The sequence below is a fragment of the Pseudobacter sp. genome, assembly GCF_051955275.1.
GTDB lineage: Bacteria > Bacteroidota > Bacteroidia > Chitinophagales > Chitinophagaceae > Pseudobacter.
Genome location: NZ_JBQCGW010000160.1, coordinates 1 through 43771 on the forward strand (window position 1 = coordinate 1; position 43771 = coordinate 43771).

Consider the following 43771-nt stretch of genomic DNA (forward strand, 5'->3'; position numbering starts at 1 on the left):
GGGTATAATTCAATTGCAGCTCAACATCATCTCCTATTTTCTTATTTAAGAACACACTTGGAAAAAGAGCATTGAACAGGTTACCGAAATCTTTCGGATACTCGTAACCGAATTTGAAAGCACTGTCAACCAGGTTGCCATCAAACTTCGAATATTCAGCGCGCAGACCAAGCTGGTAGCCGATACTGCCGATCTTATCGGTATACGTAATATAGGCCGCATTGATCATTTCGCGGTACCTGTAATTATTGCTGAGTGGCAGTTTGATGGAATTACCGTTATTCAGTGAAAGGGCATCGAAGATGCTGCTGTAATTATTGATGAAACTGCGGACACCGGTTTCCAGTTTTGCATGTTCCCCTCTCGGATCTACATAATCCACCTGGATGGTGACCTGGTCATTCTTACTGTTACCGATATTATGTACCAGGTTATCCGGTGCAAACAGGCTGCCATCGGGGTACTGATAAGTATTGAGGATCTTAGTGAAATCATCGTTCTTACTCCAGGCATAGTTCACATCTGCGTTGATCTCCTTACCCTGCTTCGCGAATTTATGCTTGAAGAGCATTTGCGTATTGTTCCGCTGGAATCCTGAACGGCTGTCCGATGTACGATAACCATAATGATCCGCCACCTTTGCGGCTGTGAGATATTCCTGGTCCTGCTTCTCGTAAGTAGTGAATTTACCGTCAGTGAAATTATGAGAAAATGTAAGTGTATTCCGGTTGTCCATAAAATAATCCACGCCGAAACGGACGGATTTGAATTCACGGATCCGGTCTCCTTTTGAGAACTGGTTGAAATAATTGCTCACCTCGCCATTCTGTTTGTTGGTGCGGAAGGTTTCTCCTTTGGCCACACCACCATTCTTGTTATAGTTACCGCTTGCGAAGAAGTTGAATTTATTCTGACGCAGATTAAGACTGAGTGATCCGTTGAGGATATCCGGAGTACCTGCTCCAAGGGAAGCCAGTCCGTTCAATCCGAGTTTACGGTTCTTCTTTAAAATGATATTGATCACTCCACCGGTACTGCTGGCATCGAACTGTGCAGAGGGGTTGGTGATCAGTTCCACTCTTTCAATATTATCTGCGGGGATCTGTTCCAGAGAAAGTATGGTAGGACGGCCATCCACAAAGATCTGTGGCGCACGGTTGCGCAACGCTACATTTCCATCTACGTCCACACTCACCGATGGAATATTCTTCATTACATCGATGGCGGTTCCGCCGGTGGCAGTAAGGCTCTTCTCCACATCAAACAGTTTGCGGTCCACTCCCATCTGCAACGCAGGTTTTGAACCAACCACAGTAACTGTTCCCAATATCTGTGACTCAGCCTCTGCTTTGATATTTCCAAGGTCCATCTCAACGGGACCTTCACCTTTCTTCTCCTGTTTGGGGAAAGCAACAGTTTTGAGGATCTCTTTGTAACCAATAGCCGTGATCTGCAAGCGGAAAGAATCACGCACGGGCAGTTGCTCGATGCTGAAATCCCCGTTCTGGCGGGAAAGCATGCCACCTGCAAGACTATCACCTGCGCCGGATGCAAAGTAGAGGCGGATACTGGCCGCATCGATTCCCTTTCCTGTTTTGATATCTACTACCTTTCCATAAAGGCGGCCTCTGCTTTTTTCGTTATGTGTAACCTCCTGAGTAAAAGCCTGCCAGGCAAAAAATAGAAACGGAATGAGTAATAGTATCTTTTTCATCGTGCTTTTGACGTCGATGTGTCACAAAAAATGCGCTATTTCAAAATATTAGGTTGGAATTAACGGGCTTAACTGTTGACGATTTTGTTACGGAACCATGTCTGCATCACAAGAATGGCTTCGCTGAGGAAGAGGTCTTTCCTGAGACTGTTGAGCCAGGCTTTGTTGCTGTCTGTACGGAACTGCTCTTTGCCCTTGAGGTCTTCCTGTGCATAGGCAGTGTTCACAACGGTCATGCTGTCTGATGTCACCATCTGTTTGCGGATAGTGGCAATGGTCTGCTGCAGTTGTTTTTTCTCTGCGCGGTATTTTTCCAGTTTCAGCGAATGCATGCTGCTCCGGTTGTCGAGCCAGTGAATATTCTTACGAAGCGAGAGCAGCAAAGAATCCTTTTCAATCCGGTCACCTGCAGCGGCAATGGTTCTGCTTACTTCTTCGCTATGCATGGATACGGTGAAGGGAGCAGGTTTGATAGTATCCCATTTGAGTGCTGTAGGATTGTCTTTCTCCTGCATTTTGTAGGGTTCATAAATGCCAGGCAGCAGAATATCAGGAGCAACACCTTTCAGCTGTGTTGCAGCGCCGGTGATGCGATAGTATTTCTGTAAAGTGATATGAATGGTACCGAGGTCCATGGTTTCGGGTGAATACGCGTTCTTTGTTTCGCCAACTCCAAATCCACGTTGCACGGATCCTTTTCCATATGTGGATGCTGCACCGATCACTATACCACGATGATAATCCTGGATGGCGGCTGCAAAGATCTCGGCAGCGGATGCGCTCATTTCATTCACCAGTACTACCAGCGGACCATCATATACTACATTGTTGTTTTTAACGGTACTCACGTAAGGTGCCCCCACAGCGCTTTTCACCTGCACTACCGGACCTTCCTTGATGAAGAGCCCTACCATATTTATAACTTCGCCGAGGCTGCCGCCGGTATTGTCGCGGATATCGATCACAATACCGTCTACATTTTCTGCTTTGAGCTTTTCCAGCTCCAGCGCCATGTCGGCCGCGCAGCTTCTGCCATTGGCATCGCCGAAATTGGTGTAGAATTTAGGGAAGGAAATATAACCGATCTTCGTGGAGTCGTTGATAATTGCCGACTTCACGAAAGTATCTTCCATCTGTAATGCTTCGCGCTGAATGGTAACATCTTTGAGTGAGCCATCATTCTTGCGGAAGGTGATGGTAACGGTAGTGCCTTTCTGACCTCGTGTGAGCTTGATCACATCGCTCATGGCCATACCTGCGAGGTCTGTCTTTTCACTGGAACCTCCTTGCTGTACTTTCACCAGCACGTCGCCTTTTTCCACCTGTCCTGATTTCCAGGCTGGTCCTCCGATCATCAACTCTGCGATGCTCACTTTTCCACCCTGGTCCTGCAGCAAGGCACCGATACCATAATAGATACCGCTCATGCCTTCCTGGAACTCCCGGCGGTCTACCGGCAGGAAGTAGCTGGAATGCGGGTCATACAGGTTGATGATGCTGTTGAGATAGAGGTTGAATGCTTCTTCGTCAACAGTGAGCTTGAGAATATTTTCGATATTTCTCTTTTCGATGCGCTGCACGGTTTCACGGGCCTTAGCCTCGAGCTGTGCATCGGTAAGATGATTGCTGGTATCTTTTTTCTTTTGTTCCACCAGGTCATCATAATAGGTCAGTACCTGGTATTTGAGATAATTCTTCCAACGCGATTTCAGATCATCCGCACTTTTGCTGTATAGAATATTCTTTGGAGAATCGTTGTAGTATTCATCCGTATTGAAATGGAAAGGCTGGGCCAGCAGTTCGGTGACAATGCCCTCCGCTTCTTTCACCCGCTGCTTGAAAGTAGTGTTCACCACTTTGTAGAACTGCACCATTTTACCCCGCATCTCATCATCCAGCTGCCATTCAAATTCCTTGAAGCGGGTGATATCGCTTTTGAGAAAGAAGCGTTTGCCACCATCCAGTTGCTGGAGGTATTCATTGAACACCTGACCGGAGAAATGATCGTTCAGCGGTTGCGGCGCATAGTGGATCTGCTGCAACATGCCGGTAGTATTGTGGAAAACGAGATCGATATTGTCCACCACTTTGCTCTTCTGCGCAAATGCGGAAGAAGACAGCAGGCTGATGGTGGCGGCTGTAAGAAATGTACGGTTAAAAATGATGCTCTTCATGCTCTACCCTCTTTAGGCGGTTATAGATGATCGTTAGTTATGCAACAACCTGTCCGTAAGCACCGAACCAAGCGGCGCCCAGGAGGCCTGTCTGTTCATTATTGATGATCCGGACAGGAACTGTCTGCAAGAGATGTTGCATACGGTCGCTATCCATATAATGATTGAAAAAATTCTCTCGTACCAGCAGTTTGCTGATCTTGGGCGGAACGCCACCTCCCAGGAAAAGGCCGCCTGTTGCTTTCATTTTCAGCACCAGGTTGGCGGCTTCATGGGCCAGGTAACGTACATAATGCTGCATGGTCTGAACGCAGATGGCCGCGCCGTTTTCGGCAGCGGTATTGCTGATCCTTGCAGACGGATGTGTTTCACTCTCCCAGATTTGGGTCAGCCATTTTGGTTCTTCCACTTTTTTTACATCGCGGAGGAACTTGTAAATATCATAGATGGCCGGGCCTGCCACTACTTTCTCCCAGCTTACAACGCCATATTGCGCGCTAAGGTATTGGGAGAGTTCAAAATCAAAGTGGGTCCTGGGCGAAAAATCGCAATGCCCTCCTTCCGTAGGGAATGGAAAACAGGATTTACCGTTCCAGAAAAGCCCTGCTTCGCCCAGGCCGGTACCAGGTGCAATGATGGCCATATTGCCACGGGCAGGTGTATGTCCTTCATGCAAGGTGGTGAAATCATCCGGGTGGAGGGCTGCCAGGCCATAGGCGGTGGCTTCCAGATCATTGATGAGTCGAACGTCCTTTACACCGGTGGTATCCACCAGGTCTTCCACACTGAGCGTCCAGTTGAGATTGGTGAGCTCCACTATTCCATCCAGTACAGGTCCTGCCACCCCTAAACAGATCCTGTCCGGTATAAGATCCGGCTGGTCTTTCAGGAATTCGGTAATGATCTCCTGCAGTGAGGTATAGGCTGGTGATCTGAACTTTTTATCGTGGATATGCTGAACATCATCCGCTGTTGCGCGATAGAGAGCGAGATGAGTTTTAGTGCCTCCGATATCTCCTGCAAGCACGGTGATACCCGATGCAGGGATATTGTCTTTAGCCGGTAAGAATAACGGGATAGTGGATCCCTTACTGGTTACATTCATCGTCTTAAAGATACAGGATTATTTTGTGGAGATTACACAATATACGTGAATGGTTTTTCACTCAGAGTGCCGTCGCTCGCGTGCCCGCGAGTGACCGGGCACTGCGAAATATGCCAGTTCATCACTCAGGTTGAGCCAGGGATATTGTGATTGCAATTCCGCTGCCTTAGCCGCCTGTGAAGCCAGGAATTTCTGATGTGCTTCCGTTTCAGGATGAAAGGCTTTATGCCGGCGTGCAATGGAGATTTTCTTCAGTTCACTGGCCAGTTGCTGGCTCGGTTCGTCCACAAAATGGGACATAAATTTCTCAAGCACAAATTGTGTGGCCGGGTAATTGGGATGCGCCATATCCACATCATAGAAGCGGTAATCGCGGAGCACATCTATCACCAGTTCATATGCCGGGAAATAGTAAAGGTTATCGAACTTGTTCACCAGATGGTGCACCACTTCCAGCAGCCGGGCCTTGCTGCGGTTGTTATCGATCACCCCGTCACGGAGATGACGAACGGGAGAAATAGTGTAAATGATCTTTATGTTTTTATTGAAGTACCGCACCTGGTGCAGGGCATTGTCAAGCACCGATTTGGTTTCTTCAATGGTCATCATATGTTTTCTGAACCACTGCGAAGGTGCCCGGTGGCAGTTGGCCACAGATTGCTCCGGTGCCATATTGCCGCGTTGCTGTTCAGGAGCTATGTCTGTAAGCCGGTAGCTGAAAGAGCTGCCCAGTGTGATCACCAGCCATTCCGCTTTTTTGAGGAACTCATGAGCGGCCTGTTGTGAAGCATTGATCATATTCAGCACTTCGGATTTGTCTATGCCCGAGAAACGGCTATGATGCTGCCAGCTCTGCCATACTTCGTTCAACAGGAACAGGTCCTTTTCCGTGTATTGCCTGTTCTGGATCCAGGAAACAAGGCTGGCGGCCACACTCTGCGGATCGAAGAGAATCCCATTGGGGTTCTGCATCACTTCAAACTTCATTTCCTGCAGGCTGTTACCGATATGTTCAGTAAAGCAGGAGCCCACCAGCATGAGCGGTTGCCGGTAACCTATCAGTTGGGCCGGTGCAGGAATATTTATATCTACCATGAAGTTCATAACGGTATCATATATGCGCACTGGTGAAGATATCGTCTGCCAGGCGCAGGCTGGTCTCCAGTGCTTTTTTATCTAGAGCCGGCAAAATGCCGAGTGATTCAAAATGAGCGATCATCAGTTCGGTGTTCATATTTCCCACCAGGTCATCATTGGCCATGGGGCAACCGCCGATGCCTTTGAGGGCGCCGTCGAAGCGGAGGCATCCTGCCTGCAAAGCTGCATCCACCTTGGGTTGCCAGTTAAAGGCGGTGGAATGAAGATGAACGCCGATCTCTGTATCCGGAAGGGCTTTGATGAGGTATTCAGTAATCGTTCCTACCTGGTCGGGGGAAGCCAGTCCCACGGTATCTGCCAGTGAAATAATGGTAATTCCCATTTCCACCAGTTGTTCCGCCCACTGGAAAACGATCTGTTCGGACCAGGGATCTCCGTAAGGATTGCCGAAGCCCATGGACAGGTACACCACCAGTTTCTTTCTCTTGCGCAGGCAAAGCTGCTGAATGGCTGCTACTGTTTGCAGTGACTCACTGATGGAACTATTGGTATTGCGCTGCTGGAAAGTTTCCGAAACGGAAAAAGGGAAACCGAGATATTTTATCTGATCGTATTCAACAGCATCCTGTGCGCCACGGAGATTGGCTACGATGGCGAGGAGCCTGGTATTGGTATCCTGCCAGTCGAGTTGAGGCAGCACATATTTTGTGTCTGCCATTTGCGGGATAGCTTTCGGGCTTACAAAGCTGCCGAAATCGAGCGTCTGAAAACCTACCCGCAGCAGGCTGTTCAGGTATTCGATCTTTTTTTCAACCGGTATGATCACGGGCCAGCCCTGCATGGCGTCCCGGGGGCATTCTACGAGGTGCACTGTTGACATGGATGCAAATGATTTGTAGTGAAGAACTATTTGTTCAGCATACGTTGCTTCATGGCTTCGTACAGGATCATCCCTGTGGCTACGGACACGTTGAGTGATTCAAAGTTCCCGGCCATAGGGATCTTGAAGATGCTGTCGCTGATCTTCAGCAGACCGGAGAAAACGCCTTTGTCTTCACTCCCTGCTATTATACAACAAGGATCACGGTATTCCAGTTCAAAAACAGTTTCATTGGCTGTCATTTCAGACGCGTACACTTTTATTCCGTTGAGGTGCATGGTATCTACGGCCTTCATGAGGCTGTTAACCCGGCAAACCTGTATTTTTTCAAGCGCGCCTGCAGAGGATTTGATGGCTTCCTCGTTGAGAGCCCCTACTCCTTTGTCCGGAATGATGAGGGCCTGTGCGCCGCAGCAGACGGCCGTTCTGGCGATAGCGCCGATATTCCGGACATCGGTCACGCCATCGAGCATCACAAAAAGCGGCGTTTCGCCGGCTCCTACCACATGGTCTATCACCTGCTGGAGGTCCAGGTACTGCACCAGGGCTGCAATGGCAATCACACCCTGGTGATTGGCTTTGGTGAATGAGTCCAGTTTTTCAGGTGGCACCTGCTGGATGGGAATATTATTATCGCGGCTCAGCTGCCTGATCTTTCCGATGGCGTCGCCGGTAACGCTGCGCTGGAAAAATATCTTATCGATGGCCCTTCCGGATTCGATGGCTTCGATCACTGGCTGGCGGCCGATGATCAGCTGTGATTTTTTGATGCCGGGCCCCTGTCTTCTATGAAATCCTTCCATCTGCGATCATGAGTTTTATTTTGAGGATGGCTGCCACAGACATGGCGTCTGTGATCTGGCCTTCTTCCACCATTTTGTATACGAGTTCGAAAGGTAATTTTTTGACCTGTAACTGTTCAGTTTCTTCGGGGCAAGCGGTGTGCTGGGTGAGGTTCCTGGCCAGGTAAGTTACTGCATATTCATCGGTCACGGAATTGGACAGGTGCATTTCCAGGATCTTTTCCATGGAGCCTGCCACCAGGCCTGTTTCTTCCAGCAATTCCCTGTGCGCAGAATCCATGGGATCCGTGCCTTCGGGCGAGCCGCCCTCGGGGATCTCCCAGCTGTACTGGCTGAGGGTGAAGCGGTACTGACCAACCAGGTAGGTATTGAAGTCTTCATCCAGGGGAACCACGCCTACTGCCAGGTTCCGGAAACCCACTTTTCCATAAATGCCGTTTCCACCGGAGGGGTTGATCACTTTGTATTCCGTGACGCGGATCCAGGGGTTGAGGTATTTCTCTTCCGAGGAAAGGACCTTCCAGGGATTGATGGTTTCGTTCATGGCGCAAAAATAGTGAAGATTCCGAGTATACTAACTATTCGTATTTATCGTTATTTCAATACTTTAGACCGTTTTATAACTATGTACTGCTTACAAACCCTGCGATTTCTGTCCCTTATCCTTATCTTCTTTTGCCATTCAGTAAGAGGTCAGGGCCAAATCATGTACAACCACAATCAACTTTCAGCCACGCATTATAAAAAGCAGAAAGATTCCATTCAGAGCGCCTGGAAATGCCCCACTATTTTCAAGCAGAAAGAATGGAGAGCACAGGAAAAGTACAAAGAGATATGGGACGGCCGTACCAAATCATTCACCAAATCATTTGAAACAAACGATTACCTGTATGATGAGCCCATTTTCTCATATGTGAACGGGATCCTGAATGAACTGCATACAGCCAATATCTCCTATTTCAAAGCAGCGCCCTTCATGCTGATCGACAGAAGTGCGTCTGTGAACGCATATGCCATCGGTAAGAATGTATTTGTGCTGAACCTGGGGCTGATCAATTTTTGTGAGACCCGCGAAGAACTGGCCCTGGCTATGGCCCATGAGCTTTCCCATAACATACTTTCCCACGCTGATAATTCAATAAAAAGTCAGGCAGAAATGCTGACATCAGATGAGTACAAAGATTCATTGAATGCCATTCTCAAATCCAAATATGAGCGCTTCTCGAAATTGAAAAAGATAATGCAGACCTACTCCTTCGACAGGCGTAAGCACCAGCGTTATCATGAAGAGGATGCAGATTCACTGGCTATCGTCCTTCTGAAAAATGCCAATCTGGCCTTCGATGCGCGTTTTTTTCAACGGCTCGACAGTTCAGATACCGAATATCATCAACCATTGAAACAGGAGATCAGCCAGTACTTTGCAAAGTATGAGTTAAACATCGAGGATAGCTGGACCCAAAAGCGATCCAGAGGACTTTCCACCCGCAATTACAATTTTAAGGATTCCTCAGTTAACCGGGACTCTTTAAAAACACACCCTGACTGTGAGCAAAGATACCTGGCCAACCGTTCCAAAAGCGACCTGGGCAGGAAACTGACTCCCATCCCGGCTTCCATCAAACAAAGGACAAACAAGTTCCTGATCTGGTACCTGTTCAATAATGAAGCATTGACAGCATGTATCTATCGCATTTTCCAGGAAAAAGATAAGGGCAACACGGATGTGTGGCTCGACTTCATGTTGTACAATGCCATGAGCAGTCTCAATCTTGCTGACCGCGACATGCGCAGGTTTGCCGCCATTGGTATAGTTCAGAAAGAATATGTGTCCACTCATTATTTTGCTCTGCAGACCATGATGGAGCAGGTCCCCAGGCAAAATCTGGAAATAATCTGCCGTAAACTGGGGGCTGCTTCCTTCTGGAACCAGGTACAACCCGATGAGAAAGCCTTCAGGCGTTTTATGGCAGCCATTGCCATCGATCCGGAATCAGAAGATAAGAAGAAGCAAAGAGCTGCAGCAGCGGATGAGTTTGTTACCGGATTTCCCAACAGCGCTTATAAAGAATTTGCCAGCCCGTTCGAGAAATAATAAAAATCGTTTATTCCCTAATCAAAATTTCATGAAAAAAATTGTACTAAGCCTGATGGCTGTATTAGGCATTAGCAGTGCGTTGTTCTCTCAATCCAAAGTATTCAAGGAAGTCAGTGGCGAAATCTCTACCCAGGTATCCGCTATCAGGCAGGATGATGTGGTGATCGGGTATATTGCTTTTACGAGACTTGAAAAAGTATCGGATGAATTGTATAATTACAAGATCACCATCATGGATGAGAACCTGAATGATATCGGCACTGTAAATTTCAAAGATGAAAAATTATATCTGCAGGGAACAGCTTTTGAGCAGGACGTATTGTGCATCGCTTACTTCAAAACGGATATCCTGGATAAAAAATTCGGATCGTCGAAACAGTTTATTGCAGCCAGGGACCGCTCCAAAAATGCGATAAAAATGCATTTCCTCGGATTGGATGGCAGGATCATCGATACCGTGAACACTCCTGTAGAAATTGATACGAAGTTCATCCAGAGCAGTGGTTATTTCTATCCCAAAGGAGAGCTGAAACATAACCTGAACCTGATCAATATCCCCAACCATGGTTTTGCCACCATCTACGGCGACTCAAAGAAAAATGTACTGACAGTGTATGAGCCTACCGGAAAGAGAAGCTGGCAAAGAGTGATCAAGGAAGATCCTGTCAACCATCTGGAACTGCTGGCTTCGGGCTCCGAACTGTACCTGATGACAGAAGGTAGTGCCAATAAAGAAATCAAAAAACATTACGAAGCCAATTCATATGAATTGCTCAGCTTTAATATCAAAGACAGTTCTGCCAATCCCAAGATCACTATTAAAGACAAGAAAAGCCATCAGTTGAATATATTCACGTTCGAGAATGATCCGGGTACGGGTAAACCTTATATCAGCGGTTACCTGAAGAGCACAAAGAAAAGAGCACATGCCAAATCTGTAAATGGTGTTGCCAGGGGACATTATGCCGGTATTTTCTCGTATAATATCATGAGCCCGCAGAAGAAAGACCTGAAGGAAATTTACACTTACTGGGATGACGCTTCTAACTCACAGGTTTCATCCAATGGTTACCTGGAAGAGCAGAAATCCTATGCAAAATTTCATACTTCATTCAGGGACTTTGAAGGCAATACCTATTTCACTGCAGACGGTATAAAAAGAAAGGTAAGTGCCATGAGAACTGCAGCCAATCTGCTCTGGATCCCTACTATTCCGCTAAGCCCGATGAGTGTGCTGACAGTAGGAACAAGGAAAGGGAGACTGGGAAGCCCATTACTGCTTAAACAGGACAAAAATGGCAAGATCAGTTGTGCTACTTTGTTTGAGGGTGAAAAATACAAAAGCTGGTATTCCAATATCACCCTCTCAGAATTAGGCAGCAGAAAATATTATACAGCTACCAATCATGATCAGAAGCAACAATTCCTGGTAGTTACTGAAGACAAAACAACTACTGTATACAATATCAACAGTCATAAACAGGTGCGGACAGTTCCGCTTAAAGACAAGAAGATCAGCAGACGTGTTATTCCTGCCAAGGAAGGCCATATCCTAATCAGTGAATACAACAGCAAAGATAATTCCACTACGGTTTCCATCGAAGCACTGTAAAATATCCATAAAAATGAAAGAGGGCTTTCCGTTTACCGGGAAGCCCTCTTTCTATAATCAGCCGACAAAAAACTATTTGATGGCGAATGCTTTCTTCACTTTGCTTACATAATCCAGTTTCTCCCATGTGAAGAGTTCCACTTTCTTCTTGATGGTTTTACCATCAGGAGTTTTGAAGGTCTTCTCCACGATCTCAGGCTTGCGGCCCATATGACCATAAGCGGCAGTTTCGCTGTAGATCGGGTTGCGGAGCTTCAGGCGCTGCTCAATGAAGTAAGGGCGCATATCGAAGATCTCGGAAACGAGCTTCGCGATCTGGCCGTCAGTCTTCTTCACTTTGGCAGTACCATAAGTGTTCACATAGATACCCATCGGTTGTGCTACACCGATAGCGTAAGACACCTGTACCAGCACTTCGTCGCAAACACCGGCAGCAACCAGGTTCTTGGCGATGTGACGGGTTGCGTAGGCAGCTGAACGGTCAACCTTGGAAGGATCTTTTCCGCTGAATGCGCCACCACCGTGTGCACCTTTACCACCATAGGTATCAACGATGATCTTACGGCCGGTGAGACCGGTATCTCCGTGTGGACCGCCGATAACGAACTTACCGGTTGGATTGATATGGTACTTGATCTTGTTATTGAAGAGATGTGCGAATTTCTTGTATTTTTCTTTTACGCGTGGGATCAGGATATTGATCATATCCTTCTTGATCTTCTCAGCCATCTTTGCTTCAGTATCGAAGTCGTCATGCTGGGTAGAGATCACAATCGCGTCGATACGAACAGGTTTGTTGTTATCGTCGTATTCGAGAGTCACCTGGCTCTTTGCATCGGGGCGCAGGTATTTGATAGCTTTTCCTTCGCGGCGGAGTACTGCCAGTTCAAGGAGGAGTTTATGCGCCAGGTCAAGTGCCAAGGGCATATAATCATCCGTTTCATTGGTAGCATATCCGAACATCATGCCCTGGTCGCCAGCGCCCTGTTCTTCTTTCTTCTTTCTGTCAACACCCTGATTGATGTCTGCAGACTGCTCATGGATTGCAGAGAGAACACCGCAGGAATGCGCTTCGAACATATATTCGCTCTTGGTATAACCGATCTTGCGGATCACACCTCTTGCAATTTCCTGTACGTCCAGGTAAGCAGAAGATTTCACTTCGCCCGCCAGTACTACCTGCCCTGTTGTAACCAGGGTTTCGCAGGCAACTTTAGACTGAGGGTCAAAAGCAAGGAAGTTATCGATCAACGCATCGGAAATCTGGTCGGCTACTTTATCTGGATGGCCTTCAGAAACACTTTCGGAAGTAAATAAATAAGGCATGATGAGTTAATTTGTTAGTAAGGCGCAAATATAAGCGACGGACTTAAATTTTAGAATAAATAATGCGAACCTTCATTTTCTGGGTAGCATTGCTTCCGCCTCCCAGCACCACCCGGCCAAAGGCGATCGGTGTGTTTACAGACAGGGTTGGCAGTGCAATGGCAGAACCGTCTGCAGCCTCAAAGTATGGTTTGGTCCTGTATGGAGCATACACCCTGAGGGTTTTATACAGCCTGTGGCCTTTTGACACGGCGCTTTGGAAATAGCGCGAAAGGTTGAATATGTACTTGTTATTTACATAGCTGCCCCCCAGGTTGGCTACATCGTAGTAGTTAGGGGCGCTTCCGGTATACACAAAATCATTACGGATGGTAAAGGTAGAATCGCCTGCATCATTGATGGCATCGATGAACATCAGGGGTACTGCCGCATAAGTATCGTCAGACGGGTTCTGTACCCTTTCCATGATCAGTTCTGCGCGATGGATCACGCGGTTCACCGTTTTGAATGTATCCAGCCCCTTGATCTTTACAGTAGCGTAAGAACCGGGAGCACTCTGGATAAACACTTTATCATCATCAGGATTTCCATTATTCAGGTAATTCTGGAAATTGTTACCTGGTGTTCTCTTAACGAGATTGGCCGTTTGAAGGCGGTATGGAGTGAAGTAAGGTGAAATGGTATCCACTTTCCCGTTCACTGTCACCCGGCAATAAACCGTCAGCCTGCTGTTGGCACCCATCAGGTTGAAATAAGCCAGTCCGTTCTTTGTGGGAGAAGCTGCGCTGCTTTTGATAGCCAGGCCCCTGAAAGAATTATGGAAAAGGCTGTCGTTCTTATACTGTGCAGAAGTATCGTAGTCTACGAATTTCCTGGCAAAAGCCGTATCCAGCCTGATGCGCAACTGGTTGTTCGACCTGATGGAATCGACTCCGTTATCAACATAAAAAGTGGAATCGTTCAGGTCTTTGATGGCATATTGCTTGCTGCCACGTACGCTGCCCATTTCCAGGAAGGGTGCGCGGTTGATCTTATAATAAAGCGTATCGTTGAAATTGCTGAGTACTGAATTATCCAGTTCAACCACATCTACCACCTGAATGGAATTGGTATCTCCGTAAGCACCGGTATAAGTAAGTGAAAGCACTACCGAATCGATCTTTACCGAATCCTTGTTGAGGAATGGATGTGTACCGAAGGCGGCGGGGATGAAACCGGAATAGATATCAGCGGTGGTAGCGCCAAATTCAGGATCATTGCTGATCTGACCGAGGGCTGCCAGGTCATCTGCTGTGGAAAAGGTACTGTCGGGATACAGGAAGTTATCTGTAGTCACATCCAGCACGGTTTCAAATGTATGCACATTATCTACCTGTGGGATAAGATCATTGCCCAGGTCAGTAGAATCAACTTTTGTACAGGAACTATAAAGGAACAAGCCGGTAAGAACCGTAACAACTGAGGCAAATATTTTCCTATTCACGCAGAGATGGTTATTTAAAAGTAAGGTTAGAATTAAACGCTTATTTAGCAAGGTCGGAATACAATTGTAAATAGTCTGTTAAATCGGACTCAGCATTATACGTCAACACTTTCTTACCCTTCACTTTACCGAATTCTTCCACCAGTTTCTTGTCTACTTTATCGGCGCCGAATGTGATGGCATCCGCATAGGTAGCGCCTCCTCTCATCATTCCGAGTTCACCTCCGTCCTTGTAAGGCTCCAGGTCTTTCTCTTTGATGTTGGGGCTGATATTGGCGATCTTGAGGAAATCCGCACCGAGCTTTTCCTTGAAAGTGGAATTGCCGATGGTGTAGATCATTTTACTGTGCGCGAATACGGGCTCTTTCTTGTAAGCTGTTTTCTGGAACAGCGGAATGAGGCCGGTCATCCAGCCACTGCAATGAATGATGTCTGGCGGCCAACCGAATTTTTTTACGGTTTCGAGTGCGCCTTTACAGAAGAAAACAGCCCTCAGACCATTGTCATCGAACCATTTTTCCTGCTCATCATGAAATATCTGTTTGCGTTTGAAGAGGTCTTCGTTGTCGAGGAAATAAACCTGTAAGCGGGCATTGGGGAGAGAAGCAACCTTGATCTGCAGCGGATAATCATCGTTATCAACACTCACATTGATCCCTGAAAGACGCACCACTTCATGTAAACGGTGCCGGCGCTCATTGATCACTCCGAACCGGGGCATAATGCAACGTACTTCATAACCATTCTCATTTGCTTTTATCGCCAAACGATTGACTGTTTCGGAGAAATCAGTCATTTCCATGTAAGGAGACATTTCGTTGGCAATAAATAAAATTCTTTTCTTTGTCAGCATTATGATATTAATTGTTTAAGCCACCCTTGAAAAACAGGGTGCAAAGTTAAGGATTTTAAATTAAACAAGGGTCCACAGCCGGATCCTGGCCCATAACACAAGAACGAATGATCATTATCAAGCAAGCTGCCCGGTTACAGGAGTACCTTCAGCAACAAGCCGCCCGGGGCATAATTTCCGGTTTTGTACCTACCATGGGAGCCCTCCACCAGGGGCATTTAAGCCTCATATCGGAAAGCCGCAAACACGCTGGCATCACGGTTTGCAGCATTTTCGTAAATCCCACACAGTTCAACGATCCGAAAGATTTTGAAAAATATCCCAAGACCCTGGAGCAGGACATTCTTTTGCTGGAAAACGCGGGCACGGATATACTTTTTTTACCATCCGTTGACGAAGTCTATTTCGGCGGTTTAACAAATCTTGAACATTATGACCTCGGATATTTAGAATCCATTCTCGAGGGAAAATTTCGGCCCGGGCATTTTCAGGGGGTCTGCCAGGTGATGTACCGGCTCCTGAAACTGGTACAGCCTGATCTCCTCTTCATGGGGCAAAAAGACTATCAGCAATGTATGGTAGTGAAACGGTTATTGCAGATCATGGAGTCAAAAACTGTACTGATCCCCGCTCCTACGGTCAGGGAAAGCAGCGGACTGGCCATGAGCAGCCGGAATATGCGGCTGAGCACAGATCAGCGCGGCACGGCGGTGGATATTTCCAGGACTTTACAATATATAAAGGAAAATATAGCGGCAAAGTCCATCCCGGAACTGAAATCGGCCGGCGCGGAAATGCTCGAAAAAGCCGGTTTTAAACTGGATTATGTGGAGATCGCCAATGCAGAAACCCTGGAGCCGGTGGCGGAATGGGATGGGAAAACGCCACTGGTTGCGCTGGTAGCGGCCTTCCTGGGAGAAATTCGCTTAATAGATAATATGGTGTTGACGGAAATTCAGGGTTAATTGAATGTTCGTTAGTTTATATTCAACAAACTTTTTTAGCTTGCGGCCGTTTTATTATTGGCGGTTTTCGAAAAATGCCGTCAACACCTAACATCAAACAGATCGATCATGGATATCGAAGTGCTCAAATCAAAGGTACACAGGGCAGTTATTACTGAAGCGAACCTCAATTACGTGGGCAGCCTTACATTGGATGAGAACCTGATGGAAGCCGCCAATATGATTGAACATGAAAAAATACAGGTGGTGAACGTGAACAACGGTTCCCGCATCGAAACATATCTCATCAAAGGCAAAAGAGGCTCAGGCGTTTGCTGCCTCAACGGCCCCGCTGCACGCCAGGGAGCCGAAGGCGATATCGTTATTATCATTTCTTATGCGAGAATGGATTTTGAGAAGGCAAAAACTTTCAAACCCTGGATCGTATTTCCGAAGGAAGGTAATATCTTGTAAAAAAAACAGCAGGGCCTGAACCGTATGAACAAGAAGACGAAGAGCGCGATACAATATGTGGTCGTTCTGGCCCTGGTTATTTTCCTGGTGTGGTGGTCACTGGCAAGCATCAAGCCCGAGCAGTGGCCCATGATCAAACACTCCCTTCTCACCGCCAATTACTGGTTGCTGGTTCCCGTTGTGCTGGCACTGCTGGCCAGCCATCTCAGCCGCGCTATCCGCTGGAAGATCCTGATGGAGCCGATGGGTTACCATCCGCGTATCTCCAATACTTTCATGGCCGTGCTCATCGGGTATATGGCCAACCTGGCTGTACCCAGACTGGGCGAAGTGCTCAAATGCACGGTGCTGGCCAAATACGAGAAGGTGCCGGCAGACAAACTGGTGGGCACCATCGTGGCAGAACGCGCATTCGACCTGGTCTGCCTGCTCATTGTGATGGCCGTTACCATTCTCACGCAAACAGGTCTGATCGGAGAATATCTTTACAACGAAATGTCCACCACCTTCGGTTCCAAAGCCGGAGGGATCACTACAACCAAACTCATCATCCTTGCAGCAATACTGATCTTCCTGCTGGTTGCGGTCATTTTCGTTTTCAGAAAATTCAGTCATCTTTCCATTATTCAGAAGATCCGTACCATCGCCTCCGGTATCTGGCAGGGACTTACCAGTGTCCGGCTGATCAAAAAGAAAGGATGGTTCTTTTTCCATAGCATTTTTATCTGGGCCATGTACCTGGCCAGTGTACAGATAGGCATGTATGCCCTGAACGAAACTGCTGGATTTGGCATCAAACCCAGTATGGCTGTACTTTTCAGCGGAAGCATCGCCATGATCATTGCTCCCAGCGGCATCGGTGCCTACCCTATCCTGGTATCCAAGACCATGAGTTTATATGGACTGGATATTGCCTATGGAAAAGCATTCGGCTGGCTGCTCTGGACCGTGCAGTTCTTCCAGCAACTGGTCTGCGGCGGCATAGCACTGGTACTTCTTCCCTTGCTGAACAAACAAAAAAAATCGAATGAAATCACCTCAGGTAATAGACACCAGGATACTCAGCCTGGAAGCGGCAAAAAGACAGGTAGCACAATGGAGGCTCCTTAGCAAGACCATCTCCTTCACCAATGGCTGCTTTGATATTCTGCACAGGGGGCATATCTTTTCCCTCTCACAAGCTGCTATGGAAGCGGATTTCCTCATTGTAGGCCTCAATTCAGATGCGAGCTGCAAACGCCTCAAAGGACCCACAAGGCCCGTGAACGATGAGCATTCACGCGCACTGGTACTGGCATCTCTCTTAATGGTAGACGCCGTGGTGATCTTTGAAGAAGATACGCCGCTGGAGCTCATCAAAACGCTGATGCCGGATGTGCTGGTGAAAGGCGGAGATTATACGGTAGAACAGATCGCAGGATCGAAAGAAGTGATTGCGAATGGCGGACGTGTAGTGATCAATCCGATTGTGGAAGGCTTCTCCACTACAGGTACCATCGAGAAATTGCGGGCAGGTAAGTAATCAGAATTATAACCGGTACATTCTTTCCACTTCCAGCACAATACTTTCTATCTCACGGTCATCACCAGTGGCATTGTAAGGCTGTTTGAGGTTACTGTTGAAGAAGAAGGCCACAGTCTGATACACGCGGGCAGTGAGGCCGCCCTTGTATTCTTTGATGATCTCATAGCAATTATTACCGGTCTGGCGGTTGATAAGCTTCATCAGCACCTTGCCCTGGTACACGGAGAGATCAGATAATGGTTTGGTGAATTCTTTCTTGAGCTCGGCTTCGCGGCTTTTGATATATTTCTTTCTCAGCTCCTGGTCGGTAATACCGGCCAGTTTGGAATTGATATCATTCATGATAATACCCGCCCTTCTTGCATACGGATAGGTAACATATACGGCATTGCGCAGGCGTGTCCACTCCTTGCGTTTCTTCAGCAGTTCCTTCGGATAGGGTGCCTGTACCCAACACCACTGCATGTACGAAGAGGGCACCAGCTCGTCGCCCTTGATGGTGGCATGCACCACGATAGTATCATTGGGCCCCAGTTCGGGCACTTTAACATGCGGGGGAACAACAGCAGTGTCCGGCGTTTGCGCCGCAACGGTAGTAGTTGCAAACACTGACAGAGCAAAAAAAGCCAGTTTATGTAATAATATGTATCGCACAGGGTTCATCGCCGGTTACTAAAGTAAGACAATTCCCTCTATGCACATAGCTGCATGGCCTCCAAATGAAAGCTGAGACTTATAAAGAATTGTGAAAATTCTATTTCAGCTTGCGGGCACGCCAGATCAGGCTCATTACAAACCCTATAACCATGATCACGGTTCCGATCCAAACCAGATTGATAAAAGGAAATTGTAATACTTTAAGACCAATGAATGGCACCATTCTGGAGCTTTCCTTCACCCCCACATTGAAATATCCTTCTTTATCGGATGGCCCGAGTGCAACTGCCATACCTTGTGCGAACACGGTGTCGATGGCGTAACGCGGCTCATTGTCTTCCAGGTAGAAAACGGGATGCGCGCTCATCTTGCGCTGGTCGCCGGTAATGATCGAGAAATTGGCCATCACGGCGGTATCTGTGGCTTTGAACTGGTGTTTATCGTTATTGGGGTTAACCGTAACGCTGTCGAATTTCATGAAGCCATTGGAATAGTAAACGGTATCGCCCACTTTCACGATATGGCTCTTGTACTGTGCGGTATCCGGCCCTGCGGCCATTTTATCTGCATAGCTGATATAGCTGAATACATCGCGGTGCAGGTAATGCCTGGCATCAGGGTTATTGGAGTACTGCTCCTGCCCTTTCGTATTCTTGATCAGGTCGGGCTTCAGTGTAAATTTCTCTTTTCCATCTTTCGATTCAAAGTCTACGAAAAAGAAGATCTTTTTCTCTTTTGCAGTGGAAGAATCTCTGGTGTAGGTAACCCAGTACTTGCCCATGTCCATTTTCACGCCCTGGTACAGGGTCATGTTCTCAACGCCTTTTTCTTTTGCTTCCGGACCGAAGTTCAGCGGGTTGAGGAAGTTCTGGGAAAGGGTGGTTGTTTTGGACGAGGAGATGAGCATGCCTACCAGCATCAGTCCGAAACCGATATGTGCCACGGAAGCGCCGGCCGCTTTCAGCTTGCCTTTGAGGCCGATGCGGATATAACCGAGGTTCGCAACAACTGCATACACATTGGCAAAGATGGCCAGGTGGATAGCGGTGAGGAAGCCCAGTCCGTATTTTTCGTAATCTATACCTCCCCACAGGCTGATGGAAACGCTTGCCAGCACACCAATGATGGTGGGGATCAATATCTTTTTACCGAATTCTTTTTTTACGGTGTTCCTGTATTTGAAATACTGCGTAACGGCAGTGAGCAGGCCGAGGATAACGGCCACGAATACCTGAATCCTGTTATAGGAGAATTCCCTGTCTTCCCCAACCACAAAGCTGGTTCCGAAGATCTTGTTGATCACGGGCAACGAGGTGGCGGTGATGATGAACATACCGGAAAGGAAGAGAACCAGTGACCCGATGAACATCCAGAATTCTCGGGAATAGGTACTTTCTTCTTTTTTGATGGTTGGGATCAGCTTGTACCGTTTGATGTACAGGAACAGACCGGGCAGCGCGAAGGCGGCCACGAACAGGCGCAATTGCCAGTTCATGCCTGAGCCTGTGAAAGCGTGAACGCTGGTATCCTGCAGATCTCCGCTGCGCGTGAGATAGGTTGAATACAGGATCAGGATGAAGGTGAGTATAAAAAAGAAATAGGTTGGTCTGAGTGAATGGCCGGTGGCATTGAACACCAGTTGGGTGTGGATGCCTGCCACCAGGATGAGCCATGGCACCAGCGAGGCGTTCTCAACCGGGTCCCATGCCCAGTAGCCACCGAAGGTGAGAGATTCATAAGCCCATTTGGCGCCCATCATGATACCGAGGCCCAGGATACCCGCGGAGAAAAGGTTCCAGGGCATGGCGTCTTTCACCCAGCCACCGAAGTCTTTCTTCCAGAGTCCGGCAATGGCGTATGCGAAGGGAACGATGGTGCTGGCAAAACCCAGGAAGAGGATCGGCGGGTGGATCACCATCCAGTAGTTCTGGAGGAGCTGGTTGAGACCACGACCGTCCTTCATGCTTTGAAGGCTGAGATAATCAGCGCGCTGGAAGATGGGTGCATCCAGGAACTGGTTACGGGTAAGCATGAATGGTGTGCTGCCGATCTTGAGATCGAAAATGTAAACTCCCAGTACCATGGTGGCCAGGCAGAGCTGCGCGAAACTGATCACGGTCATTACGGGAGCTTCCCATTTTTTGGAAGTCCTCATAAGGATCAGACCGATCACACCATGCCAGACGGTCCAGAGCATGAAGCTTCCCTCCTGTCCTTCCCAGATACTGCTGATCAGGTATTTGGGCTCCAGGGACACGTCCGAGTGATTATAAGCGTAATAATATTCGAACCAGTGGTTCCAGATGATGAAAAAGATAATGGCGAACACCACTACAACGGATGCGAAATCGATGATGAAGGCGATCCGGCCGATCCTTTTCCAGCTGGCGGCATCATCAGGGATGACGGCCTGTGCGCTTTTGAAGTACGCGATAGTGGCAACGAGAGAGGCGATCAATGACAGCACAACCAGGAAATGTCCAAGCTGCCCGGCAAACAGGTGTTCACCAATATAATTCATGATGCTAGTTTACTTTAGTAGTGAGATTATTGTAGGCAGCCTTTGGATCGTCCTTGTATTTGGAGGGGCATTTGATGAGGATGCCGTCTTTACGTGAGATCTCAAAGATGTCTCCCTTCATTTTTCCTTTCAGCACAATGCGGTCACTTTTCTCCATATCGAAGGGTTTCTCGAAGTAATAAAGCACGGTGGCTTTGTTTCCGAGGGAGTCCACTACATTGAAACGGGTAAGGTTGGGATTCTTTACCGCGTCGTATTCGATGGGGGTGGTTCTGTCGAGTTGGGTGATCACGGTTACGGTCTTACCTTCTTTCTGGCGGGCGCTGGCGAGGGTCTCGTAGGTTGAGATGTCCCCCATCATGGTCAGGAGGATCATGATACCGGCTGCGATGGCCACCAGGATGACGATATGTGTTTTTTTCATAATGCGGAAGAATTCCAACGGCGAAGGTAGCTCAAAATGCCCTAAGCCGGTAGTGATTTTAATCAGGCTTCCTTTTTTTATCCTGTGTTAAAAACGGGTTTAGAATCAGGATGTTAAAGGAGAGGTCCGGGTTTCTGCTGCACTAAACAGGCGGCGGACGATTTTGTTGAGGAGAACAGGGATTTTTTTTGGAAGTTTCCGTTTTTCATGAATTTACAGGGCAAGGTAGCAATAGTTCATCAATCATTTTATCAGTGAAATCCTGGGGGTTCTTCCAGGTAGTCCCATTAAAATTAAGATGTCAATAGAGATATGATTACAACCGTGGTACCAATTAATAGCCAGGCAGGGAACAACAAGAAAAAGCCCCTTACGGGGCTTCTCCATTTTTCATGGCTCCGGAATTCTAACAATCAGACATTTATTTCGGCATTAAACTAAAATCCATAAACGGTTTCTTCTTCAAAAACTCATTCGCCGCGTTCTTCAGATGATCTTTATTGATTTGTCCTAAATACTTTTCAATACTATTGGCTTCAGAGATTGAGTATCCATTCTGCAGGCAGTTCAGTAACAAGGTCTGCCAGAACTCACTGCTCGCAGAAGCTTTGGCAATCCCTGCCCTGCTCTCAGCAATGAACTTTGCCATCTCTTCATCAGAAGGACCTTCCTGCGCCAGTTTATCGATCACCTGCTTCACTTCACCGATCAGCGTTTTAGCCTTTACAGGATCGCAGCTGAAGCTGATACTGAATCCATACCTTGGCTGCGGGAAATGTGATTTCTGAATATTAACCGCAGGTGAATACGTTGCATTGTCTTTGTTGCGCAATTGCTCCGTGATCCGGTATTGCAGGATGGAACGCAGTGCATTCAGCTGCACATTATCCCAGGGGGTTCCTTTATAAGTACCACCCACTACCACCTGCACGCTGGCCTTATTCTCCAGGTCCAGTTTCATGCTGATGGATTTGTCCTGCGAAGCGAAAGCTACATTCATGTCCACCGCTTCCTCTTTGGTGTTGGTTGCAGGCAGACTTGCCAGGTACTGCTCAACCAATGGCTTGATTTCCTCCACCTCAAAACTTCCGGTGATCAGGAAGGTGAATCCGGAAGCATCCGCAAACCGCTCCTTGTAAATTTCCACTGCACGGGCCGGCACAACAGCGTCCAGACGCTTAACTGTCATCGGTTGTTTACTCCAGTGATTTCCCTGCAGGAATGAATTCACACTGTCCACGAAAATATTAGCAGGCAGCTCATATCTTTTTTCCACTTCCAGTTTCGTATTGCGCATCATACCCGCTACCGCTGTTTCATCCAGCTGTGTTTTGGTGAAGTAGAGATGTATCAGCTTCATACAGGTCTCAAGGTCTTTCTTATTACTTCCTGCACTGAAACCTTCAGTATACTCTGCAATGAAGGGCTGGAACTGCACCATCTTTCCGGTAAGCACCTTGCCCAGGGCCTGCGTATTCATACCGGCAACTCCGCCCTGCATGGTTATGGGTACCGCAAAGAGTGCATTATCGTAATCGGCCTGACCATACAGGGATAAACCACCATTGCTGAATCCGTTGATCAGGATTTTGTCGTCATTGAATTTTGTGGGTTTGAGGATCACTCGCGCGCCATTGCTGAGCGTCATCTCGGTTCCTTCTATTTCAGGGATTGGTTTTGTTGCAGTGATACTGCCCGGCTTTGATACCGGCTTTGGCAATTCAGATGCCGATGCAGACTCTTTGTATTCTTCAACTTTTCCTTTTACCACTTTTTCTTTCCAGGATTTCAGGTCTGCTTCAGTGGGAAGTTTCTCTTTTTCATCGGCAGGCGCCATGATGATGAGATCCTGATCAGGTGTATCGAAAAACAGGTCGATCAGTTTGTTGATTTCTGAAACAGTAATTTTTTCCAGCTGATCACGGACCAGCTTATTGATATACTCTTCACTGGGATAGGCCGCTTTCTGAATAAATGCATTTGCATATTGAGTGGCATAAGCTTCGGAACTGATCTTTTCGCGCTGGTTGTAACGATTGTTCTGCGATTCTCCCATGGCAGTTTTGGCAAGTTTCAGCTCTCCTTCTGTGAATCCATGCTTACGCACCCGCTGCAATTCAGTGATCACAGCAGTGTAGCCGCGCTCGATGCCGCCGGGCAGGAAGGCGATCTGTACGGTTGGCCCGGCCAGTCCTTCACCAATCGGACCGATGCCCGCTGAGGCCTGTACAAAAGGCGGATCACTCTGGCGATGCAACTGCCCCATTCTCTGTCTCAGCATTTCATTGAAAAGCTCTACAGCAATGCCATTGCGGAAATCCTTATCGGTGAGCAAGGGATTAGCTTTACTCTTGCAGTAAAGCTGTAAGCTCACTGTCTTGATCTCTTCATCACGCACTACATTGAAAGTTTTCTGACCATTTAATGTAACTGAAAACTCAGGAAGGGTTGGCGCGTCAGCAGGTTTCACGAGGTCTCCGAACTGTTGTTTGATCTTTCGTTCTATCTCATCCGGATTGAATTCACCAACCACAACGATGGCCTGCAGATCAGGACGATACCAATCATGATAGAATTTACGCAACAGATCATGATTGAAATTTTTCAGCACTTCTTCCGTGCCGATCGGCATACGAACTGCGTGCCTGGCATTATTGAGCAGGATAGGAAATGTTTTCTGGGTGATGCGCTCCTGCAATCCTGCACGTTGTCTTTTTTCTTCCAGGATCACTCCCCTTTCTGCATCGATAGAAGCGTTTTCCATTTCAACAGATCCGGCCCAGTCGCGCAGGATCTGAAGCCCGTTGTTGAGAGAGGCAGTATCGGATAAGGGGATATCGAGCTTGTATACAGTCTGATCGAAAGCAGTGTAAGCATTCAGGTCTGCGCCGAAACGAAGGCCCATTTTCTGCAATTCACTTACCAGTGTATTCTGGGGAAAGTTTTTGGTCCCCTTGAATGCCATATGCTCGGTAAAATGAGCGAGGCCCCGCTGTTCGTCGGTTTCAACGAGAGATCCTATCTTATTCACCAGCATGAGATAGGCATGTTCCCGGGGTTCCGTGTTCTTCCGGATATAATAGGTCAGTCCATTGGGTAATACACCTGTACGCACGGCGCTGTCATTAGGCAAGCTCGTCACTTTTTCTTCACAACCTGCCATGAATCCGGCCACCAGCACTAAGCAGGAACCGTATAATAGCGTTCTCAGTTTTCTTTTCATTTTGGTCACTTATGAATGGATGATTTTTTTTTCTGCAATGGCTGAAAGCATATCCAGTATACCTTCCTGCCTGATGATCACCATGCCGTGCCTGTCATCCGAGATGCCATTGGCTATTGAATAGGTATAGACGGGCGTATTGCCATCCATCACTGTAGGCATGTATTTGAATTGTGTAGTGGTATGGCTTTCTCCCAGTGCCACTCCTACTTCCACAATATGTGTGGAGATGATAAATATGCACCTGTTGAAAGCATGGAAAGCCTGCGAGAAAGCCAGGGTGGCATCATAAGCGTCTTTCACGTTGGTGCCTTTGAACAGTTCGTCGAACATTACAAACAGGCGCTTCTGTGCAGCTACCTGTGTTGCAATATGTTTTACGCGCAGGACTTCTGCATAGAAATGGCTGTAACCCATATTCAGGTTATCGGCTACATTGATGCTGGTGTATATACCTTCCATGGGCGTGAACCGCATGTCACGGGCAGGCACAGGAAAACCCATATGCGCCAGGTAAACACATACGCCCGTCGTTTTCATGATCGTTGATTTACCGGCCATGTTCGCGCCGGTGAGGAACATGAAGTTCCGTTGCTGCGTAAAGCTGATATCGTTTCCTTTGGCATTGGGAATAGCCGGGTGAAAGGCATTCTTCATACTGAGCTCCCCTCCTTCTGCAATGGCTGTGGCAAAGGAAAGTCCGATCCGTTTTGCAGTATTGCCTACTGAAATGTAAACATCCAGCTCATAAAGGATGCCCAGTAAACGGGAAATGGATCTGTTCATTTTATTGAACAGCAATACCTCGTATTTCAGTAACAGTTTCCAGGAAACTGCATCAGCCTTTTTCCCGATGTTTGAAGACTTCAGCATTGGATCGGAAAGGATCAATAAGGCTTCTTCCACCATTGCCCCGATAACCGGCGGTGCGTCTTTAGCCCAGGGAGCCTGCAGGAAATTCCGGACCGCATCAAATACTGTTAATGTGCCAAACAGTCCTTCAGCAGCCAGTTCCATTTCCTTTTTCACTCCCAGCAAACTCAGCGCCTGCCTTCTTGTTCCGCGAAGCGTCAGTTGAAGCGCACTGTCGAAGGGGCGGTCTTTCACAAACTCTTCCATTTTTATAAACTGTGCTGCCGAGACCGGGAATTGAAGTTCCTGCCTGCTGAAAAATCCGTAGAGGGCAGATCGTTCGTTGATGGTTTTGGCATCCGTCAGCGGGAAAGTAAAGAGCTGGTCCAGCAAGCGTTCTCCATCCCGGGTCTTTGTAGCATTGAATAAACTGAAAATGGAATTCTGTTTGTATTTACCCAGGATATTCAGGTCATCCAGGGTTTGTTTGTCTGTTTGAAAAACAGACTGCTCTCCAGCAGCATTTTGAGCAGTTGCATTGCTGAGCATATCCAGCATGCCTTCGTTATTGATGATCAGCATGCCATGCCTGTCGCCCGTAACGCCTTCTTCCAAAGTGTAGGTATACCGTGGTACAGAGCCTTCCATATAGGTTGGCATGTACACGTAACGGATATTATCGCAACGTTTCTTTAATTCATCAGCAGCTTCAATGATATGGGTAGATACCACAAAGAGGCTCTGGTGCTGTTGCGCAAAAGCATGAGTGATGGCTACAGTACCATCGCCCGCATCTTTCACGTTGGTACCGCGGAAGAGCTCATCAAAGATCACGAAGAGGTTATGTCCCTGCTTCACCTGTTCTACGATATTCTTTACACGCAGTACTTCTGCATAGAAATGGCTATGTCCCATGTTCAGGTTATCGGCCAGGTTGATGGTGGTAAAGATCCCATCCCGCACTGCAAAACGCATACTGGTGGCAGGCACCGGAAATCCCATATGGGCCAGGTAGACACAGATGCCCAGGGTTTTCATGAAGGTGGATTTGCCGGCCATATTGGCGCCGGTCAGGAATACCACCTGCTGTCCGGGCATTAATTCAAAGTCATTACCCACTGCTTTTTCCACCAGGGGGTGATACGCTTTTTTCATCACGAGCTGCGTATTGCCTGCAGCCGCTTCAGCAAACGCCAGTTCCATTTTAGATGCTACATTGGCTACACAATGGTACACGTCTATCGCGTAACAGTAACCGACGATCTTTAAAATGGTATCGCGCATCGTGAATCGGAACAGGCGGTCCAGCATGGCTGTCTGTTCAAAGCTTCTTTTTTTCTCAGCGGACAACGACAGCACTTCCGCGAATGCGGGATGGTCCATCCTTTGCATTACTGCTGCAGATTCCTTTTCCAGGTCTTCATTCCCCTTTAAAGTATTGGAATGCACAAAAGCGTAGATGGCAGTTACGATATTGGCTACGGCATTCACGCCTGCCAGCACAAACTGGTAACTGGTATCCGATCCTATCAGGGTGGAGAATTTCCTTTTTAAGGTATTGTCTTCATGCGTCAGGCGGGTACGTTCATCCGAATTCCCGAGGTACTGTTGCGCTGCATCAAACCATTCCGGGAGGAATGGCAGTTGCGGCTTCAGTTGCTGGAAGTGCCGGAAAATAGCGCTTCTGCGATTGATGTCTTCCCTGTTTGACAGGGGGGCACGGAACATCTGTTCCAGTAATTCCGCGCCCCCTGTCGTATGGGTCTGATTAAAGAACGCATAAATGGAAGGCTTTCCACTTTTGCTGAAAATGCTAAGATCGTTCAGCGTTTGCTGGTCTGTAATGAAGCTCATTATTTACCTCTTCTTTTGATCCACAGTAACAAATTGAATGCTAACAATGCCAATGGAAGTACCCATTTCAGCAGTACTTTGCTGAATGCCCATGCACCGGCGCCTGTGCGGGCGGTATCATCCTTCGGGTCAGGTCTGGTCATATCGATAGGCACTTCATTATCGGATAAATGATAGAATGCAGCCAGGATCATATTGAAATTAAAAGCTTTGAGATCATAGCGCTGAGCACCGAGCTCGGCATTGCTGATCCAGTCGGCATCACCGGTAACGATGATTTTCTGTGTTTTCCCTTTTACGTCCCTGGAGAGCGATACCACCGTGGCGAATGGTTCGGCTTTTTCTCCTGCTGCTGTATTGAGCGTAGCGGAATCATCAACGAAGTTTTTTGTTTCCAGTTCATTCCACGAGCCTGTTGTATCTGAAGTGAACCAGGTCTCTGCTTTGAATCCCTGGGCAGGTGTAACAGACAACGGAGCTGTTCCCGGCATCGTAATAACACCCTGACCTTTTCTCAGGCTTGCGAGGTACATGGATGCAGCGCCACCTGCGGCAGTTGGGGTAACGGTCAACAGATCAGGCTGGTATTTTGCAGTTGGTTCCACCAGGATACCTGGCTCCAGTTGTACACCCAGCGGTGCAATGATGGGATTGAGGTGTTCGCGGGAATCCGGTTCACCCATGATGAGCATATTACCACCACGGTCCACATAGCGGTTGATACGCGCCAGTTCTTCCGGGCTCAGTGCAGTACGGGGCTCTGCGATCACTACGATCTTGATATCATCAGGAATATCATTGGTCAACGGAACATCCTTGATATCAAAACCCTGGTTGATAAGTGCATAGCGGAATGTTTTTTCCTGGGCAATCAGGTTATAGCCACGGTCCTGAAAGGAAGTGCTCTGACGCTCACCATGCCCTGTAATGAAACCTACAGTGGGCAGGTCCATCACCAGTCTTTTGAAGGCAGCTGTGATCTCGCGCTCAGTAGGCATTACCTGCGGATCTTCAAATACCCTGAGGAAGGTTTGCTTACCATCTGCTTTCTGCAGCAGTCTTACAAAGCGGAAATTTTCACCGGAGAGATCTACCTGTTGTTTGATCTCTTCATAAGGTTTGATGGGGAAGGTAAAGTTCATGAGCTTGGAAACAGTATCCATACGCTGTTTGGCAGTCATATTAGGATATTGCCTGTCGTACATCGGGTTGGGCACGATCTCGTAATAGCGCTCCATCTTCATTTTGATCTTTGGCTTGAAACGGGTGTATTGTTCAAAGATCATCCTGTCCATCTGGTACATGACCGGCAAGGCGAAATAGAAATTCTTATCCAGCATATTGGCATACGTATGGATAGTAAGATCTTCGTCGCCCAGCTTGCTCACTACTTCCTGGCTGGATTTGGTAAGCGTATTAGCTTTGGTGTCAGTTACATCTATGTATCCTTTAAAAACAGGTTGTGCACTGATAAAACCCAGGCCAAACACCACTACCACTACTCCGGCATATTTGGCAAAGGATACGATGAAGCTGCTCTTGTGCCTCATCGAGTTCATGCGGATCGCAGTAAACGCAATGAACATAATGGTGATGAGTAAGAAGTAAAGGACACGGTCAGTGGTGATCATCCCCATGATAAACGAATCAACCCTTCCGGAAATAGACAACCAATAAGTGAGCTCGCGTACTCCTTCCACATCCTGCCAGAGAGTCCGGCTGTAAGCCAGACCGGCCAGCAAGGCCAGCGTACCCATGGCAGACACTACGGTATAGGAAGTAAGGGATGACATGAAAAGGCCTATGGAAGCATAGGTACAGAAGAGCAGGAAAACACCCAGCATACCACAGAGGATCAATGGGAAATCAGCGTCCTTGACACCGATGGTTGTGTGAATACCAAAGAGAGCAATCACGATCATCAGGAGAAGACCATAGATAACCAGGGAAAGATATTTTCCGAAGATGATCTGATTATTGGTAACGGGAGATGAATACAACATTTTGATACTGCCTGTGCTCAGTTCCCGGCTGATCACTCCCATGGTCAGCAATGGCACATACAGGTACAGATAGCTGGTAGTAGATGGGAAAACGGCTCCGGGGTTTGACCAGAGTATAAAGGTCTGGCTTGTGGGGAGGTTCAATTTAATAAAACCCATGGTAACATTACGCATAAGGCTATCAAACGCTCCACTGTACCCTATGCCCAGCTGGAAAGTAAAAATAATAAGTATCAACCATGCTACGGGCGAGTAAAACATTGCTTGCAACTCAGCCTTTGCTATTTTCCAGATTACTTTCATTATTGTTCAGTTGTAAATGATTATTGTGATTGTTTGTTCGACAACTCGTTGAAGATGGCTTCCATCGAGCTCTTTTCAAGATTGATCTCCACCAGCCTCCAGCGTTTTGCCTGGCTTACTTCGATCAGTTTTTCCGCAGATTCAGGCCAGGCCGCAAAACGCACGCGCACTTTATTGCCATCCAGTTCTTCAACACCGGTAATACCGGGTACATTCATCAGTTCTTCTTTTGGCGGCTTTGCCAGGAATGAAGCCAGTAAAGTATTTGGTGCGATGTAGTTGTCGAACTCATCCATGCCTCCGGAGAATACCACAACACCATCATTGATCATCCAGATATGATCACAGAGTGCCTGTACTTCCTGCAGGATATGGGTAGAAAGGATCACAGTACAATACTGACTGATCTCCCTGATCAGCTGACGCACCTCCAGGATCTGGTTAGGGTCCAGTCCATTGGTTGGCTCATCCAGTACCACAAACTCCGGTTTATGGATGATGCTCTGTGCAATGCCCACACGCTGTTTGTAACCACCGGAGAGGTTTTTGATGAGGCGTTCCTTTACGTGCGAGAGGCCGCATCTTTCCATTACATCTGCAACGGCTGCAGGGATATCCTTATCGTTCATCAACCTGATACTGGCAGCATAGGTCAGAAACTCTTCCACATTGAACTCTCCCTGAAGCGGTGGTTGCTGCGGCAGGAAGCCCATGAACTTTTTTGCTTCCACGGGGTTCTTCTGAATATCTATACCCCTGATGGTGATGGTTCCCCTGGTAGGTTTTATCACGCCGCATACCACATTCATGATGGTTGATTTTCCTGCACCGTTTGCACCCAGCAAACCGAAAATGCCACGCCTGTTCAGCTCCAGGTTGATGTCACGAACAGCCCATTGCACACTGTAGCGGTGCGACAGTCCTTCGATTTTTACAATTGACTCCTCCATTATTGACTGTTTATTTTTTTTGAGCAAAAGGGGCCCCTGCACCTGTTTTTACAGGTGTTTCAGCAGGGTGCCGTTGTTTATGTTATTGGAATTATTTTATAGTTGGTATCCTCCCCTTGCTGTTATGTCAGCAACGCGCCCGAGCCCGGATAACCGGTGCAGTTCAACAGGTGCGCCATTGATCATGGTCTGGTTAGAGATATCATAGAAGATCACAGTTCCATCTGCCAGGCCTACGGCCAGTTGCTCTCCATCATCACTCTGACGGAGCGCAGTGATACTTGCAGGAAGATGGGCGTATAATTTAGTGGCGCCTCCCAGTGTTACATCGTAATAATACAATCCCCGGTTATCCCCATCGCCGGAGAAAAAGAGGAAACTCCTGCTTTTGATGGCCACGAATTTCGATGCAGGCGTCAGGCGGTCTTTACCACTGAATACCTGCTTTACTCCTGGCATATGAATGGTCTGAATGCCCAGAACACTGGTGAAATTGAAGGTCTGGATATACACTTCATTGGTAGCCTGCTCTTTCACCAGGAACGCAGGCATGGTAGTGAATCCCTGGATATCCTTGAAGGTACTGCCCCAGATATAACTGTAACCAGTAAGCGGCTTGGAAGGGTTGATATAGCCAGGCATCACAGGCATGTAAGATGGCGGCTCCGGAACAGAATCTATCTGCAGCATACCGCCCGGGTTGCCAGGCGTGATCGTGGCTATTCCTTTCAGTAACACATATTGGATCCTGTTATTAAGCTCATCATACATGAAAGTGTAAAAAGTATTGATGGCCCATACATCCCAGAGATGCGTGATCTTCATCGGATATTTTGTCTGCACGGGAATGTTCAGCCAGGGAACAGTAAAGGCTATGGGATTGGCCTGAAAGAGCCTTGGATACAGCTTTCCGTCTTCATTCAAGATAACATCGGAAGATTCATAAAATCCGGCATTCACAGGTTTCAATCCGGCAGGTACGCCTCCGGCAAAGGATTCATTCATCACCAGTTTCTTTTCAAACGTGAAACCATCCAGCTCCACTGAGCCCTGGCCTCCCTGTTGAATAATGGCCAGTCCTCTACCACCATTCACTGCATAATCTTTGATACGCATCGGAATACTGCCGAGGGATTCGCCGTTGTTCTTTTCTTTATACAATCCCACCTGGTCTTTATATCCGGTTGGGGTGGCGCGCACATGCGCGATCTCCGATTCTCCGTTTTTTTCATACAGGATATTCCAGCCCGTTTCATACGGGGAAATAACCTGGATATAAACACCAGACTTCAATCCATGCCTTACACCGGTGGCTTTATCGATCATATTGTACATCAGCAGGAACTGGCCTGATTTGGTGCCATTGAAGCTGAGATTGGGCTCTTTTGAGATCAGGGTCCCTTCCAGGTACCACTCATGATCATAATCGTTAACGGTTTTGCCGGCCACCAGGAACTCCCTGTTGGGTGTAATGGTGAGTGGTTCATCAATTACAGCCAGAATGGGACTGACAGGATAAGTGATGTTCACAGGGTTACCGGCTTCAAATTGATAATTGCCCTTGTCTTTTATGCATGATACCTGCAGTACAACTGCTAAAATGAAGAGCCAGCGGGTTATATATTTCAATGTCATAGTAATCAGTTTTGGTTGAATGATTAGCCTAACAGCGGAACTGTGCTGAGCATATCCGCACCATCTTCCATGTACACGGGTGTACCGTTTGCCTTTTGCTCGATCAGGTAATATTTGAACTGCAGCATCAGGATCAGCCGCTCACTGTTGTTCAGTGGAGTGAGATCACCCACACCGGTCACATTCATGAACGTGCGGAATTTCTTCTCGCTGTATCTGCCCATGTAGTACTGGTTCATATTGGCGTCCCACCACAATGGCTTACTAACAGTGGCGGTTATGCGTATTACCTTGAAAGTGCAGTCTGTCTGGCCCGGAGCAAGTTCCTGGCTTCCGGTGATGCGTAGTACCAGTCTCACATCTTTTGTATCCAGGTCCGGTGTTTTTTTCAGGGTCACCCAGGCAGTGTCTTTGGCAACACCTTTACGGAATACCTGTTCTGCGGGAAGACTGTAATTGCTGGTAGATGCCGTGCTTTCGCTGGCCAGTACTTCAACACGATAGCCCGCGTCCTGCGACCCCAGGTCGCCCACCAGCTTCACTGGAATGCCGATGGTTTCTTCGTCTTTTCCTGGATGATAGAAAAAGGAGAATGCGATGGAATCCCGGATATCGGATGTGAATTGTACGTACCGGTTATTGCCGTACAAGGGGATCTCTTCTTTCTTGCAGGAAACGAAGCAGATGGCGGATGCCAGTGCCCATATCAGTATTTTATTGTTCGATGTCTTTTTCATGGAGTCTTTTTCCTGGTGTTAGAAAATTTGCTCTTGCTGGGGAATGGGAAGTGTAAACCGGTTGTCCATCGGAATCACCTGTGTACCGCGCATGAGATTCCTGCGCAGGCGCTTGAAGGCATAGAATGTTTGTCCTTCTGTCAGGAACTCGCGGCGGTATTCCGCCAGCAGTTCATCGTAAAACGACTGCTCGTCGGTGAGGCTGAAAGTGGTGAGTTTGCCTCTTGCATTCCTTACCTGGTTCAGCACGGTCAGGGCTTCATTCACCTGTCCGTCTTTGAACAGCATTTCACTGTAGATATAATACACTTCACTGAGGCGGATCACCGGGATAATGGTATTCTGGCCTCTGACTTCAGGAGTTGCGGAGCGGCTTTCGTCCCATTTCTCAGACACTTTTCCCATCTGAGTAACCACATCCGTTTGAACGTCTGAAACATACCCTGCGCGGTAATCACGGTCGGAAGCGGGGAACCACTGGTCAACATCCGGAGAGATCCGGTAGTTGCCAAAGAAGCTGTTGCTGATGTTTGCCAGCAGGTCTGCATCATAGGCGGCAAACAAAATATCACTGGCCATTTTATTATGCCTGTTACTACCAGATGTATTTGTTTCGGCAGTGAAGTGCCACCAGTTCAATCTTCCATGCGGTCCGAAATTATCATACACATATTTTGCGGCCTGTTTTGCTTTTGCGAAGTTGCCGGTATAGAGATATACACGGGCCAGCAAAGCATGGATGGCAACATAATTGAGCCTGTGCATCCTGAAAGTGAAAAATGAACCGCCGGTCGGATTAAAGCCCATTCCTCCCAGCATGGTACTGATACCATTGCCCAGTCCATCGCGATACGTGAGTGTGTCGCTTTCTGCCACCAGGCCCTGTGCTTTTTCCAGATCACTGATGATCTGTTCAATCACCTGGCTGGTAGCCACCGGCGGGTTCAGTTTAGCAGGATAGGTGCTGACATAGGGAATATATTTTCCACTCACGTCCTGTGCAGGGGACGGAGCATATAGCCGCAGTATTTCAAAGTGCATCAGCGCACGCATGGCAGTAGCTTCACCAATGATCAGGTTGCGTTCAGAACGGCCATCAAGGAACTTGTCTTCTCCCAGTCCTTCTATCTCTTTCAGTAACTTGTTGCAGTTGGTGATATTATTATAGGCCGTGCTCCAGATATTATCGATCAGCGCTTTACTGTTGGCATGGTTCTGATCAAATTCCTGGGCGATCTGTTGCTCCGTTCCCATTCTGTTCAGCGCATATTCCTGGCTGAAAGAACTGGGCAGCCCCCAGCTCAGGTTCTTACCATACAGGGGTTGCCTGGCGGCCTGTATATATACTCCATTCAGCGCGTTACGGAAGCCTGTTGCCTTAGTGAACAATTCAGTATCCACGATCAGGTCCGATGGCTGTACTTCCAACCATTTCTTACAGCCGGTGAAGGCGGAAACAATGATAAAAAACAGGGTTATTTTTTTCATGATCGGAATCTTTTAAAATACGGCTCTAATGGTAAAATCAAAATTGCGTGTGAACGGAGATGAAAGCCCACGTTCCATCCTGATGGTTGAAATAGTGGCCAGGTTATTGGTGTTCAGCTGAACGCTCAGCCTGGTCAATCCCATTTTTGCCACTCTTCGCTGATCGAAATTGTAAGTCAGGGCAAGAGAATTGAACCTGATATAATTATTGTTCTGGATAAATCTCGATGTAGGCCTGGTGATGTAATTCCTTTCAGCGATATCTTTCAATGGTGTGCGGTTTCCGGGTTGTAACCAGCGCTGGTCCAGCACACGGCGGTCGGCATTGGTTGCATACAGGTCCACATTCTCTACTTTATACAAATAAGTGTAATTGTATTCCTGTGCACCAAACTGGTAGAGGAAAGAAGCGGAGAGTGTAAAATCTTTGTATGCTGCGTTAAAACCAAATGACCCCTGTCCTTTCGGTGTTGCGTCTCCAATGATCACCTGGTCATTGGCAGACCAGATATAAGTGATGGTGCCATCTGGGCGCATGAATATTTCCTTACCATCGGCAGGGTTGATACCCAGCGACCGCATTCCGAAGATGGATGTAACTGATCCTCCTTCTACGAATTTAGTATGGGCAGTAGAGTATTTGACTTTGATAGAGGGATCTCCCAACACTGACGAGGTATTTGCATAACCGTCGTACTGCTGGTTCACCAGTTCATTGTACCTTCTCAAAGAATTGGATAATTCCACCAGGGTATTCTTATTGCTACTGAATCTGCCATAGAGGTTCAGGTAGAACTTCTTCGTTCTGAACAGATCGGTCCGTACATTGATCTCAAAGCCCCTGTTCCTGATCTTTCCCACATTGTCTTTATAGGTAAGGAATCCTGAAGACATGGGCATATCAACATCATTCACTAGGTCAGTAGTGAGCTGGTTGTACCAGTTGAAATTAATGGACAGTTTGTTTTTGAATAATCCCATATCAAGTACCAGGTCGGTCTTATTGGTGATCTCCCAGGTGAGATTGGGATTTTCCATTGCTTTCAGCAATAAGCCAGTCCCTGTCGTGTACCTGCTTTGCTGGATCTCATAAGTTCCTTTTGCATCGTAGGGAGAGAAACCGGTTTTACCGGTTTGCCCTATTGAACCTGTTATCCTGAGCCTGTTGAAGATATTATTCCCTTTCATAAAGGAATAATTGTGCAGGTTGATGCCGGTTCCTACAGACCAGAAGGGCGCGAATCTTTTTTCTGACCCGAACTGAGAAGAGCCATCCACCCTTCCCGACAGATCAAGGAGGTAAATGTCCCTGTATGTATAGTTGAGCCCCACCAGCGCGCCGATCAGTCTTTCGATATTTTCAACATAGGTTGATTTGCGTTCCATGGCGGCAGCATAGTTCGGGGAACGCAGCGCACCTGAAGGGAAACCGGTATAGAATTCCGACACCTGGGTGCCCCTGTTCTCGCGCACGTTCAGGGCGGTTGTAAAGTTCATATTGTGGCCACCGATATTATTCACATAGTTGGCAGAGAGATTGGAGTTTAAAATAACCTCATCTGTTCTGGTGATCGCGAGCTTTCCCTGCATATTGGGATCTCCCAGGCTGCCCACCTGCGTACCTGATAAAGGATCCGTAAAGGCATCCGATCTTTTCAGATTGCGGCCTACCATCAGGTCGCCACGGAATGTGACCTTGGAGAACGGTCTCCACACCAGGCCTGTATTATTGGTGAAGCTCTGGTAACCATTGGTGCTGAAATTTTCGGTGGTCAGCGCTTCGTAGATCGGGTTTTTCAAAGTGAACGGGCTCGCCACAAAACGCCAATCCCTGGTGGTTCTTAACGGCCTGCCATTTTCATCATAAATCTCATCGTAAGGGTTCTTGGTGGTATAGTCTGATAAACTTCCGTAGGGAGATTCAGTGGCATTCACCGCGTCATAGTTGAAATCATTCCTGATCTGTAAGTTTCCAACACGGTAGTCGAGGATCAGGCCTGCTCCTTTACGCTGGCGCTGTGCGCCTTTCATCACGCCTTTCTCCAGATCGTATTTCAGCATCGCGCTGAACCTCAGTTGTTCAAAGCCACCATCAAAGGAGAGTGTATGTTTGCCATTCCAGGCATTACGGAGTGGCTGGGAGATCCAGTCTGTATTCACACCGCGTGCTACCTGGTTCTTTTTTTCCAGCAGCTCTTTTACTACCTGGCCACCGGTAACAGGATTTGGGATATAAAAACCAGCGAGTTCTTCAGCGCGGATCTTTTCTTCTGCATTCATCAGGTTATAATCAGAGAGATCGGGTATGGCCAGAGAGCCAACCACATTATATTCCACGCGCAGTTTGCCGGGTATCGGCGCAACTGTCCGCAATACTACCACACCGTTGGCGGCACGTGATCCGTAGATAGCTGTTGCAGCAGCATCTTTGAGAATAGTGACGCTGGCAATACGGGTGATATCATAATCGTATACGCGCTCAACGGAGATCTCATAACCATCCAGGATGAAGATGGGCAGGTTGGGATTGCTTTTGAGCACAGCCTCCGACAGGTCTGTCTGGTCCAGTGATTTCACACCGATACCGGAACGGCCCCTGATATAGAATTCAGGCAATGTGTTGGGGTCCGATCCCATCACATTATTTACTTCCAGCCTGAATGACGGATCAAATACCTGCAGTGCACTGATCACATTTCTGTTACCAACTTTGAGGATCTCTTCCTGTGTAACACGGATGGAGTTGCCGGTAAAACTTTCTTTACGGAGTTTGGTATAACCGGTTACCACTTCATCCATTCCTTTCTCGGAAAGTTTCAGCCTGATGAAGACCACATTGTTCCTGTCTTTCACCGTATGCGTGAAGGTTTCATACCCCACAAAACTGATCTCTATCACATCGCCGATTTCGGCCTGGATAGCCGCAATACCTTCTGCATCTGTCACAACAGATATCTTTTTATTCCTCACCAGTACAGAGGCGCGTACCAGCGGCTGGCCAAGTGAATCGATTACCTTGATCTTTACCGGGAATGCTGTTTCCGGTAAATTGTAGATCCTGATATTGTCAACGTGTTTAGGACTTAAAGGAGTGGGGTTTAATGGTTTCTGGAAGAGCAGGATGGATCTGTTCCTGATCTCATAACCGATGGGTTGTCCGCTGAACAGCTCCTGCAGGAATTTTTCCAGTGGTACTTCTTTTGCATCGATAGTGACCGGAAATGCGATGTTCAGCAATGAACTGGGATAGAGAAAACTGTACCCTGTTTGTTTTTTGCATTCAACAAACACTTTTTCGATGGGTACATTTTTACCGGAATAACTCACGTTCTGGGAGAATCCGGTGGCGCTCACATTTAAGAAAGCAGCCAGAAAGAATACAGCAGTTAGTTTCATACCTAATAGTATTGGCTTTAATCTCCGCTTGTCCGGGCGCAATGTCCGGCCCATGGCGGATTCCTCCTTGAAGGAGAAGGAAACCACATTTTGCATAACTTTGGTACGTTTTGGTTAATTAATAAGCAGTCTTTCGCGAGACCATGTTTTTTAATAGCCTGAACTTCTACCGGGAGTGGCTCAAACACTTCCGGTTTTTTATTCAGCGCGATTCCATAGTTTAGGGTTTAGGGCAGTACCGTGATTGTTCTGCCATTTCTTTCGAACTTTATGTTGAGTCGGGATAAGTAATTCAATACATCTGTCAGTGGCACCTGCCTGTCGAGTTCTCCATTCAGCTTCACGGTGGGGGCTGCGCCTTTATATTCCACTTTCACATCGTACCATCTTTCCAGCTGGCGCATCACGGTTTTGAAATCCATATTATCAAAACTGATGAAGCCATTTTTCCAGGCAAGTATGCCGGAAAGATCGGGTGTTTCAACGCCATTCACCACCCCGTTACTGGCTGAAACGGCCTGCTGTCCGGGCCTCAGCACCATGGCTCCGCTATTGGCTCCGTCCGGTCCCACCCGCACACTACCCTCCACCAGGGTTGTTTTTACAACGGGTTCATTATCGTAAGCATTGATGTTGAAGCTGGTGCCCAGAACGCGTACATTGGTATTGCCGGCAGTTACAGAAAAAGGAGCCTGCTGATTTTTTGCCACTTCCAGGAACACTTCACCGGTTACAATCACTGTTCTGTCCGTGCTGTTGAACTTCGATGGGAACCGTATGCTCGATGCCGCATTCAGCCACACTTTTGAACCATCGGGCAGCGTAGCCTCATAATGACCGCCACGCGGTGTGGTGAGTGTGATGGTTTGTGATGCCTGGGCGATCCGTTCCCCATCGTTGTACACGATACCTTGCGTACCTGCAATGATGCCTGATTTATCATCGCTCAGGTTGATCACGGAATCACCGATGGTAAGCACCGCTTTATTGGAACCCGGAACGATCTCCTCCTTCCCTGCCAGTACGGGATCTGTAGGTAGGGAGGGATCTCCGGAAGGCATATTGAGATAAAAAATGCCTGCGCCGATACTCAGAATAAGAACGGCAGCAGCGTACTGCCAGTTCCTGCGGATAAGGCGGTAAACAGTATTGTTTGATCTGGCAGGCGTCCATTTTCCGGAAGCCACCAGTTTATTCCATGCCCTGTTTTCATCGAACTGATTGAACTCCGCCATTTTTTTCTCCAGCGCTTCTTTATCGCGGAAGCTGTTGTACAACTCCTGATTCAACGGGGAAGCCTGCAGCCATTCATTCACAATATCCTGTTCTTCCGCAGTCAGCGGTTGTTCCAATTCTTTGATCAGTAACTCTTCAATTAATGGCTGATTGCCCATTGTAATACTTTAAGGAAGGTTCTATAATACTAATACAGGCAGGGAAAGGTTTTTCCATCGCGAAAGCCAAACTTTTTTTTTCAGATGATTACAAAAGCAGCATCAGTCCGCGTTTCAGCAGGGCTGCTTTCAGTAATTTGATGGCTTTCAGTTTCTGGTTGAGCACATTCTTGGTGCTGGTCTGGAGAAGGTCTGCGGTTTCACTGGTGGATTTGCCCCTGAAGTAGATGAGCTCAAATACCTGGGCGCATTGGGAAGGCAAGGTCTGTAATTGCTGTTGTATCTCATTGATCAGTTCCGCGTCGATGCGGTGACGGTCGTGATCTTCTTCATTACTGTTGGTAAGATAACTGATCTCCTGGTGTGAGCGGTTATGCCGTTCAGACTCCTGTATATAATTGATGCAGGCATTGCGGACCGTTAAATAAAGCCAGGATTTGATATGCGATGGATTGTTGAACTGCCGGCGACGGTCCCATAATTTCAGCAATGCTTCTGTGGTGATATCCTCAGCCTGTTCCGGATGGTTGATGAGCTTATTGGCGAAATACGCAAGCCTTTTGAAATAGGTTTTGTACACCTGTTCAAAAGCGGCGTCATTGCCTGTTGTAAAGGCTTGTATGATTTCGGTATCCAACAACATCAGGGCCTCCGGGTAAGGGATTAAGCAGTTAAGGATACAATAATAAAGAAAAGTTGTGTATAAACCGGGGCGGAGAACTGCCTGAAAACCAGGGTCCCGATAGTTCAGGATGCAACTTATCCAGATTATTTTGCTTCTTACTATAACTGTGCTACCTTGCACGGCTTTTTAAACGGGAGTAGTTCCTTCAATCATGACAGACTTATCGCATTTCGATGCCAACGGGGCCAGTAATCCGAATAACAATATTTTTGGCTTACCCTTCACCGAGGATGATGCCCGGCTGGTGATTTTGCCGGTACCCTGGGAAGTGACCGTCAGCTACAACGCAGGCACGGCCCGCGCAGCAGATCATATTTTCAAGGCAAGCATGCAGGTTGACCTCTTCGATGCAGAGTGCAACCAGGCCTGGAAACAGGGCTTCTTCATGCGCAAGCCCGACCGCAAAGTGCTCCTCAAAAGCGATTACCTCCGCAAAGAAGCGGAACTCTACATAGATTATACCTCCAAAGGAGAACTGGTTGAAAAGAACAACTTCATGTGCAAATCCCTCAAGGAGATCAATGAAGGCGGCGTTTACCTCAACAACTGGGTGTACGAACAGACCCGTCAGCTCCTGCAGGATGGTAAACTGGTTGGCCTGCTGGGTGGCGACCACAGCACTCCCCTCGGTTACTTCAAAGCCATTTCTGAAAAATATCCTGATTTCGGGATCCTGCAGATAGATGCCCACTGCGATCTCCGTAAATCTTACGAGAATTTCAATTACAGCCATGCCAGCATCATGTACAACGCGTTGCAGGAGCTGCCTGCTCTCAGCAAACTGGTACAGGTGGGCGTGCGTGATTACTGCCAGGAAGAATGGGATTACCTGCAGCAGAACAAAGGCCGTGTGGTTACCTTCTTCGACAAAGACATTAAAGAAAGATTATTTGAAGGCGATACCTGGAAAAAGATCGCAGACGAGATCGTGGAAAAACTGCCCACACAGGTATACGTTAGTTTCGATATAGACGGGCTGGACCCCAAACTCTGCCCCAATACCGGAACACCCGTTCCCGGAGGATTTGAAACGGCACAGATCTTCTACCTGCTGAAAAGGGTATTGCAGAGCGGCCGGACCATCATCGGATTCGACCTCAGCGAAACCGGTGTGGGAGATATGGAATGGGACTCCAATGTTAGTGCGCGTGTTTTGTGGAAGTTATGTAATTTGCTGGTGGCAAGCAATTCATAACCTATTCACAACGCATGGTACAACAGTACGTTGTCAGTCTCAAGAACCAGAAATACAAGATCGTCAATCTCATCGGGATTGTGCTCAGTCTCATATCCGTGCTGTTCTTCCTGAATTTATTCATCACCAGGCCCAAACATACCAGTATTGCGCTTCCCATCGGCGCCGTTTTCATTATCGGCGTACTGATCTATAATACCTGGCAATCCTCCAGAGGGAATAAGGTGTATTACAGCCGCGCCCTGCTCATTGCAGCATTGGTGTGGATGAAAATGCCTTTCATGCCCTGGCTGTTCTTCTTCTTCATCGCAATGGCGTGGCTGGAATACCAGCTGAAATATTCCCTCGAGATCGGTTTTTCCGACAATGGGGTTGTGATCAATTCCCTCTTTAAAAAAAGATACACCTGGAACCAGTTCAATAATATTGTATTGAAAGACGGATGGATCACGCTCGACTTTGTGAATAACAGGGTAATGCAGCAGGAAGTGGTGGACGATGAGGAAGACGAGGCCGACGAGGACGAGTTCAATCTGTACTGCGAACAACAATTAAAAAAAGCAGGCCAGGTTCCTGTGGAATAATTCCATTTGTGCATCTACCCTAAAACTGCACTGTATGAATTCCCTTTCCCTTCCGGTAGTGCATCCGGATTTCCAGAAGCTGAAACGGTCAGGCCGCTTCCTGCACCTGGCTGCTGCTGGTTTTATCCTCTTGCATGCCATCACCCATGCTGTTTCCGATCATTCCAATTATTTCTACCTCGGCTGTCTCCTGCTGGTGGCGGTGGATATCCTGATCCTGGTATTTGCAGGGTCGAATATCCTCAAGTCCATGCCCAAAGTGAACCTTTTCTTCCGCCTGGTGGAATTTTTCTTCTTTTTAGGCATCGGCATCAATATGATCCTGGAAGGCACCTGGATCTTCGGAATGGTGCATATTTTGCTAAGCGCCGCCTATTTTTATCTTTTTTACCTGGAAAAACAGCTGCTGACGGAAGAATATGTGGCTTTACACCATTCAGGGGTGAGTATTCCCGATCTGCCTGAGCAGAAATTCTTTATCTGGACCAATATCAACGGCATAAATGCCCGTTACGACAGCATCACTGTACAGACATCTTTCGATAAATCTTATCATTTTGAGCTCCGGAGGAATTTAGAATTCGAGGAACTGGATCAAATTCACGAATTTTGCAGGCATTATTTAGGAACAGGCAGGTTCTGAGCATGGATCGGGTAGCGCCCGGTCAGCCGGTGCCGCTCAAAAAACAAGGATCCGATGGCTGCATTACAAGATAGTCCGTATTTAATGTATTCTGATGGCAAGGGAAATATCTTTGAAGACACTTCCCTTTACGCAATCGGCCGTGCCGGATGGGACGCGTTCCCCATCCCTGTGGAAGACTGGATTGAATTACCCGAAGGAGGCACCCTGTACGAGCTTCCCGGCCGCCGCGGCATCGGCATCGATGTGAAAACCGGCGAAATGCGCCTCTGTGAACTGGGATGGGCCACCGCCGCCTTCATTCCCCCTGCACATACCGGCCTCTACCTGGCCGCTTACGAGACTGGTCCCGACGCCCCCACTCTGCCCCTCTTCTGCTACACCGCCGCCGCCTGGTACAACGATAAATTCTATGTGCCTGCCGTGCGCATCGAAGAAGATATCCGCCAGGAATGTGCAGGTTTCGATGACGTGAAGATCCAGACCGGCGTATCTGAATTCCTCAAAGCATACCCGCATAACAGGCTGGTGAAACACCTGGCTGAAAATTGCTGTCTTACCTATAACTGCCCTGCTGCCCGTAACTATTTTATGGGAAGATGGGAATGCCCCATCCCGAGCTCTCCGGCCTGTAATGCCAATTGCATCGGGTGCATTTCCTTCCAGCCGAGCGATGAGGAGATCGTGAGCACACAGGACCGTCTTACTTTCAAACCTTCTGCGGAAGAGATCGTGGAGTTCACCGTGCCGCACCTGGAGTCCGCCCCCTTCCCTATCGTAAGTTTCGGACAGGGTTGTGAAGGCGAGCCGCTGCTGATGTGGGAAACCATCCGCCGCAGTATCATTGAAATGCGCAAGCATACCGATAAAGGTTCCATCAATATCAACACCAACGGAAGCAAACCCGATGCCGTGAAGGCCTTGTGCGAAGCGGGTCTGAACTCCATGCGCGTGAGCACCAACTCCGCCCGTAAACATATTTACGAAGCCTATTATCGTCCTAACAACTACCAGTTTGAAGACATCGTGGAGAGCCTGAAAGTGATGCGCTCTTTCGGTGGCTGGACGAGCATCAACTACTTTGTTTTTCCGGGGATGACGGACAGTGTAGAGGAATATGAAGCACTGCGCAAGCTTA

General features: G+C 47.8%; 33 protein-coding genes. 10 read left to right on the forward strand and 23 right to left on the reverse strand.

Features of this window, described 5'->3' with window-relative positions; all coding sequences use genetic code 11:
- The 7 genes from ACTHMC_RS13565 to ACTHMC_RS13595 all read right to left on the reverse strand — a co-directional run.
- Nucleotides 1-1714 (reverse strand): outer membrane beta-barrel protein (locus ACTHMC_RS13565; RefSeq protein ID WP_440413757.1); only part of this gene is annotated, 1714 nt, incomplete at its 3' end.
- A 68-nt stretch (nt 1715-1782) separates the two neighbouring features.
- Nucleotides 1783-3888, reverse strand: coding sequence for a carboxy terminal-processing peptidase (locus ACTHMC_RS13570; protein WP_440413758.1), 2106 nt, complete (start codon nt 3886-3888; stop codon nt 1783-1785).
- Between the two features lie 37 nt (nt 3889-3925).
- Complete coding sequence (gene glk / locus ACTHMC_RS13575) at nt 3926-4993, reverse strand: glucokinase (protein WP_440413759.1); 1068 nt, start codon at nt 4991-4993, stop codon at nt 3926-3928.
- Between the two features lie 57 nt (nt 4994-5050).
- Nucleotides 5051-6097 (reverse strand): GSCFA domain-containing protein, encoded by a 1047-nt coding sequence (locus ACTHMC_RS13580; protein WP_440413761.1) that lies wholly within the window; start codon nt 6095-6097, stop codon nt 5051-5053.
- A 7-nt stretch (nt 6098-6104) separates the two neighbouring features.
- Nucleotides 6105-6971 (reverse strand): hydroxymethylglutaryl-CoA lyase, encoded by an 867-nt coding sequence (locus tag ACTHMC_RS13585; RefSeq protein WP_440413762.1) that lies wholly within the window; start codon nt 6969-6971, stop codon nt 6105-6107.
- 26 nt (nt 6972-6997) lie between these two features.
- Complete coding sequence (gene rlmB / locus ACTHMC_RS13590; protein ID WP_440413764.1) at nt 6998-7774, reverse strand: 23S rRNA (guanosine(2251)-2'-O)-methyltransferase RlmB; 777 nt, start codon at nt 7772-7774, stop codon at nt 6998-7000.
- Nucleotides 7758-8318: an NUDIX domain-containing protein gene (locus ACTHMC_RS13595; protein WP_440413765.1), complete on the reverse strand. Its 561-nt coding sequence runs from the start codon at nt 8316-8318 to the stop codon at nt 7758-7760. Before ACTHMC_RS13595 ends, rlmB begins: the two co-directional genes overlap by 17 nt.
- Nucleotides 8319-8480: 162 nt before the next feature.
- On the opposite strand from ACTHMC_RS13595, the gene ACTHMC_RS13600 reads away from it, so the two are divergent.
- Nucleotides 8481-9869, forward strand: a complete 1389-nt coding sequence (locus ACTHMC_RS13600; protein WP_440413767.1) for a M48 family metalloprotease — start codon at nt 8481-8483, stop codon at nt 9867-9869.
- 31 nt (nt 9870-9900) lie between these two features.
- Nucleotides 9901-11484 carry a DUF6770 family protein gene (locus ACTHMC_RS13605; protein WP_440413769.1) on the forward strand — a complete coding sequence of 528 codons (1584 nt, stop codon included), beginning with the start codon at nt 9901-9903 and terminating at the stop codon, nt 11482-11484.
- 72 nt (nt 11485-11556) lie between these two features.
- Here ACTHMC_RS13605 and metK read toward each other — a convergent pair whose 3' ends face one another.
- Genes metK through ACTHMC_RS13620 form a run of 3 tightly spaced genes read right to left on the reverse strand, consistent with a single transcriptional unit; the run spans nt 11557 to nt 15146 of the window.
- Nucleotides 11557-12810, reverse strand: a complete 1254-nt coding sequence (gene metK, locus ACTHMC_RS13610) for a methionine adenosyltransferase (RefSeq protein WP_440413771.1) — start codon at nt 12808-12810, stop codon at nt 11557-11559.
- Between the two features lie 43 nt (nt 12811-12853).
- The gene (locus ACTHMC_RS13615; protein ID WP_440413772.1) at nt 12854-14293 is read right to left on the reverse strand and encodes a DUF4270 family protein; all 1440 of its coding nucleotides are present in this window, start codon (nt 14291-14293) and stop codon (nt 12854-12856) included.
- A 40-nt stretch (nt 14294-14333) separates the two neighbouring features.
- Nucleotides 14334-15146, reverse strand: a complete 813-nt coding sequence (locus ACTHMC_RS13620; protein ID WP_440413774.1) for a glycogen/starch synthase — start codon at nt 15144-15146, stop codon at nt 14334-14336.
- 107 nt (nt 15147-15253) lie between these two features.
- On the opposite strand from ACTHMC_RS13620, the gene panC reads away from it, so the two are divergent.
- The 4 genes from panC to rfaE2 all read left to right on the forward strand — a co-directional run bounded on the left by panC (nt 15254) and on the right by rfaE2 (nt 18086).
- Nucleotides 15254-16111, forward strand: coding sequence for a pantoate--beta-alanine ligase (gene panC / locus ACTHMC_RS13625; protein WP_440413776.1), 858 nt, complete (start codon nt 15254-15256; stop codon nt 16109-16111).
- 108 nt (nt 16112-16219) lie between these two features.
- Nucleotides 16220-16564, forward strand: a complete 345-nt coding sequence (panD, locus tag ACTHMC_RS13630) for an aspartate 1-decarboxylase (protein ID WP_440413778.1) — start codon at nt 16220-16222, stop codon at nt 16562-16564.
- 24 nt (nt 16565-16588) lie between these two features.
- Entirely contained in the window at nt 16589-17674 is a 1086-nt protein-coding gene (locus ACTHMC_RS13635; protein ID WP_440413780.1) for a lysylphosphatidylglycerol synthase transmembrane domain-containing protein, read from the forward strand.
- Nucleotides 17592-18086, forward strand: coding sequence for a D-glycero-beta-D-manno-heptose 1-phosphate adenylyltransferase (gene rfaE2 / locus ACTHMC_RS13640; RefSeq protein WP_440413781.1), 495 nt, complete (start codon nt 17592-17594; stop codon nt 18084-18086). The genes ACTHMC_RS13635 and rfaE2 overlap by 83 nt, the downstream gene beginning before the upstream one ends.
- A gap of 6 nt (nt 18087-18092) precedes the next feature.
- On the opposite strand, the gene ACTHMC_RS13645 is transcribed toward rfaE2, so the two are convergent.
- The 13 genes from ACTHMC_RS13645 to ACTHMC_RS13705 all read right to left on the reverse strand — a co-directional run bounded on the left by ACTHMC_RS13645 (nt 18093) and on the right by ACTHMC_RS13705 (nt 40169).
- Nucleotides 18093-18743: a DUF4294 domain-containing protein gene (locus ACTHMC_RS13645; RefSeq protein ID WP_440413783.1), complete on the reverse strand. Its 651-nt coding sequence runs from the start codon at nt 18741-18743 to the stop codon at nt 18093-18095.
- A 100-nt stretch (nt 18744-18843) separates the two neighbouring features.
- Complete coding sequence (gene ccsA, locus ACTHMC_RS13650; RefSeq protein ID WP_440413785.1) at nt 18844-21267, reverse strand: cytochrome c biogenesis protein CcsA; 2424 nt, start codon at nt 21265-21267, stop codon at nt 18844-18846.
- A 4-nt stretch (nt 21268-21271) separates the two neighbouring features.
- On the reverse strand, nt 21272-21691 hold the full coding sequence (locus tag ACTHMC_RS13655) for a cytochrome c maturation protein CcmE (protein ID WP_440413787.1): 420 nt from the start codon (nt 21689-21691) through the stop codon (nt 21272-21274).
- 421 nt (nt 21692-22112) lie between these two features.
- Nucleotides 22113-24914: a M16 family metallopeptidase gene (locus ACTHMC_RS13660; protein ID WP_440413789.1), complete on the reverse strand. Its 2802-nt coding sequence runs from the start codon at nt 24912-24914 to the stop codon at nt 22113-22115.
- Nucleotides 24915-24923: 9 nt separating this feature from the next.
- Nucleotides 24924-27620 (reverse strand): MutS-related protein, encoded by a 2697-nt coding sequence (locus tag ACTHMC_RS13665; RefSeq protein ID WP_440413791.1) that lies wholly within the window; start codon nt 27618-27620, stop codon nt 24924-24926.
- Complete coding sequence (locus ACTHMC_RS13670; protein WP_440413792.1) at nt 27620-29926, reverse strand: Gldg family protein; 2307 nt, start codon at nt 29924-29926, stop codon at nt 27620-27622. Before ACTHMC_RS13670 ends, ACTHMC_RS13665 begins: the two co-directional genes overlap by 1 nt.
- A gap of 20 nt (nt 29927-29946) precedes the next feature.
- Nucleotides 29947-30876 carry an ABC transporter ATP-binding protein gene (locus tag ACTHMC_RS13675; protein ID WP_440413794.1) on the reverse strand — a complete coding sequence of 310 codons (930 nt, stop codon included), beginning with the start codon at nt 30874-30876 and terminating at the stop codon, nt 29947-29949.
- A 96-nt stretch (nt 30877-30972) separates the two neighbouring features.
- A complete protein-coding gene (locus ACTHMC_RS13680; RefSeq protein WP_440413796.1) occupies nt 30973-32511 on the reverse strand; it encodes a PKD-like family lipoprotein in 1539 nt (512 codons plus the stop codon).
- A gap of 23 nt (nt 32512-32534) precedes the next feature.
- Complete coding sequence (locus ACTHMC_RS13685) at nt 32535-33248, reverse strand: DUF4843 domain-containing protein (RefSeq protein WP_440413797.1); 714 nt, start codon at nt 33246-33248, stop codon at nt 32535-32537.
- An 18-nt stretch (nt 33249-33266) separates the two neighbouring features.
- Nucleotides 33267-34736: a RagB/SusD family nutrient uptake outer membrane protein gene (locus ACTHMC_RS13690; protein ID WP_440413799.1), complete on the reverse strand. Its 1470-nt coding sequence runs from the start codon at nt 34734-34736 to the stop codon at nt 33267-33269.
- 12 nt (nt 34737-34748) lie between these two features.
- Nucleotides 34749-38132: a SusC/RagA family TonB-linked outer membrane protein gene (locus ACTHMC_RS13695; protein WP_440413801.1), complete on the reverse strand. Its 3384-nt coding sequence runs from the start codon at nt 38130-38132 to the stop codon at nt 34749-34751.
- 227 nt (nt 38133-38359) lie between these two features.
- On the reverse strand, nt 38360-39526 hold the full coding sequence (locus tag ACTHMC_RS13700) for a FecR family protein (protein ID WP_440413802.1): 1167 nt from the start codon (nt 39524-39526) through the stop codon (nt 38360-38362).
- 88 nt (nt 39527-39614) lie between these two features.
- Nucleotides 39615-40169 (reverse strand): RNA polymerase sigma factor, encoded by a 555-nt coding sequence (locus tag ACTHMC_RS13705; protein WP_440413803.1) that lies wholly within the window; start codon nt 40167-40169, stop codon nt 39615-39617.
- A gap of 193 nt (nt 40170-40362) precedes the next feature.
- Here ACTHMC_RS13705 and ACTHMC_RS13710 point away from each other — a divergent pair, with 193 nt between their 5' ends.
- From ACTHMC_RS13710 to ACTHMC_RS13725, 4 genes are all read left to right on the forward strand, one after another.
- The gene (locus ACTHMC_RS13710; RefSeq protein WP_440413805.1) at nt 40363-41406 is read left to right on the forward strand and encodes an agmatinase family protein; all 1044 of its coding nucleotides are present in this window, start codon (nt 40363-40365) and stop codon (nt 41404-41406) included.
- A 14-nt stretch (nt 41407-41420) separates the two neighbouring features.
- Entirely contained in the window at nt 41421-41990 is a 570-nt protein-coding gene (locus ACTHMC_RS13715; protein ID WP_440413806.1) for a hypothetical protein, read from the forward strand.
- A gap of 34 nt (nt 41991-42024) precedes the next feature.
- On the forward strand, nt 42025-42633 hold the full coding sequence (locus ACTHMC_RS13720) for a hypothetical protein (RefSeq protein ID WP_440413808.1): 609 nt from the start codon (nt 42025-42027) through the stop codon (nt 42631-42633).
- A 54-nt stretch (nt 42634-42687) separates the two neighbouring features.
- The coding region (locus tag ACTHMC_RS13725; protein ID WP_440413809.1) for a radical SAM protein at nt 42688-43771 on the forward strand (1084 nt) is incomplete at its 3' end.

What these genes read in the sequence shown, in the direction of transcription:
- ACTHMC_RS13570 (WP_440413758.1), bottom strand. Translation starts at nt 3,888, where the DNA reads ATGAAGAGCATCATTTTTAACCGTACATTTCTTACAGCCGCCACCATC.
- glk (WP_440413759.1), bottom strand. Translation starts at nt 4,993, where the DNA reads ATGAATGTAACCAGTAAGGGATCCACTATCCCGTTATTCTTACCGGCT.
- ACTHMC_RS13580 (WP_440413761.1), bottom strand. Translation starts at nt 6,097, where the DNA reads ATGAACTTCATGGTAGATATAAATATTCCTGCACCGGCCCAACTGATA.
- ACTHMC_RS13585 (WP_440413762.1), bottom strand. Translation starts at nt 6,971, where the DNA reads ATGTCAACAGTGCACCTCGTAGAATGCCCCCGGGACGCCATGCAGGGC.
- rlmB (WP_440413764.1), bottom strand. Translation starts at nt 7,774, where the DNA reads ATGGAAGGATTTCATAGAAGACAGGGGCCCGGCATCAAAAAATCACAG.
- ACTHMC_RS13595 (WP_440413765.1), bottom strand. Translation starts at nt 8,318, where the DNA reads ATGAACGAAACCATCAATCCCTGGAAGGTCCTTTCCTCGGAAGAGAAA.
- ACTHMC_RS13600 (WP_440413767.1), top strand. Translation starts at nt 8,481, where the DNA reads ATGTACAACCACAATCAACTTTCAGCCACGCATTATAAAAAGCAGAAA.
- ACTHMC_RS13605 (WP_440413769.1), top strand. Translation starts at nt 9,901, where the DNA reads ATGAAAAAAATTGTACTAAGCCTGATGGCTGTATTAGGCATTAGCAGT.
- metK (WP_440413771.1), bottom strand. Translation starts at nt 12,810, where the DNA reads ATGCCTTATTTATTTACTTCCGAAAGTGTTTCTGAAGGCCATCCAGAT.
- ACTHMC_RS13620 (WP_440413774.1), bottom strand. Translation starts at nt 15,146, where the DNA reads ATGCTGACAAAGAAAAGAATTTTATTTATTGCCAACGAAATGTCTCCT.
- panC (WP_440413776.1), top strand. Translation starts at nt 15,254, where the DNA reads ATGATCATTATCAAGCAAGCTGCCCGGTTACAGGAGTACCTTCAGCAA.
- panD (WP_440413778.1), top strand. Translation starts at nt 16,220, where the DNA reads ATGGATATCGAAGTGCTCAAATCAAAGGTACACAGGGCAGTTATTACT.
- ACTHMC_RS13635 (WP_440413780.1), top strand. Translation starts at nt 16,589, where the DNA reads ATGAACAAGAAGACGAAGAGCGCGATACAATATGTGGTCGTTCTGGCC.
- rfaE2 (WP_440413781.1), top strand. Translation starts at nt 17,592, where the DNA reads ATGAAATCACCTCAGGTAATAGACACCAGGATACTCAGCCTGGAAGCG.
- ccsA (WP_440413785.1), bottom strand. Translation starts at nt 21,267, where the DNA reads ATGAATTATATTGGTGAACACCTGTTTGCCGGGCAGCTTGGACATTTC.
- ACTHMC_RS13655 (WP_440413787.1), bottom strand. Translation starts at nt 21,691, where the DNA reads ATGAAAAAAACACATATCGTCATCCTGGTGGCCATCGCAGCCGGTATC.
- ACTHMC_RS13660 (WP_440413789.1), bottom strand. Translation starts at nt 24,914, where the DNA reads ATGAAAAGAAAACTGAGAACGCTATTATACGGTTCCTGCTTAGTGCTG.
- ACTHMC_RS13665 (WP_440413791.1), bottom strand. Translation starts at nt 27,620, where the DNA reads ATGAGCTTCATTACAGACCAGCAAACGCTGAACGATCTTAGCATTTTC.
- ACTHMC_RS13670 (WP_440413792.1), bottom strand. Translation starts at nt 29,926, where the DNA reads ATGAAAGTAATCTGGAAAATAGCAAAGGCTGAGTTGCAAGCAATGTTT.
- ACTHMC_RS13675 (WP_440413794.1), bottom strand. Translation starts at nt 30,876, where the DNA reads ATGGAGGAGTCAATTGTAAAAATCGAAGGACTGTCGCACCGCTACAGT.
- ACTHMC_RS13680 (WP_440413796.1), bottom strand. Translation starts at nt 32,511, where the DNA reads ATGACATTGAAATATATAACCCGCTGGCTCTTCATTTTAGCAGTTGTA.
- ACTHMC_RS13685 (WP_440413797.1), bottom strand. Translation starts at nt 33,248, where the DNA reads ATGAAAAAGACATCGAACAATAAAATACTGATATGGGCACTGGCATCC.
- ACTHMC_RS13690 (WP_440413799.1), bottom strand. Translation starts at nt 34,736, where the DNA reads ATGAAAAAAATAACCCTGTTTTTTATCATTGTTTCCGCCTTCACCGGC.
- ACTHMC_RS13695 (WP_440413801.1), bottom strand. Translation starts at nt 38,132, where the DNA reads ATGAAACTAACTGCTGTATTCTTTCTGGCTGCTTTCTTAAATGTGAGC.
- ACTHMC_RS13700 (WP_440413802.1), bottom strand. Translation starts at nt 39,526, where the DNA reads ATGGGCAATCAGCCATTAATTGAAGAGTTACTGATCAAAGAATTGGAA.
- ACTHMC_RS13705 (WP_440413803.1), bottom strand. Translation starts at nt 40,169, where the DNA reads ATGTTGTTGGATACCGAAATCATACAAGCCTTTACAACAGGCAATGAC.
- ACTHMC_RS13710 (WP_440413805.1), top strand. Translation starts at nt 40,363, where the DNA reads ATGACAGACTTATCGCATTTCGATGCCAACGGGGCCAGTAATCCGAAT.
- ACTHMC_RS13715 (WP_440413806.1), top strand. Translation starts at nt 41,421, where the DNA reads ATGGTACAACAGTACGTTGTCAGTCTCAAGAACCAGAAATACAAGATC.
- ACTHMC_RS13720 (WP_440413808.1), top strand. Translation starts at nt 42,025, where the DNA reads ATGAATTCCCTTTCCCTTCCGGTAGTGCATCCGGATTTCCAGAAGCTG.